The organism is Streptomyces sp. MH60 (genome assembly GCF_002939385.1).
Lineage (GTDB): Bacteria > Actinomycetota > Actinomycetes > Streptomycetales > Streptomycetaceae > Streptomyces.
In genome coordinates this window covers 1-54,016 of record NZ_MULI01000045.1, presented here as the reverse complement: position 1 = coordinate 54,016, position 54,016 = coordinate 1, and the positions used below count along the sequence as shown (strand labels likewise).

Here is a 54,016-nt window from a genome sequence, read left to right as displayed (position 1 = left end):
TCGGTCCAGCGAGGCCAGCACCCTGTCCAGCAGCCGCCGCAGCCACGGCGCGGCCGGTGCCACGGCGGTCACCAGCGCGGCCGGTCCGGCGAGCGGCAGGACGGCCGCGCCCTCCTCGAACGCGCGCGCCGCCGGCGGTTCGGTGGCGAACCCGGGCCGTACGACGACCAGCCGGCCGACCGACCGACCGCACGGTGTCCCGCCGGCCCGGCGGGCCCGTCCCAGCCGCCGGGCGCCCCGGGCCCGCACGCCAGCTCCTGGTCGAGGACGCCCGTTCAGGCCGAAGGGGGGTCCACGCAGACCGACGACGACACGGGCGTCCGCGAGGGGGACCAGCGGTACGTCGACGGGGATGCCGGGCTAGAACCGGACGGCGGTGCCGGCGGCGATGTCCAGCCGCCTGCCGTGCGCCGCGGCGCGGCCGAACTCGAGGCGTCCCGCTGGATCAGCTCACCCGGTTGCGACCGATTGAGTACCGATGCCGTCGGCGGCCTCCCGCATGCCCGCGCCCGGACCCATGGCCGCCCTAGGACGGGTTCGGCCCCCGGTGCTCCGCGGCAATGCCGAAGCGCTGGTGCTCGCGGGGTGGCGCGGCGGCCGGGTCGTGGACCGCGGCGACCGAGGTGATCACCCGACCCTCCGGGGACTCCTGGACCTCTTCCAGTCGCTCCAGGTCGGAGGCGGAGACGAGGGCGACGAGAGGCTTGCCGTGCCGCGTCACGACGACGCGCTCGCCGCCGTACACCACCCGGTTGATCAGGTCGGCGAGCTCAGCCCTGGCTTGCGTCACCGGAATCTCGTAGGCCATGACCCCAGCTTACGGTTCCGCCGAATCCACTCCTGAAAAGCGTACGTCCTGTACGTTTTTTACGGAGAGAGCGCAGCCGAACACGGCTCTGCCACGAGGAGGGGTTCGTCATGACCCGACCGTCCGCCCGCCATGTCCTGCCCGAGTTCACCGAACGCACGAGTTCCGGGACCCGGACGTCGGACCCGTACTCCAAGCTGCTCCAGGAGCGGATCGTCTTCCTCGGGACACCGGTCGACGAGACCTCCGCGAACGACGTGATGGCGCAGTTCATGTACCTGGAGCACCAGGCACCGGACCGGGACATCGAGCTCTACGTCAACTCGCCCGGCGGCTCCTTCACCGCCATGACGGCGATCTACGACACGATGCGCTACGTCGCCTGCGACGTGGCGACGACCTGCCTCGGGCAGGCCGGTCCGTCCGCCGCGGTGCTGCTGGCGGCGGGCACCCCCGGCAAGCGCGCCGTCCTGCCGGGCGCCCGGGTGGTGATCCACCAGCCGGCGCTCACCGCACCGGTGGAGGGGCAGGCGAGCGACCTGGCCGTCCACGCCGACGAGTTGGTCCGCATCCGCGCCCGCCTGGAGGAGATCCTCGTACGGCACACGGGCCGCAGCCCCGAGCAGGTGTCCGCGGACATCGAGCGGGAAACGGTCCTCGACGCCCGACAGGCGGTGGAGTACGGCCTGGTGGACCGGATCGTGCCCGCCCGCGGTACCCCGCCCGCCTCGCCCGGCGCGAGGTGATCCGCCCGTGCTGCCACCCGAGTTGCCCCCGCTGCCGGCCCTGACCCGCGCCGAGGCCGAGGTCATCGACCGCTATCTGGACGTCGTCGACCTGCTCGGACGCATCAACCCCGGGCGGGACGGCCACACCTACGGCGGGCTGCGGGCCGCCCAGGCGCTGGTCGGCAAGGCGGCGGCGCTGCGTGACGCGCTGGCGCTGATGCACCGGCGCGGCGAGACGGAGGTGCACGCCGCCACCCTGGCCCGGGCGCTGCGGGTGCTGGACGGAGAGCGGCGGACGGCACGGGTCGGCCTTCCGCCGCGCTCCGGGAGTTGAGGAGGCCCGCGTCGACTGCGACTCGGCGCAGGGGCCGACTCGGCGCCGGGTCGAAACGGACCAAACGGCGTACCGCCTTTCGGCGTAGGGACACCTCCGATTCATGACCGGTCGAAGTTGCGGCGCCCCCGCGCCCGGCCGGTGCGACGCACCCCTCCGCCGCTGGTCCCGGGCCCGTCACCGTGCCCGGCGGCATGTCGAACACGGGGTGGCGACCCGAACGGGTGAGTGGGATGTAACAACACAAAGGGCACGTTCCGTTGGGATTTTCCCTTCGGACGGGACGAGAATCCGTGACTGACGACAAGCCCCCGCCGCAGCGGCGGGGCGGTCCGGGCGGACGCCGAGTCCTGCCGCCGTCCGGACGACCGGTCGCGAGGGAAGTGGATCGGCAGGAGTGGAGGACCCGAGCACGACGGGTCGCCGGCACGGCCGCCTCCGCGAGAGGTGCCGGGCCGAGCGGTCCTTGGGGTGAAGCCGCACTCGTGCGGCCGGGCAACTTCGCCAGCCCGAATCCGACAGGTCATCCTTCACAGGCGGCTGACGAAGGGTTGCGCATGTCCGCGCTCAATCGTGTCCCGTCGCTGATGGCTCGTGCCGGTACGGCCTCGGCCCTCACTCTCGCCGCCGTGGGCGGCTCCGTCGTGGTCCCCGGCGCCGCCTCCGAGGCGGCGGCGGCGAGCCACGCGACGAAGGCCCTCAACATCGCCGCTTCCAAGAAGGGTTCCCCGTACCGCTGGGGCGCCACCGGTCCCCACCGGTTCGACTGCTCCGGCCTGACGCTGTACTCGTTCAAGAAGGCCGGCAAGAAGCTGCCACGCACCGCGGCGCAGCAGTACAACAAGACCCGCCACATCTCCGCCAGGAGTCGCAGAGTGGGTGACCTCGTGTTCTTCCACTCCGGTCGGAGCGTCTACCACGTGGGCATCTACGCCGGGAAGGGCAGACTCTGGCACGCTCCGAAGACCGGGGACGTGGTGCGGCTGCAGAAGATCTGGACCTCAAGCGTCTGGTACGGCCGGGTCAAGTAGCCCGCCCGCGGGAGTGACGGCGTTCTGCCCCGCCGTCACTCCCGCGGGTGCCGCCGACTCGCTCGGGGGTGTCCAGGGCAGTTCGATGGAGACGGTCTTGCCGCCTTCGCGGGTGGGCCGGACCCGCAGCCTGCCGCCGCACTCGGCGGCCAGCCAGCGGATGATCACCATGCCCCGCCCGTTGTCCTGCTGGACGGCGGCGGGCAGCCGCTTGGGGAAGCGCGGGTGGCTGTCGGTGACGCCGAGACGCAGCCGCTCGTCGCGGTCGAGGGCGAGGTCCACCGTGAAGGTGGGCGACTGCCCGAACGTGTGCTGGACCGCGTTGGTCGCCAGTTCGGAGACGATGAGCCGCACGGTCTCGGACAGGTCCGCGTCGCCCGGCAGCCCCCATTCCGCCAGGGTGCCGACCACATAGGTCCGCGCGGCGGCCACCGAGGCGGGATCGCTCGGCAGAGTGACGGATGCTTCCAGATGGTCTGCCATGGCGACGTCGTCCCTTTCTCACGGGACCGCAGGCCCGACACGGAGCGGATGGTTCGAGTACGGTCCCGGACTGGTGCTTCGTCGCCAGACTGCCATCACCAGACCCGCGAAGGGCGGCGATCCACCAAGATATGCATATATCTGTCGCTCGAAGCGGTGAACTCTGCGACGGCAGAGCGTATTTGGGCGGCTCATAGGGAGTAAGGGAGTTGTCCCATGCAGCACGGTCCCGTGGTGCGCCGCCGGAAGCTGGGCGCGGAACTGCGCGCCCTGCGCATGTCGGCGGGCATCACCAGCGGCGAGGCGGCCCGGCTCGCGGGCTGGCACCAGTCGAAGGTCAGCCGGATCGAGACCGGGACGAGCGGGGTGAAACCGGCCGACGTGCGGTTACTGCTGGACGTCTACGGCGTGGACGACGAGCAGCTGCGGGGGCTGCTGGTGATGCTGGCACGCTCCGAGGACGCGGGGGGACGCAACCACTGGTGGCACGCGTACCGCGGGGTGCTGCCACCGACCTACCGCGACTTCATCAGCCTGGAGTCGCAGGCCAGCGCGATGCGCACCCTGGAGACCACGGTGGTGCCCGGCCTGCTCCAGACCCCGGAGTACGCCCGCGCGGTGACCCGGGCCGCGGTGGACGGCATGCCGGCGGAACGGCTGGAAACGCTGGTGGAGGTCCGGCTGGCCCGCCAGGACGTGCTGCGCGGCGAGCCGCCCCTGGAGCTGAGCGCGGTCCTGGACGAGGCGGTGCTGCGCCGGGAGGTGGGCGGGCCCGGGGTGATGGCCCGTCAACTGGACAGACTGGTCGAGGCCGCCCGGCTCCCCCATGTTCACCTCCAGGTTCTGCCGTTCGCCGCCGGGGCGCACATCGGTGTGACCGGCCCTTTCGTAATCTTCTCTTTTTCGAGCACTTCTGATCTGGACGTGGTTGTTCTCGACCACTTGACGAGTAGCCTGCACCTCGAACGGAAAGAAGACCTAGAGGCCTATACCGAGGCCTTCAACGCCCTTCTGATCCATGCCCTTTCGCCCGAGGACTCGTTGGACTTCATCGCCGCGACCGCGGCAGGCGCGTAAGGAGGCACCATGTCAGGCTTCATGTCCGAACGTCCCCGGAACATCCCTGTCAGCACCGATATGACCGGTGTGCGGTGGCTGCGCAGCAGCTACAGCACCGGAGCGAACAACTGTGTGGAGACGGCCCGTCCGTCGGCCGGCCGCTGGGCCGGGCTGCTGGCCGTGCGCGACTCCAAGAACCCGGCCGGACCCGCCCTGCTCTTCTCCCCCGGGAGCTGGACGGCGTTCACCGCCGGCGTCCACCGGGACTGACCCCGGCGTACTCCCGACGGCGCACGGCCGTGTCCCGCCGACTCATGGCCGCGTGTCGCCGATCACCCGTACAGCGCGTTCGATCTGTTCCCCGGAGAGGTCCCCGCGGGCGGTCAGCCTGAGCCGTGAGATGCCGTCGGGCACCGAAGGAGGGCGGAAGCAGCCCACGGCCAGGCCGGCCGCCCGGCAGTCGGCCGCCCACCGTACGGCGCCCTCCGGGGAGGGCGCGCGCACCGAGACGACCGCGGCGTCCGGACGTACGGCGTCCAGATCCGCGGCGGTCAGGCGCGCGTGCAGTTCGGCGGCGACGGCGCGGGCCCGCGCGGCCCGCTCCGGCTCGCGGCCGAGCAGCCTGAGCGCCGCCAGGGCCGCCCCCGCCGCGGCGGGGGCGAGTCCGGTGTCGAAGATGAACGTACGGGCCGCGTTGACCAGGTGGTCGATCACCCGGACGGGACCCAGCACGGCGCCGCCCTGCGCACCGAGCGACTTGGACAGCGTGACGGTCACGACGACGTCGTCCCGTCCCGCGAGGCCCGCGCCCTGCGGGGCACCCCGGCCGCCGTCGCCGAGGACGCCGAGACCGTGGGCGTCGTCGACGACCAGTCCGGCCCCGTGCGCCCGGCACGCGTCGGCGAGTGCGGCCAGCGGCGCGGCGTCGCCGTCGACCGAGAAGACCGTGTCGGAGACGGCCACGGCGGGGCCGTCGTGCGTCGCCAGTGCCTTGCGCACGGCGTCCGGGTCGGCGTGCCCCACGACCTGGGTGGTGCCGCGGGCGAGCCGGCACCCGTCGATCAGCGAGGCGTGGTTGCCCGCGTCGGAGACGACGAGGCTGCCGTGCGGTGCCAGCGCGGTGACCGCGGCGAGGTTGGCCGCGTAGCCGGAGGAGAAGACGAGCGCGGCCTCGAACCCGCAGAACTCGGCCAGTTCGCGTTCGAGTTCGGTGTGCAGCGCGGTCGTCCCGGTCACCAGCCGCGAGCCGGTCGCGCCGCCGCCCCAGGTCCGCGCGGCCGCCGCCGCCCCCTCGACGACCTCCGGGTGCCGGGCCAGTCCCAGGTAGTCGTTGCTCGCCAGGTCCAGCAGCGGCGACACCGCCGGACGGGGTCGCAGCACCCGGACGAGTCCGGCCTCGCGGCGCGCCCGGTCCTGCTCGTCGATCCAGCCGAACGCCATGGGGCGGCCCTCCGGTGTTTTGTAGGCAATGAACAGACATTAGCGGTCCGGCCACCCCCGCGAGGTGTGGCGATACCCACACGTCGATCTGTCAGTGTTGTGCGAAGTCTCCTTGGCCGCGGACGGCCCCTTAGGACAGGATCGGCTCTCATGGATCTGCTGAACACGCTGGTGGACAAGGGGCTTCGGCGCGAGCCGCCGACCCGCGGGGAGGCGCTCGCCGTCCTTGCCACTTCCGACGACGACGTGCTCGACGTGGTGGCCGCGGCCGGAAAGGTGCGCCGCCACTGGTTCGGCCGACGGGTGAAACTCAACTACCTCGTCAACCTCAAGTCGGGCCTGTGTCCCGAGGACTGCTCCTACTGCTCGCAGCGGCTGGGCTCCAAGGCGGAGATCCTCAAGTACACCTGGCTCAAGCCCGACCAGGCCTCCGCGGCCGCCGCGGCGGGCGTGTCCGGGGGCGCCAAGCGGGTGTGCCTGGTGGCCAGCGGACGTGGTCCGACCGACCGGGACGTGGACCGGGTCTCGGACACCATCAGGGCCATCAAGGAGCAGAACGAGTCGGTCGAGGTGTGCGCCTGCCTGGGGCTGCTCTCGGACGGCCAGGCGGAGCGGCTGCGGGAGGCCGGTGCCGACGCCTACAACCACAACCTCAACACCTCCGAGTCGACGTACGGCGACATCACGACCACGCACACGTACGCCGACCGGGTGGACACGGTGCACAAGGCGCACGCCGCCGGGCTGTCCGCCTGCTCGGGTCTCATCGCGGGCATGGGCGAGAGCGACGAGGACCTGGTCGACGTGGTCTTCGCACTGCGGGAGCTGGACCCGGACTCGGTGCCGGTCAACTTCCTGATCCCGATGGAGGGCACGCCGCTCGCCAAGGAGTGGCACCTCACCCCGCAGCGGTGCCTGCGCATCCTGGCGATGACGCGGTTCGTCTGCCCGGACGTCGAGGTGCGCATCGCCGGCGGACGCGAGGTGCACCTGCGCACGATGCAGCCGCTTGCCCTGCACCTGGCCAACTCGATCTTCCTCGGCGACTACCTCACCAGCGAGGGCCAGGCGGGCCACGCCGACCTGGAGATGATCGCGGACGCCGGCTTCGAGGTGGAGGGCGCCGGGGAGGTCACCCTGCCGGAGCACCGCGCGGCCGCCCGGGGCGGCGGCTGCGGCGCGCACGAGGACGGCAGCGGGGCCGGGGGCTGCGGCTCGCACGCCGGTGGCGGGGTGTGCGCCCCCGCTCCCGCCGCCGCGCCGGCGTCGCCGCGCCTCGCCGAGGAGCCCCGTACGGACCTGGTGGCGGTACGCCGTCGGGGCGCCGGGACGGATCTCGCGCCCAATGCCTGAGCCCGCGTTGAACGTCGCCGAGCTGCTGGCGCTGGACCGGCGGCACGTATGGCACCCGTACGGGCCCATGCCCGGCCGGCAGGACCCGCTCGTCGTGGAGTCGGCGAGCGGGGTCCGGCTGCGGCCTGCCAACGGCTCCGGGGAACTGGTCGACGGGATGTCGTCCTGGTGGTCGGCGATCCACGGCTACAACCACCCGGTGCTGAACGAGGCCGCGCGTGAGCAGTTGGAGCGGATGAGCCACGTGATGTTCGGCGGGCTCACCCACGAGCCCGCCGTGCGGCTGGCGAAGCTCCTTGTCGACATGTCGCCCGAGGGCCTGGAGCACGTGTTCCTCGCCGACTCCGGCTCGGTGTCGGTCGAGGTCGCCGTGAAGATGTGCCTGCAGTACTGGCGTTCCCTCGGCCGCCCCGGCAAGCGCCGCCTGCTCACCTGGCGCGGTGGCTACCACGGCGACACCTGGCAGCCCATGTCGGTGTGCGACCCGGAGGGCGGCATGCACGAGCTGTGGTCCGGCGTCCTGCCGCGCCAGGTCTTCGCGGACGCGCCGCCGACGGAGTACGAGGAGACGTACGCCGACCACCTGCGGTCGCTGGTCGAGCGGCACGCCGACGAGCTGGCCGCCGTGATCGTGGAGCCGGTGGTGCAGGGCGCGGGCGGGATGCGCTTCCACTCCCCCGCGTATCTGCGCGTGCTGCGCGAGGCGTGCGACGCGCACGGCGTGCTGCTGGTGTTCGACGAGATCGCCACCGGGTTCGGGCGCACGGGGGCGTTGTTCGCGGCGGAGCACGCGGCGGTGACGCCGGACGTGATGTGTGTGGGCAAGGCGCTGACCGGCGGTTATCTGACCATGGCGGCCACCCTGTGCACCTCGCGGGTGGCCGACGGCATCTCGCGGGGCGAGGTGCCGGTACTGGCCCACGGGCCGACGTTCATGGGCAATCCGCTGGCGGCGGCCGTGGCGTGCGCGTCGATCGGGCTGCTGCTCGGCCAGGACTGGCGCGCGGAGGTCAAGCGGATCGAGGCGGGCCTCACCGAGGGGCTCGCGCCCGCCGCCGGGCTGCCGGGGGTGCGCGACGTACGGGTGCTCGGCGCGATCGGGGTGGTCCAGCTCGACCATGCCGTCGACATGCGGGCGGCGACGGAGGCCGCCGTGCGCGAGGGCGTGTGGCTGCGCCCGTTCCGCGACCTGATCTACACCATGCCGCCGTACGTCACGGGCGACGCGGACGTGGCACGCATCGCCCGCGCGGTGTGCGCGGCGGCACGGGAGGGGTGACATGCCGGTACTGGTGATCACGGGCACGGGCACGGAGGTCGGCAAGACGGTCGTGACCGCCGCCGTCGCCGCGACGGCGGCGGCGGGCGGCCGGTCGGTGGCCGTGCTGAAGGCGGCGCAGACGGGCGTGGCTCCGGACGAGGCCGGGGACGCGGAGGAGGTGGCGCGGCTCGCGGGTGAGGTGACGGTCGCCGAAGTGGCGCGGTTCCCCGAGCCGTTGGCGCCGGGCACGGCCGCGCGCCGGGCCGGGCGTGCCCCGGTGCGCCCCGGGGAGGTCGCCGAGGCGGCGGCCAAACTGGCCACCGAGCACGACCTGGTGCTGGTCGAGGGCGCGGGCGGACTGCTCGTACGCTTCGACGCGGAGGGCGGGACGCTGGCGGACGTCGCCGGTCTCCTGAGCGCACCGGTGCTGGTGGTGACGTCGGCGGGGCTGGGCACGCTGAACACCACGGAGCTGACGGCGCGCGAGCTGCGGTCCCGGGGACTGGAGCTGCCGGGACTGGTGATCGGCAGCTGGCCCGGAACCCCGGACCTCGCCGCCCGCTGCAACCTCGCGGACCTCCCGGACGTGTCCGGCGCCCCCCTCCTCGGCGCCGTGCCCGCCGGGGCGGGGGCCCTCACCCCGGCCGCCTTCCGCTCGACGGCGCCCCACTGGCTGGCGCCCCCGCTGGACGGCATCTGGGACGCGGCCGCGTTCGGCGCCCGAGAGGCACCCTGACCGGGGCGCGCTTCGACTCCCGCACGGGCCCCGGACCGCGGTGGCTCCGCGTGGGTCCCGAGCACGGGGACGCGACGGCGTGCGGCCTCGCGCACCGGCCGTGACCGGCGACGGGCGAAACGGCAGTCGCGGGCCCTCCGCCGCTCCCTCGCCGCCCTTCCGAGAGCCGGCGCCGGGGGCGCGGACGCGTTCGCCCGTGACCGTGGCCGTGTCGGACCCCCGCCCCCCCGGGCCCGACGGGCGACGCGCCGAGAGAATCGGTCGTGCGGTGGGTGCGGGGCGGCGGGGCGGGGGACAATCGCGCTAAGGCGCCGCCTCGTGAGGGAGGTCCCATGCCGCAGCGATCCGCCCGTGCCCGCGGGGTGCCGCGGGACGCCGTGCACCATCCGCTGTTCGCCCGCTGCTACGCCCGGGTCAGTGTGGGCGCCGAGACCCGGATGGGCATGGCCCGGGTACGCGAACGGCTGCTCGCCGGGCTGTCCGGGCGGGTGATCGAGGTCGGCGCGGGCAACGGGCTGAACTTCTCGCACTACCCGGGCGCCGTCTCCGAGGTCGTCGCCATCGAACCGGAGCGCGTACTGCGGCAGTTGGCGGTGGAGGCGGCGCTGCGTGCCCAGGTCCCGGTGGACGTGGCGCCGGGCGCGGCGGAGGCCCTGCCGGTCAAGAGCGAGGCCTTCGACGCGGCCGTGGTCTCGCTGGTGCTGTGCAGCGTCCGGGACGTGCCACGGGCGCTCGCGGAGCTGCGTCGGGTCCTGCGCCCCGGCGGGCAGGTGCGGTTCTTCGAGCACGGCCGGGGCGGCGGGCGGGCGATGACCTTCACCCAGCGCGCGCTGGACCGGACGCTGTGGCCTCCCCTGTCCGGCGGCTGCCACCTCTCCCGCGAACCGGTGGCCGCGCTGCGGGAGGCGGGGTTCACGCTCGGGCCGTACCGGCGGGTGATGCTGCCGGAGAACGGGCCGGCCCTGCCGAGTTCGTACTGCGTCCTGGGTACGGCCTGGCGACCGTCCTGAACCGCGGCGCGGTCGGCGGGCGCCGGCCGCGACGTGTGCTCCCCAGCCGGTGACCTGCCGGCAGCGCCAGGACCGGGCGGTCTCTTCCTGTCCCGGTCGGGGAGTGATTGACTCACCGTGACCGGAAGCCCCCGTGAGCGAGGAGAGTTCATGTCGCGTCCCTTCCGCTTCGGCGTCAGCCTGATGAGCGCCGCACCGGCCGACGAGTGGGACGCCAAGTGCCGGCGGGCCGAGGAACTCGGCTACGACGTGATCCTGGTACCGGACCACCTCGGCATGCCGGCGCCGTTCCCGGCCCTGGTCGCCGCGGCCCGGGCCACCGAACGGCCCCGGCTGGGCACCTTCGTGCTCAACGCGGGCTTCTGGAACCCCGCGCTGCTGGCCCGGGAGGTGGCGACCACCGACGCCCTGACCGGCGGGCGCCTGGAACTCGGCCTCGGCACCGGCTACGTACGCGCGGAGCACGACACCGCGGGGCTGGCCTTCGGCTCACCGGGCGAGCGGGTGGAGCACCTGCGGCGCACCGTGGAGGAGCTGGAGCGGCTGCTGGGCGACGAGGAGCACCTGCCCCGGCCCGTGCAGCGGCCCGGGGTTCCGCTGCTGATCGGCGCGAACGGCGACCGGATGCTGGAGCTGACCGCCCGGCACGCCGACATCGCCGCGTTCACCGGCGGGCGCACCGCGCAGGGAAGCACCACCGGACGGCTGGCGCCGATCACCGCCGAGGAACTCGACGAGCGCGTCGCCCGGTACCGGAAGCTGGCGGCCGGCCGCACGGACCCGGCGGAGCTGAACCTGCTCATCCAGATGGTCGCCGTCACGGAGGACCGTGAGTCCGCCGTCCGGCCCTACCTGGAGCGCATAGCGCACCTCACCCCGGACCAGGTGCTGGAGCTGCCCATCCTCCTGGCCGGGACCCTGGAGCAGATCACCGCGCAGGTGCGGGCGCAGCGCGAGCGGTACGGCTTCACCTATCTGACGGTGCTGGAGCCGTTCATGGAGGCCTTCGCGCCGGTGCTGCGGGCCCTGCGCGAGGACTGAACCCCGCGCGCGCCAGGCCGGTCCGCATGCCGGAACCACCGCACGGGGGCCCGGCCCGCGTGGTGGGATCGCGGCATGACTGATCTGCGCATACGGCCCGCCGGGCCCGAGGACCCGGACGCCGTGCTGGCCTTCTGGAAGACGGCCGCCGAGGGGACGAGCATCAGCGACGACCGGGAGGGCGTGGAGCGCCTGGTGGCGCGCGACCCGGAGGCGCTGCTCCTGGCCGAGCGCGACGGGGCTCTGGTGGGCACGGTGATCGCGGGTTTCGACGGCTGGCGCTGTCATCTGTACCGGCTGGCGGTGCACCCGGACCACCGGCGCCGGGGCATCGGCTCGGCCCTGCTCGCCGCGGCCGACGAACGGTTCGTGCGGCTCGGCGGGCGCCGCGGGGACGCGATGGTGCTGGTGCGCAACGAGCGGGCCCAGCATGCCTGGCGGGCCGCCGGGTACGAGCCGCAGGAGCAGTGGCGGCGCTGGGTGAAGCACCTCACCGGCTGAGCGGCCGCGGAGCGAAAGGTTGAAGGCTTGAACATCGGGCGAACCTCCGGGTCCTGGCCGATCATGGTTCCGAGGTGACCCGATGACCGAAGTGCTCCTGCTGCTGGTGGCGATCCTGCTCTCGCTCGCGTGCGGCGCCTTCGTCGCGGCCGAGTTCTCGCTGACCACCGTCGAACGGGGCGAGCTGGAGCGGGCCGCGGCGCGTGGTGAGCGGGGCGCGGCGAGCGCCCTCAAGGGCGTACGGAGCCTGACTTTCCAGCTCTCCGGCGCGCAGCTCGGCATCACGGTCACCAACCTGGTGGTCGGCATGCTCGCCGAACCGTCGGTCGCGGCGCTGCTCGCGGGGCCGCTGGAGGACCTGGGAGCGTCGCGTTCGGCGGCGTCCTCGCTGGCTCTGGTGCTGGGCACGGCCCTGTCGACGGTGTTCCTGATGATCGTCGGCGAGCTGGTGCCGAAGAACTGGGCGATCTCCTCGCCGCTGGCCGTGGCCAAGCGGGTGGGCGGCCCGCAACGCTGGTTCAGCGCCGTCTTCGGGCCCTTCATCTCGCACCTGAACAACACCGCCAACCGCGTCGTGCGCCGCTTCGGTGTGGAGCCCGCCGAGGAGCTGGCGTCCGCGCGCGGGCCGCAGGAGCTGGCGGCGCTCGCCCGGCACTCCGCCAAGGAGGGCGCGCTGGAGCCCGACACCGCCGAGCTGTTCGTGCGCACCCTGAACCTGGCCGACCTGACGGCGCAGCAGGTGATGACCCCGCGCGTCCAGGTCGTGGCCCTCGACGCCCGGGCGACGTGCGAGGACGTGGCGAACGCGACGCGGGCGACCGGGCTGTCCCGGTTCCCGGTCTACCAGGACAGCCTCGACGCCGTGGTCGGGACGGCGCACGTCAAGGACGTCCTCGCGGTGCCCGCCGAGCGGCGGCCCGGGATGCCGGTCGCCGAACTGATGCGCGAGCCGCTGCTCGTCCCCGAGTCACTGACCGTGGACCGGCTCCTGGACCGGCTCTCCGGGCGGCGCACGATGGCCGTGGTGATCGACGAGTACGGGGGTACGGCGGGCGTGGCCACGCTGGAGGACATCGTCGAGGAGGTCGTCGGCCAGGTGCGGGACGAGCACGACCCGCACGAGACGCCCGACCTCGACCCGGCCGGCACGGACGAGGAGGGACACGCCCTGTACTGGGCCGACGGTTCGGCGCGCGTGGACCGGCTCCAGCGGCTGGGGCTGCGGGTGCCCGAGGGGCCGTACGAGACGGTCGCGGGGCTGGTCGCGGCCGGTCTCGGGCACATCCCCGCCGTCGGCGACAGCCTCGATGTCGCCGGCTGGCGGCTGGACGTCGTCGACGCCACGGGGCGCAGGGCCGCCCGGGTGCTGATGCACGCTCCGCTGAACGACGCGGGCGACGGGGCCGACGGGCCCGGCCTCGGCCCCGACGACGAAGGGGAGGCCGGCCGGTGACCGCCGTACAGCTGCTGATCGGTCTGGCGACCCTGGTCGTCAACGCGTTCTTCGTGGGCGCCGAGTTCGCGCTGATCTCCGTGCGCCGCAGCCAGGTGGAGCCGTACGCCGAAGAGGGCGACGCCCGGGCGAAGCGCGTGCTGTGGGGCCTTGAGCACGTGTCGGCGCTGCTGGCGGCGGCGCAGCTCGGCATCACACTGTGCACGCTGGTCCTCGGTGTGGTGGCGGAACCGGCGATCGCCCATCTGCTGGAGCCGGTGTTCCACGCGGTGGGTGTGCCGTCGGGCGCCGGGCACGCGGTGTCCTTCGTGATCGCCCTGGCACTGGCGACGTATCTGCACATGCTGCTCGGCGAGATGGTGCCGAAGAACATCGCGCTGGCCGAGCCGGTGCGCAGCGCGCTGATCCTCGGGCCGCCGCTGGTGGCGCTGTCCCGGGCCCTGCGTCCGGTGATCTTCACGGTCAACGCCTTCGCCAACGGGCTGCTCAAGCTGCTCAGGGTCGAGGCCAAGAACGAGGTGGCGGCGACGTTCACGGACGCGGAGCTGGCGGAGATCGTCAAGGACGCCGGTGAGGCCGGGCTGATCGACGACCGGGCCAGGGAGCGGCTGTACGACGCCCTGGAGCTGGGCCGCCGGCCGGTGCGGGACGTGGTGCTGCCGCTGGAGCGCGTCGTCCACGCGCGCGTGGGCATCACCCCGGAGCAGTTGGAGCGGCTGTCGGCGCAGTCGGGGTTCTCCCGCTTCCCCGTGGTGGACGACGGGCGGCGGATCGTCGGGTACCTGCATGTGAAGGACGCCCTGGACGCCTCGCCGCGGGACCTGCCGTTCCGCCTGCGGGACATGCGCCCCATCGCCCGGGTGCGCGAGCGGACCCCGCTGGACGACGTGCTCACCGCCATGCGCCGCAGCCGTACGCACCTGGCGGCGGTGCTCGGGTCCGACGGACGGCTGGCCGGGCTGGTGACCATGGAGGACGTACTGCGGGAGCTGTTCGGGCAACGGGCCTGAGCCCGCCGCGCCGCGCGCCCGCGGGCCGGCGCCGTGGAGGGCGACCGACCGACGGGTATGTGCAGGAGATACCATTTCCGTCGCCATGCAGACGAATCCCACGTACACCAGTCTCGTCGCCGTCGGCGACTCCTTCACCGAGGGCATGTCGGACCTGCTGCCCGACGGCTCCTACCGGGGCTGGGCCGACCTGCTCGCCGCGCGGATGGCGGCCCGCTCCCCCGGCTTCCGGTACGCCAACCTCGCGGTGCGCGGAAAGCTGATCGGGCAGATAGTCGACGAGCAGGTGGACGTGGCGGCGGCCATGGGAGCCGATGTCATCACGCTGGTCGGCGGGCTCAACGACACCCTGCGCCCCAAGTGCGACATGGCGCGGGTGCGGGATCTGCTGACGCAGGCCGTGGAACGGCTCGCCCCGCACTGCGAGCAGCTGGTGCTGATGCGCAGCCCCGGCCGCCAGGGCCCGGTGCTGGATCGTTTCCGGCCGCGCATGGAGGCGCTCTTCGCGATCATCGACGACCTGTCCGAGCGCCACGGCGCCGTGGTCGTGGACCTGTACGGCGCCCAGTCGCTGGCCGACCCCCGGCTGTGGGACGTGGACCGGCTGCACCTGACCGCCGAGGGGCACCGCCGGGTCGCCGAGGCCGTGTGGCAGTCCCTCGGCCACGAGCCGGAGGACCCCGACTGGCACGCGCCCGTCCCGCCGACGCCGCCGCCCGGCTGGGTCGTGCGCCGCACCACCGACCTGCGGTTCGCCCGGCAGCACCTGCTGCCCTGGATCGGCCGCAGGCTGACCGGCCGGTCCTCCGGCGACGGTCGGCCCCCGAAGCGTCCCGAGCTGCTGCCCTGTGAGGACCTGACGCCATGAGCGTCCGGGTCGGGCGCCTCTCGTAGCTTCCGACGACAAACCCCGCGGCGCCGGCCTGCAGGATTCGCCAGTAGAATCCGTACACGTGACTTCCGCTCCCGCCAAGCCCCGCATCCCGAACGTCCTCGCCGGACGCTACGCCTCCGCCGAGCTCGCCACCCTCTGGTCGCCCGAGCAGAAGGTGAGGCTCGAACGGCAGCTCTGGCTCGCCGTGCTGCGGGCCCAGAAGGACCTGGGCATCGAGGTGCCCGACGCCGCGATCGCCGACTACGAGCGCGTCCTCGACCAGGTCGACCTGGCCTCCATCGCCGAGCGCGAGAAGGTCACCCGGCACGACGTGAAGGCGCGGATCGAGGAGTTCAACGACCTCGCCGGGCACGAGCACGTGCACAAGGGCATGACCTCCCGGGACCTCACGGAGAACGTCGAGCAGCTGCAGATCCGGCTCTCGCTGGAGCTGGTCCGGGACCGCTCGGTGGCCGTCCTGGCCCGCCTCGGCAAGCTGGCCGGCGAGTACGCCGAGCTGGTCATGGCCGGTCGCTCGCACAACGTGGCCGCGCAGGCCACGACGCTGGGCAAGCGGTTCGCCACCGCCGCCGACGAGCTGCTGGTCGCCCACGGCCGGGTGGAGGAGCTGCTCGGCCGCTATCCGCTGCGCGGCATCAAGGGACCGGTCGGCACCGCCCAGGACATGCTGGACCTGCTCGGCGGCGACGCGGGCAAGCTCGCCGAGCTGGAGCAGCGGATCGCCGGGCACCTCGGCTTCTCGCAGGCCTTCACGTCGGTCGGCCAGGTCTACCCGCGCTCCCTGGACTACGAGGTCGTCACCGCACTGGTGCAGCTGGCCGCGGCGCCGTCCTCGCTGGCCAAGACCATCCGGCTGATGGCCGGGCACGAGCTGGTCACCGAGGGCTTCAAGCCGGGCCAGGTCGGCTCGTCCGCGATGCCGCACAAGATGAACACCCGCTCCTGCGAGCGCGTCAACGGCCTGATGGTGATCCTGCGCGGCTACGCCTCGATGACCGGTGAGCTGGCGGGCGACCAGTGGAACGAGGGCGACGTGTCCTGCTCGGTGGTGCGCCGTGTGGCCCTCCCCGACGCGTTCTTCGCCCTCGACGGGCTGCTGGAGACCTTCCTGACCGTGCTCGACGAGTTCGGTGCCTTCCCGGCCGTCGTCGCCCGGGAGCTGGACCGCTACCTGCCGTTCCTGGCCACCACCAAGGTGCTGATGGGCGCGGTGCGGGCCGGTGTCGGCCGCGAGGTCGCGCACGAGGCCATCAAGGAGAACGCGGTGGCCTCCGCGCTGGCCATGCGCGAGCAGGGCGCCGAGCGCAACGAGCTGCTGGACAAGCTGGCCGCCGACGACCGCATCCCGCTGGACCGCGCCTCGCTGGACGCGCTGATGGCCGACAAGCTCTCCTTCACCGGCGCGGCGGCCGACCAGGTCGGTGTCGTCGTCGGCCGGATCGAGGAGATCGTCAAGCGGCACCCCGAGGCCGCGGGCTACACCCCCGGGGCGATCCTCTGACCCGCTTCACCCGGGCCGAGCTGGAAGCCGCCCGCGACCGTCTCGTGCCGGACGTCGTCGCGGACGGCCTCCGTGTGCTGTTCTGCGGCATCAACCCCGGCCTGATGACGGCGGCGACGGGACACCACTTCGCCCGTCCCGGCAACCGTTTCTGGCCCGTCCTGCATCTGTCCGGGTTCACACCGCGGCTGCTGAAGCCGTCGGAACAGGACCAGTTGCCCTCCTACGGGCTCGGCATCACGAACGTCGTGGCGCGGGCCAGCGCACGGGCGGACGAGCTGACCGCCGAGGAGTACCGGGAGGGCGGTCGGCTGCTGACCGCGAAGGTGGCGCGGCTGCGTCCCCGCTGGCTGGCCGTGGTCGGTGTCACCGCGTACCGGACCGCGTTCGACGAGCGGCAGGCGCAAGTGGGGCCGCAGGAGCGGACGTTCGGCGACACCCGGGTGTGGGTGCTGCCGAACCCGAGCGGGCTGAACGCGCACTGGACGGCGCGGACGATGGCGGAGGAGTTCGCCCGGCTGCGGGTCGCGGCGGAGCCGCGGGTGTAGGCGGGGCGGTCACGGTGGCGCCTCCTGCGTGACCACCACCAGCAGCAGCACCTCGTCCGTCTCGTCGCGGTCGGCGACGGCCACCGCGACCCAGCGGCCGGTGCCCTCGGCCTCCCAGAGGTGGGCCACCCGCGCGCGGGCGCTGAGGCCGGCCCACGGCTCGGGTATCTCCTCCCGCTCGGTCCGCAGCAGGACCGTCTGCAGGTTGTAGGGGTCCGTCTCGCCCCAGCGCGGGGCGAGACGCTCGTAGAGAGCGTCCCTGACCTTCTCGTACTGCTCGACCGTCGCCGCCCGCTCCCCCGGGTCCCGGCCGCCCAGGCCGTGGCTGCGCTCCAGCACCGCCGTGAAGTACCCGGGAGCCGCGGTGCCCTCGTCCGACGGGCAGTGCTCCGCCGGGAAGGGCCGGAAGCACAGCTCGTCGACGAGGGCGAGGTGCCGCGCGATGTTCATGTGTCCAGTAAACCCGCCGCCACTGACAATTGGCGGGGCGTCAGCCGGCCCTCCGCCCGTCCGGTGTCAGGCGTCCCGGCGGCGCAGCCGCCAGAATCCGGCGAGGAGCGCGGCCGCCGCCCACAGTGCAGTCACCGCGAGCCCCGTCCAGGGCCCCGGGACCCCCTCGTGCGTCTGGTGAAGGACGGTCTGCCCGGCCTTGTCCGGCAGGAAGTCGGCGACGGTGCCCGCCGCGTCCCCGATCACGAAGGAGACGATCAGGATGAACGGGACCAAGGTGGACAGGGTGGCCACGCCACTGCGGAACAGGACGGTGAGTCCGGCCGCGAACAGGGCCATGAGCATGAGGTAGATCCCGCAGCCCACGACGCCCCGGACCTGCTCGCCGACGGTGAGCGCGTCCGCCGCCGTGCCGAGACCCGCGCGCGCGGCGAGCAGGGCGGCCAGTGCCGTGACCAGGCTCACCCCGAGGGCCGGTACGGCGACGACCGCCAGCTTCGCCGCGAACCACCGCCCGCGCTGCGGAACCGCGGCCAGGGTGAGCCGGATCCCGTTGCCCTGGTACTCGCTGGAGACGACGACGGCTCCGAAGGCGACGGCCGCGATCTGGCCCGGCATGACTCCTGACAGGGCCGTGAACAGCGGGTCGAAGTCCGGGTCGGAGGTGTCGGACACCCCCGCCAGCGCGGAGAACGCGGTGGTGGCAGCGAACAGTGCCGCCAGCGTGCCGCACAGCGAGCGCAGGGTGAGCACCTTGAGCGCCTCCGCGCGGAGGACGGGCGCGAGATTCATGGTCGGGTCTCCTGGGGCTGTGCGGCGAACTCGGTCTCGGTGGCGGTCAGGTCGAGGTAGGCCTGTTCCAGCGTGCCTTCGTCCGCGGCCAGTTCGAGGAGGGGCACGCCCGCGCCGGACACGATCCGGCCGATGTCCTCCACGCGCGCGTGGTCCACGGTCCAGTGGCCGTCGTCGTGTTCCACGGCGTCATGGCCGTGCCGGGCGAGAGCGGCCTTCAGCCCGGTCGCGTCCGGCGTCCGGACGCGCACCCGGGGCCGCACGCGCGCGTCGATGAACTCCCGCATCGGCGTGTCGGCGAGCAGGCGGCCCCGGCCGAGGACGACCAGGTGGTCGGCGAAGGACGCGGTCTCGTTCATCAGGTGACTGGAGACCAGGACCGTGCGTCCCTCGGCCGCCATCCGGCGCAGCAGTCCGCGGACCCAGATGATGCCCTCGGGGTCCAGCCCGTTGGACGGCTCGTCCAGCATCACCACTTCTGGGTCGCCCAGCAGCGCGGCGGCGATGCCCAGCCGTTGGCGCATGCCGAGGGAGTACGTCCTCACCCGGCGGCGGGCCACGGCGGCGATGCCCGTCTCCTCCATCACCTCGTCGACCCGCCGCGCGGGGACGCGGTTGCTCGCCGCCAGGACGCGCAGGTGGTTCCGGGCGGTGCGCGAGCCGTGGGCGGCGTCCGCGTCGAGCAGGGCGCCGACGTGCCGCAGCGGCTCGTGCAGGGTGGTGTAGGCGCGTCCGCCGACGGTCGCGGTCCCGGAGGTGGGCCGGTCCAGACCCAGGACGAGCCGCATGGTGGTGGACTTGCCGGCGCCGTTGGGGCCGAGGAAGCCGGTGACGCGGCCGGGGCGCACGGTGAAGGTGAGGTCGTCGACGGCTCGTCGGGTGCCGTACTCCTTGGTGAGGTTCCGGACGTCGATGCTGGTCATGGCAGCAGCGTGCCGGTCGGTGCGGGGGCGGTGCCTCCCCCGCCGGTGGAGACCTTCTCCCCCGTGCGGGGGAGGTCCGGTGTCGGTGGCGGCTGACACGATGCCGGAATGACCCGCCTTCTGCGTCCGCTGTGCCGGGGGACGACGTACACCCGACTGCTGCACCTGTGGGTGCCCATGCTGGTGGTCAGCGTGTGGGCGCTCATCGACGACACGACGCTGTGGGTGCCCGCGGTGGTGCTGGTCCCGCTCGGGTTCGTTCCGGCGGTGCGGACCGGCGAGGGCGTGCAGGCCCGTCTGCTGCTCACGCCCGGCCACGAGGACGCCGCCTTCTCGGTGGCCCCCTCGGCGAACCGGCGGGACCGGCTGCGCACGGTGGTGTGGCTGGAGCTGCGCATGCTGCTGGGCGCCCTGACCACGGGCGTCTGCGTCTGGCTGCCTGTTCTCGCCGTCGAGCTGGTCCGGCTCGCGGTGGGCGAACGGGTGGACGACATACCGCTCCTGCGGGACGCGGCGCCGCACTGGGCGTACGCGCTCCTCGCGCCGCTCCCCCTCCTCGCCCTGTACGGCGCCGTGGTGGGCCTCGGCGCCCTGGCCACGGCCGGGGCCCGTGCGCTGCTCGGGCCTTCCGCCACCGAACGGCTCCATGCCCTCGAAGAACGCACCGAGCGACTCCTGGAGCGCACCCGCATCGCCCGCGAGCTGCACGACTCCATCGGCCACGCGCTGACCGTCGCCGTCGTCCAGGCGGGGGCCGCCCGCGCGGCGAACAGCCCGGAGTTCACCGACCGGGCCCTGACGGCGATCGAGGAGACGGGCAGGGCCGCGCTGGAGGATCTGGAGCGGGTGCTCGGCGTGCTGCGGGAGTCGGAGCGGCCGGCGAGCTCCAGGCCGACGCTCACCGACGCCGACCGGCTCCTGGAGTCCGCGCGGGCCTCCGGGGCCACGGTCGACGCCGAGTTCGCCGGTCCGCTGGAGACCCTGCCGGGCCCGGTCTCCCGAGAGGGCTACCGCATCCTTCAGGAGGCGCTGACCAACGTGCTGCGGCACGCCGGCGAGGTGCCGGCCCGGGTCCACGTCCGGGTCGCCGAGGGCGCCCTCACCCTCGCGGTGCGCAATCCGCTGCCGGACGACGGGGCCGCCCCGGGCCGCGGGAGCGGGCTGCGCGGCATCCGGGAACGGGCCGCGCTGCTGGGCGGCCGGGCGCACACGGGACCGGACGGCGCCGGGGACTGGCAGGTGCGCGTGGAGCTGCCGTTGGGCTGATCTACGCTGGGCGGATGCCGGTCAGAGTGCTGCTCGTCGACGACGAACCGCTGGTGCGCGCCGGGCTGCGGGCGGTGCTGGAGGCGCAGCCGGACATCGAGGTGGTCGGTGAGGCGGCCGACGGGGCGGCGGTCATCCCGCTGGTGCGGCAGACGCGGCCGGACGTGGTCGCCATGGACGTCCGGATGCCGTTGCTGGACGGCATCGAGGCGACGCGCGCGCTGCTGCGGACGGTGGCGGAACCGCCGAAGATCCTCGTGGTGACGACCTTCGAGAACGACGAGTACGTGTACGAGGCGCTGCGGGCGGGCGCCGACGGGTTCCTGCTCAAACGCGCCCGCCCGGCCGAGATCGTGCACGCGGTACGGCTGATCGCCGAGGGTGAGTCCCTGCTGTTCCCCGCCGCGGTGCGGCAGCTGGCCGCCGAGTACGGCGCCGGCGGCGGGAACCGCGCGGCCCGCGCCGAGTTGGAGCGCGCGCGGCTGACCGAGCGGGAGGGGGAGGTGCTGCGGCTGATGGCGCGGGGGTTGTCGAACGCGGAGATCGCCGCCCGGCTGGTGGTCGGCACGGAGACGGTGAAGTCGCACGTGAGCGCCGTACTGGCGAAGCTGGGGGCGCGGGACCGCACCCAGGCGGTGATCATGGCGTACGAGTCGGGGTTCGTGGCACCCGGGTGAGGACGCCCCGCGGGGCCGGGAATCGGAGACCGGCGCTCGCCGGGGTCCGGCGGGCCGAGTACCATCCGGCCCACACGCGCACGAGCTGGGAGGACGGACCTTGGCAGGCCTGACCGGCGGGGACCCGTCGCTGTTGCGGAGGATCAATTCCGCCGTGGTGCTGCACGCGTTGCGTGCGACGGACTCCGCGACGCTGACCGAGATCACCCGGGTGACGGGGCTGTCCCGGCCGACCGTCGAGGGCGTGGTCGAGGGGCTGATCGAGGCCGGTCTGGTCGTCGAGGCGGCCGCCGACGAGGGCACGGCCCGGCGGCAGGGGCGGCCCGCGCGGCGGTTCCGGTTCCGGGCGGAGGCGGGACACCTGCTGGGCCTGGAGATCGGTCCGCACCGCGTCGCCGCGCTCCTGTCCGACCTGGACGGCCGGGTGATCGGCGCCCAGGCCAAGGACGTGGACGAGAACGCGCCGGCCGACGAGCGGCTGGAGCGGCTGCGCACGGCCGTCGCCGAGCTGCTGCGCCGGGCCGGTGTGGCGCGCGGCTCGCTGCGGGCGGTCGGCGCGGCCACGCCCGGCATCGTCGAGGCGGACGGCACGGTCCGCCTGGGCACGGCGCTGCCCGGGTGGACGGGTCTCGGCCTGGGTGAGCGGCTGAGCCGGTCCTTCAAGTGCCCGGTGCTGGTGGAGAACGACGCGAACGCGGCGGCGGTGGCCGAGCACTGGAAGGGGACCGCCACCGAGTGCGACGACATCGTGTTCGTGCTGGCCGGGCTCAGTCCCGGGGCGGGGGCGCTGATCGGCGGCCGGCTGCACCGGGGGTACGGCGGGGCGGCCGGGGAGATCGGCGCGCTGCATCTGCTGGGCCGGGACGTGACGCCGGAGACGCTGCTGTCCACCACGGACCAGCCGCTGCATCCGCTGGACGAGCAGGCGGTCGCCGAGGTCTTCGCCGAGGCCCGTGAGGGCGACGAGCGGGCCCGCGCGGCGGTCGAGCGGTTCATCCAGCGGCTGGTGCACGACGTGGCGGCACTGGCGCTGGCGCTCGATCCCGAGATGGTCGTCATCGGCGGCTGGGCGGCCGGGCTCGACGGCGTACTGGAGCCGTTGCGCCGGGAGCTGGCCCGCTACTGCCTGCGTCCGCCGCGCGTGGCCTTGTCGCTGCTCGGCGAGGCCGCCGTGGCGACGGGTGCGCTGCGGCTCGCCCTCGACCACGTGGAGGAGCAGCTGTTCGCGGTCGAGGGCGCCACGGCCCGCCGCTGACCGGGTCGGTCAGGAGGCCTGGGTCTGGGGGCCGTGGTGGATCTCCACGTCGCCGGAGTCGCCGAAGGTCAGCCGGCAGGTGTCGGCGCGGTAGGTGGCGACGGAGAGGGCGGCGGTGCGGTCCTCGGTGAGGTAGCGGGTGGTGACCACGAGGACGGGCGCGCCCGGGAGGCGGTCCAGTTCCTTCGCGTCGTCCGCGCCGGCCGAGCCCAGCTCGACGGCGCGCTCCTGCCGCTCCAGGTTCCCGCGCTGCAGTTCGCGCAGCACGGCACGCGCGCGTGCCGGGCCGGAGGGCGCGTCGATGGCGGTGAGGTCGGGCACCGAGGACGGCGGGATGTACAGCAGTTCCGCGGCGACGGGCTGTCCGTGGCTCACGCGGGATCGGCGGACGGTGTGGACGGGTTCGTCGCGGTCCGTCCCCAGCGCCTCGGCGACGGCCGCCGGAGGTGCCGCGAGGTGGCAGTCGGCCGGGTGCCAGGCGTCGTCGGCCGTTCCGGGCCAGGCGTGCTCCCGGGTGCCGACGGCCACGCCGACGCGGGGCGGGGCCACGGTCGTACCGACGCCGCGGCGGCGCTGGAGCCTGCCCTCCAGTTCGAGCTGCTCCAGGGCCTGGCGGAGGGTCGCGCGGGCGACGCCGAAGCGGGCGGCGAGGTCCCGTTCGTTGGGCAGCACCTCACCCACCTCGAACTCCGAGTCCAGGGCCTCGCTGAGCACGGTCCTGAGGTGCCAGTACTTCGGCTCCGGCACCCGTTCCAACTGCGTGGTCCCCACCCTGTCCTCCGCAATCGCCGTGGTCCGGCGGCGTTTTGACGCCCTTGTTTATTAAAGGTTGTTGCAGTTCTCTGCGACCATAAAACGCCCCACCCCCTTGGTCAAGACCAATCCCGCGGACAGCACGGCCCCGGTACCCGTCACGGGGCGGGTACCGGGGCCGCGAGCCGCTCGGGGACGGGCTAGGGGGCGTCAGCCAGGGAGACCAGTTTGTCCGGGTTCCGCATGATGTACACGGCCTGGATGCGGCCGTCCGCGACGTCCACCTGGACGACGGAGTCGGGCTTCCCGCCGGAGCGGACCAGCAGGGCGGGGCCGCCGTTGAGTTCCAGGAAGTGGAAGGTGGCGTCGGGGATGCCCTGCTGCGCGACGGCGAGCAGGAAGCGGCCCACCTTGTCGGAGCTCTCCAGCACGCGCAGTGGCGCCTTGGACCGGCCGCCGCTGTCGCCCACCAGCCGGACGTCGGGCGCGAGCGTCGCCAGCAGACCGGCCAGGTCCCCGTCGACCGCGGCGGCGAGGAAGCGCTCGGTGAGATCCCGGCGCTGCGCCGGGTCGACGTCGTAGCGGGGCCGCCGCTCGTCCACGTGCTTGCGGGCGCGTCCCGCGAGCTGGCGCACCGCGGCCTCGCCGCGCTCCAGCATGGCGGCGATCTCCGCGTACGGACAGCCGAACGCCTCTCTGAGGACGAACACCGCCCGCTCCAGCGGCGACAGCGACTCCAGGACGACGAGGACCGCGAGGGACACCGAGTCGGCGAGGACGGCCCGCTCCGCGGTGTCCGGCTCGGCGTCCCCGAAGTCGGTGACGTAGGGCTCGGGCAGCCACGGGCCGACGTACGTCTCGCCGCGCGACTTGACCTGGCGCAGCCGGTCGATGGCGAGGCGGGTGGTGACACGCACCAGGTAGCCCCTCGGCTCGCGCACGGCGGAGCGGTCGGCGCCGGACCAGCGCAGCCAAGCCTCCTGGACCACGTCCTCCGCGTCGGCCAGGCGGCCCAGCATGCGGTAGGCGACGCCCAGGAGGACGGGCCGGTGTGCTTCGAAGACGTCGGTCGCGGTGTCGGTGGTCACCCCTCCATCCCAGCGGACGCGTCCGGCGGTGTCCAGACGGAATCGGTCGTGGCAGACACGGGGCTACCCGTCGGTAGCTATTGCTGACAAACTGTCTACGCGACGTCATTCGTGCACCCGTTCCCGGAACACCTGTTCCCGACAAGGAGCCCCATGTCCGCGACGCTCTCGTTCACGGCCCCCACCGCCCACGGTCCGCGGGACCTCACCCTCGCCTACGCGCGCGTGGGCGACGGCGAGCCGCTGGTGCTGCTGCACGGCATCGGTCACCACCGGCAGGCCTGGGACCCGGTGGTCGACATCCTCGCCACCGAACGCGACGTGATAGCCGTGGACCTGCCGGGCTTCGGGGAGTCGCCCGCACTGCCGCCCGGGCTGCCGCACGACCTGCCCACGACGAGCGCGGTGCTCGGCGCCTTCTGCGCGGCACTGGGCCTCGATCGCCCCCACGTGGCGGGCAACTCGCTGGGCGGTCTGCTGGCCCTGGAGCTGGGCCGGGAGAACCTGGTGCGGTCGGTGACGGCCCTGTCCCCGGCCGGCTTCTGGACGCGGGCCGAGCGGCGCTACGCCTTCGGTGTCCTGACGGGCATGCGCCGTACGGCGCGGAGCCTGCCGCTTCCGCTCGTCGAGCGGCTGTCCCGCACGGCCGTCGGACGCACCGCGCTGACCAGCACGATCTACGCCCGTCCCGGCCGGCGCTCCCCCGATGCCGTGGTCGCCGAGACGCTGGCGCTCGCGCACGCCGAGGGGTTCGCCGAGACCCTGCGGGCCGGCCGGAGCGTGCTGTTCACCGACGACGTGTCCGGCATCCCCGTCACCGTGGCGTGGGGCAGCCGGGACCGGCTGCTCGTGCCCCGGCAGGGCGTACGCGCCAAGCGCACCATCCCGCGCGCCCGGCTGGTACGGCTGCCCGGCTGCGGCCACGTCCCCATGAACGACGACCCGGCGCTGGTGGCCCGGGTCGTCCTGGACGGCAGCCGCGCTCAGGAGGCGAGCGCCGCGAGGACCTCCTTCAGCACGGTCGCGTTGTAGGGCATGCTCACGTGCGGGGTGTGGTCGTCCGGGTCGATGTCCTGCAGGACGATGTTGTTGACGTAGCGCCCCTCCGTCGGCTCCAGGGCGCATGAGGTGTACGGGGTGACCACGTCGTCGTACCGGGTGGCGATGACGGTGTGGCGGACGCCCTCCGTCGTCTCGCCCAGGTGGGCCAGCTCCCGCTGGAAGGGGTGGTCGTGCTGCAGTTGCGGCCAGACCGGCACGACCTCCTCGACGGCGCCCTGTTCGAGCAGCTCCACCGCGCCGGGGATCTGGCGGGCGAGGTTCATCAGCCCCTGGGCCGTGACCCCGTGGTTGCTGGGTGAGATGCCGACGAAGTTGTGCACCTTGGGCCCGCCGCCCAGCGCGTTGAGGTAGTAGCGCGGCAGCATGCCGCCCTGGGAGAAGCCGACGAGGTCGACCTGCTGGGCGCCGGTGCGGCGCAGCACCTCGTCGACGAAGTCGGCGAGCTGGCGGGCCGAGTGCTTGACGTCGCCGAGGCCGAAGATCACGGGGTTGCCGTGCTGACCGTAGTCGAGCCGGAAGACCCGGTGGCCGTGCTGGCGCAGCAGGGGCGTCGCCGTGTTCCACGTGTAGCCGCGGTTGCCGAAGGTGCCGTGCACGAGCACCACCGGGCGCGGATGTTCCTCGCTCGGCGGCGCGTTCCAGTCGTCCTCGCCCGCCTGGACGTCGACGGTGGCGATGACCTGCGCCCCGCCGGCCTGCACGACCGCGCCCACGCGGTGCGCGGCCTCGGTGCTGTCCAGGACGACGTCGTCCGAGTTGACGCCGGGGAGGCGGGGGGTGAGGAAGCTCATGACGCTCTCTCTTTCGTCGCGAAGGGAGCTGTGGTGAATCGGACTTCTCAGTCTCGCGTCCATCAATTTCCGCAACGATCCCTCGCCTGAGGGAAAGAATTCACTCCATGGAGTAAATGGGGCTCATTTTTTCGAATCACTCGAAAAGAGGGTTCGGAAAGCGTTGTGAAACGGGGGTCGAGGCACTGCCCGAGCGTAAAGACAGATGAGACGGACACTGCCAATGGAGCAGCGGGGCAAGGGGGTTGGGTCATGGCCACAGGGCCCGATATTCCGGAGGTTCCCGATTCCGGTGCGGGCGGGGCGGGTTCGCCCGGCGTTCCACCGGAGGCGTTGCCCGAGACGTGGCAGCCCCTGCTCGGCCGGCCGGCCCTGGCGGAGCTGCTCGGGCATCCCCTCGTGGGAGCCGCGCTGACGGAGATGCGCCGGCTGCTGCCGCCGCACGTCGCCGTGCACTCCCTGCGGACGTTCCTGCTGGCCGACGCCTGCGCGCGCAGCCACGGGACGGCCTACGACCGGGTGGGGCTGCTGGCCGCCGCGGCGTTCCACGACGCCGGACTCGTGGAGCGCTCACCGCTCGGCCGAGGCGGATTCCCGTGTCGTTCCGCCCAGTTGCTCGACGCCTTCCTGGCCGGGCACGAGGTGGGGATGGGACGGCGCACGGCCCTCACGCGCGCGGTGCGCGAACACATGCGGCCGTTCCCCGCGCGGGACGCCGGACCCGAGGCACGGCTGCTGCACTTCGGTGCGTGGCTGGACGTCACCGGACGCGGTGAGCGCCTGGTCCCCGGTGACCGCAGGCGGCTGGCCGCCCTGGCGCCCACTCCCTGGTTCGCCGTGTCCTTCTTCGCCCGGGTGGCGGCCTGCGGGCTGCGCCGGGTGCTGCCGGGTTCTCCCGTCACCCCTCGGTGACCGGATGGACCGGCAACTCGTCCTTCCCGTTGCGAAAGGAACCGCAGACATGCAAGAAGACCAGCGTGTTTTCGATGTCGCCATCGTCGGAGGCGGCATCGGCGGGACGATGCTGGGGACCGTCCTCGCCCGCCACGGCGTGCGCGTGCTGCTGCTGGAGGGCAGCGGTCATCCCCGGTTCGCCATCGGAGAGTCCACCGTCCCCGAGACCACCTTCGGCCTGAGGGTCCTGGCCCGCCGCTACGACGTCCCGGAACTGGAGCACCTGGCGACCAACGCGGCACTGCGCCGCCATGTGTCGTCGAACTGCGGAGTCAAGCGGAACTTCAGTTTCATCTACCACCGGGAGGACGAGCCGACCCGGCCCGACGAGTGCACGCAGTACCCCACCTGGGGACCACCGCTCGGCCCCGACTCGCACTACTTCCGGCAGGACGTGGACGCGTACATGTTCCACGTCGCCGTGTCCTACGGCGTCACCGCGTACACCCACACCATGGTGGACGACGTGAAGTTCGAGGAGGACGGCGCCACGCTCGTCACCCGCGACCGCGGCAGCTTCCGGGCCTCGTACGTGGTCGACGCCGGCGGGATGCGGGCGATGCTGCCCGAGCGGCTCGGGCTGCGGCAGGAGCCGCCGTACCGCACCCGCTCGCGCACGATCTTCACGCACATGGTGGACGTGCGCCCCTTCGACGCCGTCTCGCCACCGCGCGAACAGCACGGCATGCCGAGCCCGTTCAGCCAGGGGACGCTCCACCACGTGTTCCAGGGCGGCTGGCTGTGGGTGATCCCGTTCGACAACCAGTCGACCAGCACGAGCGGGTTGTGCAGCGTCGGCATCAACCTCGACCTCGACCGGTACCCGCGCCCGGACGACGTCTCGGCCGAGGACGAGTTCTGGCAGCACGTGGGCCGGTTCCCCAGCGTGGCGCGGCAGTTCGAGCGGGCCCGGGCGGTCCGGCCGTACGTGTCGACCGACCGCACCCAGTTCGCCTCGCAGAAGGTGGTCGGCGACCGGTGGTGCCTGCTGCCGCACGCCAGTGACTTCATCGACCCGCTCTTCTCCAGCGGGCTCGCCGTCACCGTGATGGCGCTCAACGCCCTGAGCCACCGGCTCATCGACGCCGTGCGCCAGAACGACTTCGACACCGCCCGGTTCGCGTACCTGGACCACTGGACCAAGCGCATGTTCCGGTTCTACGACGACCTGGTGTCGTGCAGCTACATCGCGTTCGACGACTTCGACCTGTGGAACGCGTGGAACCGGGTGTGGACCCTCACCACCCTCTACGGCACGAACGCCCAGAACCAGGTGGCCGTGACGTACGAGAAGACCCACGACCCGGCCTGCTTCGACGTCCTGGAGATGCCGCCGTACCGAGGGCTCCAGGGGATGGACAATCCCTGGGTGGAGCGGATGTTCGACCAGTCGCGGGACGCCGTGCTCGCTTACCGGGAAGGGGAGTTGACGAAGGAGCAGACGATCGCGCGCATCTACGAGGTGCTGGGCGAGAGCGGCCTGGTCCCGTCCGTCTGGGGGACCCTGGACCCCGACAACCGCTGCCCGTCCGGGGTGTTCACCCTCTGGCCGCTGATGAAGATCCTGCTGTGGGGCAAGTACCGCTCGCCCCGGCATGTGCGGGGCTCCTACTTCACCGGCGGCGCGCGGCTGGTGGGCAAGGAGGCGGTCCAGGCGTACACCAGCGAACTGCGGGCCGGCAGCTCGCTGGTGCACCAGACCGTACGGGACATGTGGCTCAACTGGAACCGCGACTGGGCACGGCGGCCCGCTCCTCGGAAATGAGCGCGAAAAAACATTTCCGCCAGCTCGCGGAGGCACATATTCCGGTTTGCCGCTCCAGGGCCTCGGGTAGGAAAACCACATGGCCGACAAATAGAAAGTCGGTCGCGGTTCTCCCTGCCCAATCCGAGAGACAACGGGCTGCAATCCACCATGGCGCGACATTCCACCTGCCAATCGCCCGCTGAATGCTCCTGGGAAGACATCTTCCAGCACCAGGACCGCCTCATGCGATTGGTTCGACGAAGACTGCCGAGTTTTCAGGACGCCGAGGACTGCGTTCAGGAAACCATGGCCCGCGCAGCCGCTCACGCCGCGTTGGACAGGAATCGGCTCGGTTCCTTTCTGACGTCCGTGGCGCTTCGCCTCTGCATCGACTTCTACCGTGACATGGAGCGCCGCAGCAGACTCCTGCAGCGCGCAGCGCTCGTGGACACGTTCGGCACCACCGAGGACGACGTCTGCGACCAGGACTTCGGCCGGTGGCTGCTGAGCCAGGTGCAACACCTGCGGGGACGGGAACAGGAGGTCATACTCGCCCGCGCCAAGGGGATTTCCACTGCGGAATTCGCCCGCATGCACAACATTTCCGTCAAGGCGGCAGAAGCCGCTTTCACCAGGGGTCGCGCCCGTTTGAAGAACGTGTGCGCGAAATCCTTGGAAGGCTGTCCCAGATAACAGCCGGCAGTCATTCCTCTTCCATCACAGAGAAACGGAAAGGGGCTACCCCCATGGCCAAAAAGAGCAAGAACATCCAGGACATCGTCAAGGATTTGGTGGGTGATATGAGCGACAGCTGGAAGGAGGCTTTCGACGAGCTCCTGAACCGAGACGACTCGGACTCGTCGCGTGGCTCCGGCAACACCTACAACACGCTGGCCGGGCTGCCCCCGAACGCCCTCGCCGCGCTGGCCGGGGCCGTCAACCCGGCGACGGCGCTCGCGGGTGTCGCCAACCCGCTGGCCGCCCTCGGCGCGGCCGGCAACCCGCTCGCCGGCATCACCTCGGGCGCCGGGGGCAACCCCCTGGCCGCGCTCACCGGTGCCGCGGGCGGCGGCAACCCGCTCGCGGCCGCGCTGGGCGGGACGGGCAATCCCCTGGCGGCGCTGGGCGGGGCGGCCAATCCGCTCGCCGCGGTCGGTAGCGCGGCCGGTGCGCTCGGCGGGCTCGGTCAGCTGGCCGGGGGGCTCGGAAACGCGGCGAGCGGGGCGGGCGACCTGATGGCGCTCCCGACCCAGCTCACCCAGCTGCTCCAGGTGCTCCCCAAGCTCCTCGACGCGGTCCAGGGCCTGCAGAACATGGCCAACATGCCGGCCCAGGCCGGACAGCAGGGCATGGCCGCGCTGCAGGGCCTGACCGGACAGCTGCAGGGCATGACCGGACAGCAGGGAGGCGACAAGCCCCGCGGCGGTCAGTCCTCGACCGACCGGTAGCAGCACCGTCCTGCCGGGCGGCTGCACGCGGTCCGCCGGCCGACGTCCGTACGCGCAACCCACCTGAGGAGCACACACGATGGCGTCTGTCGTCGGCGATCGGCTGCGTCTCGTGGTCAAGGTCCTCGGCGGCCTCGTGGCCGACGAGGTGGGGCTGGGGGCCCGGCTGCGCGGGCGTACGAAGCGGGACGCGCGGTCCCCGGCGGAGGACACCGACGCCTCCGCCGGGTCCGCCGGGTCCGAGCAGCGCCGCGCCAAGGCGGTGCGGCAGGCCCTGGAGAGCCTCGGTCCCTTCTACGTGAAGCTCGGCCAGATCCTGTCCACCCGGCCGGACATGGTCCCCGAGTCCATCCGGGACGAACTGCAGAACCTGCACGACGAGGTCGACGTGCAGCCGTTCTCGGAGTTCGAGCCGGTGCTGGCCCGGGACCTCGGACCGGACTGGAAACTGCGCTTCGACGACATCCAGACCGCCGCCCCGCTCGGGGCGGCGTCCCTCGCCCAGGTCTACCGCGTCACGCTGCCGGGCGGCCGGGCCGCCGTGGTGAAGATCCAACGGCCCGGCATCCGCGAGGGCGTGCTCGCGGACATGGCCCTGATGCGCCGGGCGTCGCGCATCGTGGCCCGCGTCGCTCCCCGGTTCAACGAGGTCATCGACATCGAGGCGATGCTCGGCTCGGTCTTCGACGCCATGGAACCCGAGCTGGACTTCACGGGCGAAGCCCGCAACATGGACGAGGCCCGCGAACACGTCCGGCCGTTCCGCTCCCTGGAGGTGCCCCGCGTACTGCACGCCACTCCCCGGGTCCTGGTCCAGTCGCTGGCGGACGGGAAGTCGGTGCGGCACGTCGACCGCGCCCACTTCACGGACGCCGAACGCGTGGAGATCGGCAAGGACCTGCTGCGCTTCATGTACCACGGGTACTTCGTCCACCGGTTCTTCCACGCCGACCCGCACGCCGGCAACGTCTTCGCCGCTCCGGGCGGACCGGCGACCCTGATCGACTGGGGCATGGTCGGCCGGCTGGACCGGCGCACCAGCCTGCAGCTGCTGCCGCTGTTCATGACGCTGGCCCAGAACGACGGCGCCGGACTGGCGCAGCACTGGGCCGAGATGGGCCGTGTGACGCCCTGGGCCAACATGCCCGCGTTCGCCGCCGACATGGCGGCGTTCGTCCCCAAGGTGTCCCATCTGTCCCTGGAGGACATGAACTTCGGGGTCTCGCTCACCACCGTGCTCGCCAAGGCGACCAAGCGGGGCATCGGTTCCCCGCCGGCCGTGTCGCTGCTGGGCAAGTCGTTCGCGAACCTGGACGGCTCGGTGCGCTGCCTGGCTCCCGAGATCACGCTGCCCGAGGTGTTCCAGGCGGAGGTGCCGAAGATCCTCTTCGCCCTGGGCCGCGAGTTCCTCGGCCGCAACCAGTTCGCCCGCAACTCGATGGAGTTGCTGCTGGCCGCCGTCACCAGCCCCGAGCAGGTCCGGGGCGTCCTGTCCGACGTGGCCAACCGCCAGTTCGCGCTGAACATCCACGAGCCGCGCACCCCGGCCGCGATGGGCGGCCAGCGGCCCACCCGTCCTTCGGGGGGCCTGCTCGCGCTGGGCGCCGCGGCCTTCCTGCTGGGCCGTCGCCGCTCGGGCTGATCCGACCGCGCACGGCCACCCGTTCTTTTTGTTCCGTCCGCTCCGTCCGTATCCAGGAGGTTCCATGCCGGAAACCACCCGTCCGCAGTCTCCGTACGTGCCGGCCGCCCGAGCCCCGGAGGGCCTCTCGCACGCGGCGCTCTGGACGGCCGCCGCGCACGCGGCGGAGGCCCTGCGGCCCGCGCCGTACGTCCTCGACCCGTGGGCCGCCGACTTCCTGCACGCGGCGCGGTTCAAGGGTGGTCCGCCCGGTGACGGGCCGATGCAGCGCCTGCTGCCCGACTGGCAGGTGGTGCGCTCCCGCTTCTTCGACGACTACCTGCTCACCGCGGCCCGTTCGGGCTGCCGCCAGGTGGTCGTCCTCAGTGCCGGCCTGGACACCCGCGCCTTCCGGCTGGACTGGCCGACCGGTGTGCACCTCTTCGAGGTCGAGGTCCCCTCCGTCCTGGCCTTCAAGGACCGCGTGCTCGACTGCAGCCCGGTCACCTGCGGACGCCGCAGCACCGTCGGAGCCGACGTCACCGGGTCCTGGGGCGACGAGCTCGTCGCGGCGGGGTTCGATCCCGCGAGGCCCACCGCCTGGCTCTGCGAGGCGCCGCTCTACTTCCTCAGCCCCGATGCCGTGGCGACCATCGTCACCACCATGACCGAGCTGTCCGCCGGGGGCAGCACCTTCGGCGCCGAGTGCGTGAACTCCCGGGCGGTGGACTCCGCCCTGGTGGCCCCGTTCCTCGATGCCCTCGCCACGATCGGGGCGGCCTGGAACTGGCAGCTCGCCGACCCGGAGGAGTGGTGGGCGCAGCAGGGCTGGGACGCTCGGGTCGCCGATCCGTTCACCCTGCCGTACGCGGTGGAACGGATGTCCCGGTACCTGCCGCTGGTCGGTGAGGCCGCGGCCAAGTGCGCCTTCCTCACCACCGGAACACTGCGCGCCCCGCGCTGAACCCCCGGTACGACGAAGCCCCGTACGAAGAAGCCCCGGGCGCGTGCCCGGGGCTTCGTCGCGGACCGCGCGGAGACCGCGGCCCGGGTCACCCGCGTTCCAGCTCCAGCAGCGCCGCGAGCCACAGGTCGGGGAGTTCGTCGGCGGTACGGAGCGCCTCGTCGTGCACCACGGTCAGGCACGCGGTGTCGTGCTGACAGGTCAGCGTCACCACGCTGCGGATTCCGGACGCGCCGCTCGCGAAGGCGGCCGTGCGCCTGGCCGTGAGCCCCTGGTGGACCAGCGCCGCGCCGAAGTTCACGCTGCTCACCGGCCCCGCGACGACCCTGCCGTGCACCAGGCGGACGCCGACCCTGGCGCCGACCGACCGCGGGGTGGCCGCCAGCAGCACGCGCATGGAGTCGCGCCGTCGGCCGGCCCGCAGCACGTTCATCGCGGCCACGACCCGGGCCAGCGCCCGCCGCGGCGACTCCTCGTCGCACGGCAGCTGGATCCGGGCGGTGATCATGTGGTTGCCCGGGACCCGCTCCTCGCCCGGGGCGCGCACGGACATCGGGATCGCCACGGGCAGGGGCGGGTGGACCGCGCCGGTCTGCTTCAGGTGCCAGGTGCGCACGGTGTGGGACAGGGCGGCGAGGTAGACGTCCGTCACCGTGGCTCCGTGGGCGCGGCCGATGGCGCGGAGCCGGGCGAGCGAGGTGTCGGCGTGGCACACGTCGACCCGCCCGGTGCACACGCCGTCGAAGGCCGGTTTCGCCTTCGCCGCTCCGAAGGCCCCCACCACGTCCCCCAGCGTGCCCGCCAGACCCGCGGCGGTGGGCAGGCGGCGGGGCTGCGGGACCGGCCCTCCCCCGGGGTCGTCCCCGAGCAGGGCGCGGGCGGTGTAGGCGGCTCCCATCCCGTCCTGGAACGTGTGGTCGGTGCGGTAGCAGAGGGTGTGGCGGCCCTCCGGGCCGTGCACCAGCCACACGTCCCAGGGCGGCCGGTCGTCGGCGTTCATGGGCCGGGCGAGCATCAGCCGGCCGGCCGCCGAGCCGTCGGTGTCGTCGGGCAGCCACGCCTCGTGCACGTGCCGGTCCGCCGCGATCCGGTCCACCCGCCGAAACCTCCGGCGCTCGCGCGCGATGCGGTAGTGCAACGCCGGGATGCGGTGGGCGCGTTCGGCGACCCGTGCCCGTACGGAGTCCAGGGTCGGCGCCCCGCCGTCGAACGCGAACGCGATCACGAGGGGGACCGGCCGGCCCCGCGCGGCCAGGTGAAAGGCGACATCAACGGTGCCCATGGCCAGGGACGGCGGCAGGCGGCCGTCCCTGCCGAGGCTGAGTCGCATCATGAGAACCTCCCGGTCGATCTCGGGAACTGGAAGAGGACACCACCGCACACCGGCCGTCAGCAGACACGCCGCACGGCCCACCCGTGTGCGTCCACACAGGCGCGGAGCAGGGGGCGCGCGGGACCGCGCAGGGGCAGTCGGGGGGCGTGCGAGCGGTGCCAGGGCAGCGGGTCGCCGGGGTCCGGCTCACCGAGCAGGGCGCCCGCCACGTACGCACCGTGCGCCACGGACAGCGCGAGGCCGTGGCCGCCGCAGCCGCCGATGTACCAGACGTCGGAACGCCCCGGCACCGGCCCGACCACCGGCAGGTCGTCGGCGGTCATGCCGATCCGGCCGGACCAGCGGTGGGTGACCCGCACCCGGGCGAGGTCGGGGTGCAGGGCCCGCAGCCAGTGCTCCAGCCGGGTCCAGGCACGTTCGCGCAGGGGCTGGAGCCGGGATGCGGCGAGCCCGGCCGGGAGTGCGGCGGTGCCGCCGCCCGCCACCAGGCCCCGGTCCGGGAGCAGCCGGTAGTACGGCGCCAGCGGCACGGCGTCCACGACGGCGTGTCCGGCGCGCCCGCCCAGCAGCTCGTACGCGGCGGGACTCAGCGGTTCGGTGGCGACGGCGTACACCTCCAGCGGCAGGACCGTGCCGACCGGCAGGTCCAGCGCCTCGGCGGCGGAGTTGACGGCCAGCACCGCCTGCCCGGCGTACAGGCGGCCGTGCGGGAGGACCAGTTCGGGGCCGACCAGGTCGCCGGGACGCAGGGTCAGCAGCGGGCTGCGGCCGTAGAACCGCACGCCCTTGTCGGCGCAGGCGCGGGCGAGCGCGCAGGTCAGGGCGGCCGGGTCGAGGGTGGCGGCCGGGCGGTGCAGGAGCGCGGCGCGGTAGGGCACCCCGACGCGCTCGCGGATGCCGGCCGGGGAGAGGACGGGGACGTCCAGACCCAGTTCGCGGCAGGCGCGGGCCTGGCGGGCGAGTGCCACCAGGCCCGCGGGCGAGCGGGTGGCCATCAGCTGCTCGCCGGGCCGCAGCCCGCAGGGCATGCCGAGCCGTGTGCACAGGTCGAGCACGTCCCGTACCGCCTGCTGGCTGGCCCGGTGCATCCGGCGTGCCGTCCGGGCACCGAAGCGGCGCACCGCGCGGTCGAGGGCGGGGCCGGCGCGGGGGCCCAGCAGGCCGGTGCCCCGGCCGCTGGCCCCGGCGGCCGGGTGCTGTGCGTCCACCACGGCGATGTCGAGCCCGGGGGCGCGTTCCGCGAGGTGGTAGGCGCAGGACAGCCCGGCCAGACCGGCCCCGACGACGGCCACGTCCGCGGTGACCACGCCGTGCAACTGGGGCTGGGGCGGGAGTTCCGCCGGGTCCCAGTACGGCGTCCCGGCGGGTTGCCCACTCATCCGGCGGCGTCCGGCACCGGCTCGGTCAGCGCTCCGAACCTGCGGTCGTGCCACAGCAGCGGGCGGCCGGGGCCCACGTGCACGGCGGCCACCCGGCCGACGACGAGGTGGTGGTCGCCGTAGCGGCGCACGTCCTCGGTGAGGCACACCGACCAGGCGAGCGCCCCGGCCAGCACCGGCACGCCCAGCACCTGCCGGGTCTCCGTCCCGGCGAACCGCTCGGCGGCGGTCGTGGTGGGGGACGCGAACCGGCCGGCCAGGTCCTGCTGTTCCTCGCGCAGCAGGTGCACGGCGAAGGTCCGGCGGGAGCGGACGGCGGCGAGGGTGCGGGAGCCGTCCCGCAGGCAAGCCAGGAGCAGCGGCGGGCGGGCGGAGAGGGAGGTGACGGCGGAGACGGTCATGCCGAGCGGGCCGTCCTCGCCGGGGGCGGTCACGACGGTCACCCCGGCGGCCAGCTTGGCGTAGAGGCCGAGGCAGCGGACGGCGCCCGGTCCGGGTTCCTCGTACAGGGGTTCGGTGGCCGCGGACGGGTGCTCGGCGGTCGCCGCCGGCCGGTCAGTCACGAGCCGCAGCCGAGGGTTCATCGATCACCTCCGCGTCCGCGAGGCCCCGCAGCACCCGGGCGATGTTGGTGCGCACCGTCGACTCGGCGACCGGGCCGAGGACCTCGGCCAGCGAGGGAATGCCGAGGTCGAAGGCGGCGGTGTAGACGACGAGGGTGCCGCCGCCCCGCGGCTCGCACCGCCAGCTGCCTTCGAAGGTCTGGAAGTCGCCGCTGATCTGCTCGAAGGCGAGCGAGTACGTCTCGGGCGAGTAGGTGTCGCGCTCCCGCCAGCGCATCAGGCCGCCCCGGAACTCGACGGTCCAGTCGGAGACGGTGGAGCCGTCGGGCAGCGGCGGTTCGACGCGCACCTCGCGGAAGGCGTCGCTGTACTCGGGGTAGCGGCCGTAGTCGCTGATGCGGCGGTAGACGTCGGCGGGTGTCAGCCCCTCGGCGAGGGCGTGCAGGACCACGTGTTGCATGGGGCGTTCGGTTCCTTCCGGGTGGTTCTCGGACGCGGGTGTCGGTCTGACGGTCAGCGCTGCGGCCGGCCGGACATGCGGCCGGCCGTGCTGTGCAGGGCTTCGGTGAGGGTGGTGAGGAACAGGTCCAGCTCGGCGTCCTCGACCACGGCCGGCGGGGTGAGCCGCAGCACCCGGGTGGAGTTGAGGGAGTGGTTGACGAGGACGCCGCGGGCGATCAGCTCCAGCAGGAGTTCACCGACCGTCTGTTCCTCGGCGAACTCGATGCCGATCAGCAGTCCCCGGCCGCGCACCTCGCGGACCAGGCCGCCCTCGTACGGCGCGCACACCTCCCGCACGGCGGCCAGGACGCGCAGGCCGAGCGCCGCCGCCCGGGCCACGGTGTCCTCCGCCTCCATCGCCCGTACGGCGGCCAGTGCGGCGGCGCAGGCGATCGGGGAGGCGCCGAAGGTGGAGGTGTGCAGGTAGGGGTCGCGGCTGAAGGGCGCGTAGGCGTCCGCGGTGGCGGCCATGGCGGCGACCGGTACGACGCCGCCGCTCAGTCCCTTGCCGACCAGCAGCATGTCCGGGCGCACCCCCTCGGCGTCGACGCCCCACCAGGTGCCGAGGCGTCCCATGCCGGTCTGGATCTCGTCGACGACCAGCAGGGCGCCGTAGGCGCTGCACAGTGCGCGCACCTGGCTCAGATAGCCGGGGCGGGGGATGCGGACGCCGCCTTCGCCCTGGACGGGTTCGACGATGACGCAGGCACGGTCGCGTCGGGCGGCCAGCGCCTGTTCGAGGTCGGCCGGGTCGTCGTAGGCGACCTGGGTGACGTCGGGGAGCAGGGGCTGGAAGGGCGTCTGGTAGGTGGCGTTGGCGGTGACGCTGAGCGCGCCGAGCGTCTTGCCGTGGAAGCCGCGGTGGGTGGTGATCAACGAGCTGCGTCCGTGGGCGCGGGCGAGCTTGAGGGCGGCCTCGGTGGCCTCGGTGCCGGAGTTGACGAAGTGGACGTAGTCCACGCCGGGCGGGGTGTGGGCGGCGAGGGCCTGGGCGGCGCGGGCGGCGACGGGTTCCAGGAAGACCCGGCTGGCCAGCGGGTGGGTGTCGATCTGCCGGTGCACCGCCTCGACGACGGCCGGGTGGCGGTGGCCGAGGATGAAGACGCCGTAGCCGCCGAAGTCCAGGAAGCGGCGGCCGTCGTCGGCGTGGATCCAGACGCCCTCGGAACGGACCTCGGCCATGCCGCCCATGACCCGGCCCATGACGGCGCGGCCGGAGCCGATGTGCTTGAGGTAGAGGTCGGCGACATCGGGCCGGTCGGGGGACGCGGCGGGCGCGGCGGCCTCGGCGGACGTGGCCTGCGCGGCGACCGCGGCCCCGGTGGGTCCGCTGCCCTCGGCGGTTGCGGTGGAGGGGGGTGACATGGTCATCACGCCACCTCCGTCCCGGCCGCGGCGACCGCGGGCTCGCGATGCCGGCGGCGCAGGTCGGACCGGTCCGCCGCCCAGCTCTCCAGGTTCCGTACGAGCGCGGCGCGGATGTCGGCGTGGGTGACGCGGGTGCCGCAGTGGGGCGTGCCGAGGGAGGTGTCGAACGGCAGCTCGCGCTGGAAGACCAGGAGCAGTTCGGCGTAGTACCGGAACCGCTGCCGCACCGAGGCGGGCAGTGAGGTGCCCTCCAGCATGGGCAGCAGCAGCCGGTGGACCGCCTCGACGGGGATGAGCCGCGGGCGCAGCGGCCGGGGCAGGCCGTGGCGGACGGCGAACTCCGCGCAGGTGTCGGCGATCTCGCCCAGGGCCGGTGCCTGACTGCCCGCGGTGAGCCAGTACTCCCCGCTGCCGACGCCGCCGCGGATCAGGGCGCCGACGGCCCGGGTGACGTAGTCCTGCGGGATCATGTCGACGCGGGCCTCGGGAGCGCCCGGCAGCACCGGCACCTGGCCGAGGACCATCGCGCCGATCGTCTTGGTGAGGCCCTGCTGCCCCGCGATGTGCCCGGTGGCGGAGTGGCCCATGACGACGGAGGGGCGCACGATGGCACCGGGCAGACCCGCCTCCCGCGTCAGCTGTTCGGCCCGGCTCTTGGAGTCGAGGTAGGCGGCGGCGCCCGGGAAGCGCTCCCGGTCCTCCTCACTCGGTGTGTTGGCCACGAACGCGGTGCTGACCAGGTAGAAGGGGGCGTCCGCACGCGCTGCGAGGTCGAGCATCGTCTCCGCGCCGAGCGTGTTGGTCCGCACGATCTCCTCGGGCGGGGTGCGCCAGTCGGTCTGGGCGGCGGAGTGCAGCACCACGTCGACGCGCAGGGCCAGTTCGTACCAGGCACCGGCGCCGAGGCCGAGGCGCGGGGCGAGGAGGTCGCCCTCGATCTCCCGCACCCGCGGATCGTGCAGGGGCGTGTTGCGGCGCAGGCAGAGCAGGTCGTAGTCGGGCGCCAGTTCGTCGATCAGCGCTCGTCCGAGCACTCCCGAGCCGCCGGTCAGCAGCAGGGTGGGACGTTCGCGCACGGTGGCGCGGGGTGGTGCGGACAGGACGGTCGGACGTAGGGCGTTGAGCGGCATGGTGGGCTCCCCTCGACGGATTTCGGCTGCCGTGGAACGCGGGGACGGTGGAACGGCGGCCGGTATCGGGCTGGTTGGGACGGCGGCGGGGTGAGGGCGGGCGGAAGGACGACCGGCTCGGGGCCGGACGGGACGACGGACGGCCCGGGTTCGGCCGGCCGGGGACGGTGCGGGCACGGGGCGGGGCGGACACCGGACGGACCGTCCGGCCTCGTCGGACCACGTCGGCGCCGGGGCGGCCGGGTTCATCCCCGGGCGACGGACGGGCCGGGGGCCGCGCCCGGTCGCTGCCGGCCGGTCGGCTGGAGGCCGCGTCGGCGACAGTCGCCCCGGGGGGGGCCTGCGCGCGTCCGGCCCGTGCGGTTCCGGCCGCGGCCGGAACCGGAAGGACGGGCGGGGCCGCTGCTCCGGCCCGGTCAGGCGATGGCGAGGGGGCCGTCGGCCAGGTACGCCGAGAGCGGGCTCGTCATGCGGGAGCGCGACGGCGGGTGCAGGGACAGCCCGTTGGCGCAGGCGGCCAGGTGTCCCACCTCGTCGGAGGTCATGAAGTTCAGCCCGCCGAGCAGTTCGACCGCGCGCGGCACGATACGGGCGAGGGCGTCCTGGACGCCGTAGCGCACACAGAGCGACTGGGCGAGGGCCGACTCGTCCAGGTCCCCGGCGTCGACCCGGCGGGCGACGCTCTCGGCGGTGGCCATGGCGGCCTCCGTCTCGACGAAGAGGCGCACGCGCTCGTGCTCGGGGATCCGTTCGTTCGACAGGACCCGCTCCACCAGGGCGGACGCGGCGCCGATATAGCTGCCCGTCATCAGTACCTGGAACCAGACCAGCCCGGCCGTCTGGAGCTCGTCGAGGCGGTCCCCGGACGTGGTCGCGGTACGCACGACCAGCTCCGGCGGGACGAGGACGTCGGTGAGCGTGACCTGTTCGCTCTCGGCCCCGGCCAGGAAGGTGCTGGACCAGAAGCCGCTGACGCTCAGGCCCTCGCTGTCGGCGGGTACGAGGGCGACGGCGAGTTCGTCGCCCTGCCCGTCCTCGCGCGGGATCACCACGCCCGCGGTGAGCACGTCCATCGAGTGGGCCAGGCTGCACGGCCGTTTGACGCCGTTGATCCGGATGCCGTCGGGGGTCACGGTGGCGGTCATCGAGGGGTCCAGGATGCCGGCGCCCGGGCGGCCCTCCGCGAAGCCGGAGGCGATGACGCGGTTGCTCGACGCCACGCCCTCGATCAGCATCCATTCCAGACCGTCGCCGAGACCGCCGAGACCGACCAGCGTGGCCATGGAGAAGTGGTGCATGGTGGTGGCCACGGCCAGGGACGGTGACCGGCTGCCGATGGCCCGCTGCACCCGCAGTGCGTCCAGCCCGGTGGCGCCGCGCCCCTGGTGGGACTCGGGGACGAGGAGTCCGGGGCCGCCGCTGTCCCGGAAGTGCCGGATGCCCGGGTTACCCGGCCGCTCCAGGTCCATCAGGGGGATCTCGCGCAGGGCGGGGTCCAGGTCGGGCAGCAGCTTGGCGAGAGTGGCGCGTTCACGTTCGAGGAATCTCATGGGCGTGCGGTCCTCCTGGGTGGACGGGACGGGACTGCGGGGCGGACGTGATCGGTGTGCGGGACGCCGGGGCCGGGGCGGCCGTCCTCACACGGCGTTGGTGGCGCGCAGCAGTTGCCAGACGGCGCCGGGGCGGGGTCTGCCGCGGAAGGCGATGTACTCCGGGAGTACCGCGTGCGGGGCCCACTTCTGCTTGTACTCGAGCTGGGAGGCCGACGGGTAGATCGCGTCGCCGTGCTCGGCCAGCAGCCGGGTGAACCGGCCGAACAGCCTGCTGGCGCCCGGCAGTTCGTGGCTCGGGTCGAGACCGGTGAACGGGGTGAACCCGAAGTGCAGCCAGTCGGCTCCGTCCGCGGTCAGCCGTTCCATGACGGTGGCGTTGAGCGCCTCCATCACGCCGGGCGGGGCATCGGGGAGGCGCCGGCTGAGGTCGTGCAGCATGCCGGGGCGGCTGCCGTAGACCGGCGAGTAGTTGACGTAGCCGACCACCTCGCCGTCGATGCGGCCGACGAACAGGCGCCGGTGCCGCTGCAGGCTGCCGGTCCGCTGGCCGACCAGGAACCGCAGCTCCTTGACGTGCCGCCCCTTCTCCCGCAGCCAGCGCTCGTCGATGCGGTCCAGCTCGGCGCAGTCGTCGCCGTCCCGCACCTCGGCGACCTCCAGGCCGGCCCGCCGGGCGCGCGAGATCTTGTTCCGCAGGCGCACGAACCGTGAGCCCCGCAGGGTGAAGCGGCTCAGGTCGACGGCGTACGACGCGCCGATCTGGTTGACGGTGAACCCGTGTGCCGCGTACAGCTCGGCGTCGGCCCTTTGCAGCTGTACGGCGACCAGGCGGTTTCCGGTGTGGGCGGCGAAGGACTCCAGCAGTGGCGCGCGGTGCTCGGGTGCGGTGAAGGGGCCGCCGAATTGCAGGACGTAGCGGCCGGAGGTGCGGTACGCGCAGGCGCCGTCGAACCGGTCGTCGTGGAAGTACGAGTTCCCGCTGTTGAGGGCGAGAAAGGAGCTGGGGTTGTCGCTGTGCGCGGCGAGCGTGTCAAGTACGGACGGCATCGGTGCCCTCTACGGAATGGTGCGCTCGGGATTCCACCGTCGGACGGTACTTCTCCTCGAACTTCCGGAAGGCCGGGTTGGTTTCCGGTTCGAAGGCGACACCAAAGGGTTTGAGGGAGTTGCCGAACAGCGCCCGGTCGCCCATGAGGTGGATCGGAAGGGCCAGCAGCGCCCATTCCGGCCCGACGAACAACGCCCACGCCCCGGCCAGGAGACCGGCGGTGACCAGGCTGTGCATCGTGTTGTAGGCAACGTAGTAGCCGCGCGGAACCGGTCGGTCCGGGCGGCGCCGGAAGGCGATCGCACCGGGAATGTAGCCGATGGCGTCGATCACGGTGAACAGCAGCACGAAAACGCCCCAGCGGATTTCCGTACGGTGCTGGACCGCGAGCACGAGCGATACGGCGAGAAATCCCAGCCATTCGAGTCGGGAGAGAGCGAAGGTCACCTTCGTCTCGAAACGGTTCTTGGCGTCCACGGGCGCTCCTGAATTGCGCTTACGATTCCGGGGCCCGACATCAGCCTGCCCCCTCGCTGTGGTCTGTCACTCCTGTTTACGCGCCAACGGGTCCAACCCCTCGTAAAGTGGGGACGATTGGGACGCCGTGATCCTCGGGGGGCCGTTTTCATGACATCAGCGTGGGAGTTGCTGCTGCCCGCAGCCTCGGCACCGGCACGCGCGCGCGGCCGAGCACTGCGGGAAGCGCTGCGGGACGCGGTCCGCTCGGGTCGGCTCGCCGCGGGCACCCGGCTGCCGTCGAGCCGGGACCTCGCGGCCGACCTCGGCGTGTCGCGGGGGCTGGTCACCGAGGCGTACGAGCAGTTGACGGCCGAGGGTTACCTGCGCAGTGGACGGGGTGCGGGCACCTGGGTGGGCGATGCCGTACGGGCCGGCCGGCCACGCGCCCGTGATCTCTCCCCGCGCTCCTCCGGTGACCTGGCGGACTTCGTGCCGGGGACGCCCGACCTGTCGCTCTTCCCCCGTGCGGCGTGGGCCGCGGCACAGCGGAGCGTGCTGGCGGACCTGCCGCACGAGAGCCTGGGCTATCCCGACCCGCGCGGGCTGCCCGGGCTGCGGACCGCCCTGGCCGAGCTGCTCGCGCGGCGCCGGGGGGTGGTGGCGGACCCCGAGCGGATCGTGGTGGTCTCCGGGGTCGCGCAGGCCACCGCGCTGCTGGCGAGCGTGCTCCACGCGCGCGGGATGCGCACCGCCGGTGTCGAGGACCCCGGCAGCCCTCAGCACCATGCCCTGTACGCCTCGGCGGGCCTGGACACGACGCCCCTCCCCCTGGACGACGAGGGCCTCGCCACGGGACCGCTGTACGCGTCGGGCGTCCGGGTCGTGGTGACGACACCGGCCCACCAGTTCCCCACCGGGATCGCCTACTCGGCGCGGCGCCGTGCCGAACTGCTCGGCTGGGCACGGTCCGTGGACGGCCTCGTCCTGGAGGACGACTACGACGGCGACTTCCGCTACGACCGTGCCCCCGTGGGCGCGCTCCAGGGGCTCGATCCGGAACGCGTCGCCTACACGGGCTCGGTCAGCAAGTCCCTCGCCCCGGGGCTGCGGCTGGGCTGGCTGCTGGTGCCGGACCGGCTCGCGGACGACGTCGTCGAACGCAAGCGCACCACCGACCTCGGCCACCCGACCCTCGACCAGGCGGTCTTCGCCCGCTTCGTCGAGCGCGGCGACTACGACCGCCGGCTCCGCGTCTGCCAGCGTGCCTACCGCGAGCGCCGTGACGCCCTGGTGGCCGCGCTGGCCGAGCACTTCCCCGGTTCGCGGGTCACCGGCATAGCCGCCGGCCTGCACGCCATCGCCACGCTTCCCGAACGGTACGGGCCCGAGGAGGGCTTCCTCGCGCGCGTGGCGGAGGCGGGCGTCGCGGTGCGCTCGCTGGCGGCGTACGCGCACGGCGGTGCGGCCGGTGGCCCGGTGGGCGGGGGACAGGTGGTCGGGGGCCCGGTGAGCGAGGGCTCGGCGCCGGGGAAGGAGGTGCGGCTGGTGCTGGGATACGCGCACCTGACGCCGGGACGGATCCGGGCGGGGGTGCGGAGGATGGCCGCGGCCGTGTGACCCGGCGCCCTCGCGCGCGGGTGACGGACCGCTCGGGTCGTCCGGGTTGTTCACCCGCAATTTCCGTGGGCGCCGCGCCGTGCCAGTAGGTCTGGCTCTGCACACTGGCCCGAAACTGGCCCGCACCGGCCGGATCCTGTTCCTGGAGGCGCATCCATGTCACATCGTCCGTTGCCCGGCCGCCGCAGCGTGCTGCGCGGTTCGCTCGCCGCGTCGGCCGCCCTGACCCTGCCCACCGCCCTGGGGGCGGCGCCCGCGTTCGCCCGTTCCGGGCGGCCGGGGGCGGGCTGGGGCGTGCAGACGGGAGACGTGACCTCCCACTCCGGTCTGGTGTGGGTGCGGTCCGACCGGCCGGCCCGGATGATCGTCGAGACGTCGGCGACCGAGTCGTTCCGCCACCCGCACCGGTGGCACGGTCCGCTGCTCGGACGCGACACCGACTTCACCGGCACCACCCGGCTGCGCGGCCTGCCGCCGGGCGAGCAGATCCACTACCGCGTGCTCCTCGCCGACCCGGACGACCCGCGCCGCACCGGCGAGCCGGTCACCGGCACCTTCCGCACCGTGCCGGTCCGCCGCCGCGAGGGCGTGCGTTTCGTGTGGTCCGGCGACCTCGCGGGCCAGGGCTGGGGCATCAACCCCGACCTCGGCGGCTACCGCATCTACGACGCCATGGGTGCGCTGGACCCGGACTTCTTCCTGTGCAGCGGCGACAACATCTACGCCGACGGCCCCATCGCCGAGACGGCGGCCCTGCCCGACGGCGGCACCTGGCGGAACATCACGACCGAGGAGAAGTCCAAGGTCGCCGAGACCCTCGCCGAGTTCCGCGGCAACTTCCGCTACAACCTGCTCGACGAGAACCTGCGGCGCTTCAACGCGCGGGTGCCGTCCATCATCCAGTGGGACGACCACGAGGTGCGCAACAACTGGTATCCGGGCCAGGTGATCGCGGACACGGACGACCGGTACACGGAGAAGAGCGTCGACGTGCTGGCCGCCCGCGCCCGGCGCGCGTTCGGCGAGTACTTCCCGATCTCCACCCTGCGCCCCGGCGCGCGCGAGGGGCGTGTGCACCGGGTGCTGCGCCAGGGTCCGTTGCTCGACGTGTTCGTGCTGGACATGCGGACGTACCGCAACGCCAACTCCCCCGGCGAGCAGACCGTGGACCCGCAGGGCATCCTGGGCCGCGAGCAGTTGGAGTGGCTCAAGCGGGAACTGGCGCGGTCGCGTGCGGTGTGGAAGGTCATCGCGGCGGACATGCCGATCGGTCTGGTCGTGCCGGACGCCACCGAGGGCGCGCCCAACATCGAGGCGATCGCGCAGGGCGACCCCGGCGCACCCCTGGGGCGCGAGCTGCAGATCGCCGAGCTGCTGCGCTTCGTCAAGCACCGCAGGATCACCGGCACGGTGTGGCTGACGGCCGACGTGCACCACACCTCGGCCCAGCACTACCAGCCCTCGCGGGCCGCGTTCGGTGACTTCGAACCGTTCTGGGAGTTCGTGTCCGGGCCGCTCAACGCGGGCGCGTTCCCGGCCAGCGCGCTGGACAACACCTTCGGTCCCGAACGGGTCTTCGTGAAGGCGCCGACCGCTTCGAACGTCTCGCCCGCGGGCGGCTACCAGTTCTTCGGCGAGGTCGACATCGACGGCGACAGCGCCGACATGACGGTGCGGCTGCGCGAGCAGGACGGCACGGTGCTGTTCACGAAGGTGCTGCGGCCGGGCCGGGTGGGCCAGTAGCCCGCGCGTCCGGTCCCGTAGCCTGTCGGGTGTGCCGCGTACCGGCGTCATCCCCCGGTGCGCGGCCCCCGCGACCGGCCCGAAAGGGCGAAAAGCACCCCGAAAGCCTTCTTTACCCATCGGTCACAGAGCGTTCGTGATCACGCAACACCGTTCCTTCACAGTGGGTGCATGAGTCGAGACATGTCTGATGTGACGGATGCCGTGGCGCACCTCGTGGAGCACGGCACCGCGGTGCCCGCCCTGGTCCTGGCCTCGCTGGCGGCGCTGATCGCCACGGCGGGTTTCCACACCCGGTGGTCACGACGCCACGGGCAGGCGCCGCCGGCGGAGGATACCGGCGCCCGGCCACCGACCCCCGAGCGGACGGCCGGGACCGGACCGACCGGTTCGGGAGCGGCCGGGACCGGGCCGGCCGGGGCCGAGCCGGGCGGTGAGAGCGCGCTGTGGCGGATGCGGACGACGGTGCGGGACGCGCCGGGATCGCTGGCCGTACTCTGCGCGGCCCTCGCCGAGCGGCGGATAGACATCCTGAGCCTGCAGACGCACCCGCTGACCGAGGGCACGGTGGACGAGTTCCTGCTCCGTGCCCCGGGTGAGCTGAGCGGGACGGAGCTGGCCGAGGTGGTGACGGCGGCGGGCGGTGCCCGGACCTGGACCGAGCGGGCGGACGCCCACGACCTGGTGGACGCGCCGACCCGGGTGCTGGGCCTGGCCGCCCGTACGGCCCTGGACGCGGCGGAACTGCCACTGGCGCTGCGGCAGTTGCTGGGCCGGTGCACCATCAGGTCCCTGCCCGCGACCGCCGACGCCCGGACGGAGGCGCACGCGGCGCAGGCCGTGCCGCCGGAGGGCACGTTCGAGGACACGGTGCTGCGGCTGCGCGCCCCCGAGGGCGGGGTGATCAGCGTGGAGCGCCCCCATCTGCCGTTCACCCCGGCCGAGTTCGCCCGGGCTCGGGCGCTGGTCGAGCTGGACGCCCGGCTCGGTCCGCGGGTCCCGCGCGGCCGGGACGTGCTGACGCTGCCCGAGGGGAGCGACATCACGGTCCGCCGGGCGGACACGCGTGACGTTCCGGCCGCGAAGGCGATGCACGAGCGCTGCTCGGCGCGGACGCTCGGCATGCGGTACCACGGTCCGGTCGGGGACGCCGACCGGTATCTCAACCATCTGCTCAGCCCGCGCTTCGGCCGCACCCTCGCCGTGCAGACCGCCTCGGGGCGGATCGTCGGGCTCGGTCATCTGCTCTGGGACAGGGACGAGACGGAGGTCGCGCTGCTCGTCGAGGACGGGTGGCAGCGCCGGGGCATCGGCGGCGAACTCCTCGCCCGGCTGGTGGCGATGGCGGCGGAGACGGGTTGCGAGAGCGTGTACGCGGTCACGCAGGCGTCCAACACCGGCATGGTCGCCGCGATGCGCGGCCTGGGCCTCCCCCTCGACTACCAGATCGAGGAGGGGACCCTGGTCGTCACGGCCCGACTGGACCCGTCGGCCGGCACCGCGGCACCGCTGCCGCACGGGGAGCGCATCGGCCGGGAGTGACGGCCGGCGGGCGTGCTGGCGCGCTCACGCGGTCCGCGCCGGCGCCTGCCGCAGCGGAACGGCGCCGGCGACGGGCTCCCCCAGGGCCCGGTCCAGGTCGGCCCACAGGTCGTCGACGTCCTCCAGGCCGACCGACAGCCGCAGCAGCCGGTCGGACACCCCGGCGCTCCGCCGGTCGTCCGGGTCCACGATGCGGTGGCTGATGGACGCCGGGTGCTGGATGAGCGTGTCCACGCTGCCGAGGCTCACGGCCGGAGTGATCAGCCGGACGCCCCCGATGACCTCGTGCGGGTCGCCGTGGACCTCGAAGGAGACCATCGCGCCGCCGATGCGCGGATAGTGGACGCGGGCCACCCGCGGGTCGGCGGCCAGCCGCCCGGCCAGCTTGGCGGCGTTGGCGGAGGCGGCCCGTACCCGGACCGGCAGGGTGGACAGTCCCCGCAGCAGCAGGTAGCCGGCCAGCGGGTGCAGCACTCCGCCGGTGGCGAAGCGGACCTGCCGCAGCCGCCCGGCGAACTCCTCGTCGCAGGCGACCACGCCGGCCAGCACGTCGCCGTGTCCGCCGAGGTACTTGGTGGCGCTGTGCAGCACCAGCCGGGCGCCGTGTCCGGCGGGGCGCTGGAGCACGGGTGTGGCGAAGGTGTTGTCCACGAGCAGCGGCACCGACCCGCAGGCGTGCGCCACGGCCCGCAGGTCGACCTCGGCCAGCGTCGGGTTGGCCGGCGACTCGACGAGCACCAGGCCGGTGTCCGGGCGCAGCGCGTCCGCGACGCCCGCCGGGTCGGTCCAGGTGACCTCGGACCCGAGCAGCCCGGCGGTCAGCAGGTGGTCGCTGCAGCCGTACAGCGGCCGTACGGCGACGACGTGCCGCAGCCCCATCGAGCCGCGGACCAGCAGGACCGCGCTCAGCGCCGCCATGCCGCTGGCGAAGGCGACGGCGGCCTCGGTCCCCTCCAGCCGGGCCAGCGCCGTCTCGAAGCGGGCGACGGTCGGGTTGCCGAGGCGGCCGTAGACCGGCGGCCCGTCCGGTTCGGCGCCGGTGGCGGCGAACGCGTCGATGCGGGCGGCCTCGCCGCGGCTGTCGTACGACGGGTAGGTCGTGGACAGGTCGATGGGCGGGGCGTGCAGTCCCCGGGCGGCGAGGTCGTCGCGGCCGGCGTGCACGGCCTCGGTGGCCAGTGCCCTGCCCGTGGGTGCGGTGGTGCGTACGTCGTCGGGTGATGACGTGTGCGTGCGCGCTGAGTCCATGGCCGAAGGGTGAACACCGACCGGGCCGGCGGGGTCGTACGCCGTGCTACGTTCGGGCCATGGCCGATTCCGTCGTACTGGATCCGGTGGATCTCCATCTGCTGCGGCTGCTGCAGAACGACGCCCGGACCACCTACCGCGATCTCGCCGCCCAAATCGGCGTCGCGCCCTCGACCTGCCTGGACCGGGTGGCCCGGCTGCGGCGGGCCCGCGTGATCCTCGGCCACCGGCTCGAACTCGACCCGGCCAAGCTGGGACGTGGTCTCCAGGCGCTGTTGTCGGTGCAGGTGCGCCCGCACCGGCGGGAGCTGGTCGGACCGTTCGTGGAGCGGATCCGGGCGTTGCCCGAGTCGCGCACCGTCTTCCACCTCACCGGCCCGGACGACTACCTCGTGCATGTCGCGGTCGCGGACATGGCGGATCTGCAGCGGCTGGTCCTGGACGAGTTCACCTCCCGGCGGGAGGTGGCCCGCGTCGAGACCCGGCTGATCTTCCAGCAGTGGGAGTGCGGCCCCCTGCTGCCGCCGACCGTGCCCGCGGACACGCCCTGAGCGAAATCCGGCCGCCCGCATGATCGGGCCCCGTCCAGCGGGCTGACGCGGCACCGGTATCCGTACGAGGATGTCCGCATGTCAGAGACCAAGAGCCCGCTGCCCCGCGAGGTCGCCGACGCCTACGTCGACGAGCTCATCGCCCTCGACCCCGTCACCGGTACCTACCTCGGTGTCGCGGAGAGTTCCAGCCGTCTGCCCGACTTCTCACCCGCCGGGCAGGAGGCCCTCGCCGAACTGGCCCGCACCACCCTGGCCCGGCTGGACGAGGCGGAGCGCCGGCCGGGCGGGGACAGCGACGTGGAACGGCGCTGCGCGCGGCTGCTGCGTGAGCGCCTCACCGCCGAACTCGCCGTCCACGAGGCCGACGAGGGTCTGCGTTCGGTCGGCAACATGGGCACCGCCGCCCACTCGGTGCGCGAGGTCTTCACCCTCACCCCGACCGGGACCGACGAGGACTGGGCCCGGATCGCCGAGCGGCTGCGGGCGGTTCCTGCGGCGTTCGCGGGCTACCGCGCGTCCCTGTCCCTGGGCCTGGAGCGCGGGCTGTACGCGGCGCCGCGGCCGACCGCCACCTTCGTCGAGCAGCTCGGCGAGTGGGCCGACACGGGCGAGGGGCGTGGCTGGTTCGAGGACTTCGCCGCCGACGGCCCCGAGGCGCTGCGCGCCGAGCTGGACGAGGCCGCCCGGGGTGCGACCGCCGCCGTGGCGGAACTGCGGGACTGGATGCGCGACGTGTACGCCCCGGCCATCGAGGGCGCCCCGGACACGGTGGGCCGGGAGCGCTACGCCCGCTGGTCGCGCTACTACAACGGCACCGACCTGGACCTGGACGAGGCGTACGCGTACGGCTGGTCCGAGTACCACCGCCTGCTGGCCGAGATGAAGGCGGAGGCCGAGAAGATCCTGCCGGGCGCGAAGACGCCGTGGGTGGCGCTGGCGCACCTGGACGAGCACGGCAAGCACATCGAGGGCGTCGACGAGGTCCGCGACTGGCTGCAGGGCCTGATGGACCAGGCGATCGAGCAGTTGGACGGCACGCACTTCGAACTCGCCGAGCGGGTACGGAGGGTGGAGTCGCGCATCGCGCCGCCCGGCAGCGCTGCGGCGCCCTACTACACCTCGCCGTCGGAGGACTTCTCGCGTCCCGGCCGCACCTGGCTGCCGACGATGGGACAGACCCGATTCCCCGTGTACGACCTGGTCTCGACCTGGTACCACGAGGGCGTCCCGGGCCACCACCTCCAGCTCGCCCAGTGGACGCACGTGGCGGAAAACCTCTCCCGCTACCAGGCTTCGGTGGGCATGGTCAGCGCCAACGCCGAGGGCTGGGCGCTGTACGCGGAGCGGCTGATGGACGAGCTGGGCTACCTCACGGACGCGGAGCAGCGCCTCGGCTACCTGGACGCGCAGATGATGCGGGCCGCCCGCGTCATCGTGGACATCGGCATGCACCTGGAGCTGGAGATCCCGGCGGACTCCCCCTTCCACCCGGGTGAGCGCTGGACGCCGAAGCTGGCGCAGGAGTTCTTCGGGGCGCACAGCAGCCGTCCGGCGGACTTCGTGGAGAGCGAGCTGACCCGGTACCTGACGATCCCGGGCCAGGCGATCGGCTACAAGCTCGGTGAGCGGGCGTGGCTGCTGGGCCGGGAGAAGGCCCGCGAGCGGCACGGCGACGCGTTCGACCTGAAGGCCTGGCACATGGCGGCCCTCTCCCAGGGCTCGCTGGGCCTGGACGACCTGGTGGACGAGCTGTCCCGGCTCTGACGTCCGTCCGCCTCCGCGCTCACCTCACCGTCTGAAGCCGCCCTCCGAGTCGACGACCTGACCGGTGATCCAGTCCGCCTCGTCCGTGGCGAGCCACGCGATGAGGCGGGCCGGGTCGTCGGGCATCCCCCACCGCCCGGCGGGAAAGAGCGCGGCGATGGCGTCGTAGTCCTCGCCGGTCATGTAGTCGGTGTCCACGGGGCCGGGGTTGACCGCGTTCACGGTGACGGCGTGCTCGGCGAGGGTGGTCGCCAGGGAGCGCGTGACGGAGGCGAGCGCGCCTTTCTGGAGCGCGTAGGCGATCTCGCCGGGCATGCCGCCCGCGATGTCCTGGCCGGAGGTCATCATCACGACCCGTCCGCCGGGTGTGCGCGGCGGCAGGGCGGCGCGGTGGCGGGCGTAGGCCTGGATCAGCAGCAGCACCGATCGGGTGTCGACCTGCCAGTGGGCGTCGAGCATGGCGGCGTCGACGGTGTCGAGGGTGCCGTCGGACCCGCTGAGCGCGTGGTTGGCGACCAGGACGTCCAGCCGTCCGCCGAGCGCTTCGGCGGCGGTGGCGACGAGTTCGCCGGGCGCGTCGGGGCGGGTGAGGTCGCCGGGGCCCGCATGCACGGCGGCCCCCGGGTCGCCGAGCGCCGCGCGTACGGAGTCGACCACGTCGTCCACGCGGTCGGCGCCCCAGGGCATGGCGGCGTCGTGCGGGACGTGGTGGTGCAGGTAGACGCTCGCTCCGTACGCGGCGAGCCGCCGGGCCACGGCGTGGCCGATGCCGCCGCGCCGGCTGGCTCCGGTGACGAGGGCGGTGCGGCCGCGCAGGGGCAGCGGGTCGCGGCGCAGGTCTTCGGGGGCGGGGTGCGGAAGTCGTGGCATGGGCACCCATGATGGGCGGACCGCGATCGCCCCGCACGTCGTTTTCGTCCCGGCTACCGGTCGGCGAGCCGCCGCAGGTGTACGAGGCTCAGCCAGGTCTCCGGCCCGGGGCGCACCTCGGCCGCGCGCACCGCGTACCGGCCGGGGTCCAGTGCGACCCGCACCCGGTCGGCGCGGTCCGACGCGGCGCCGGGCCAGGCGGCGTCGAACAGGAACACGGGTCCCGGCACGTGCCAGGACACCTCGGGCTGCCACTCGGCGGTGTCGAGGGCGGCGGGTACCCCGGCCAGCACCTCGTCCTCGGAGTCCGCGGCGCACCAGCGGACGAAGGCTCCGTGGTCGGGGAGGTAGGCGGTGGAAGCGGGCTCGTCGCCGAGTACCAGGGCCGTGGAGTCGCCGACCGGGAGCAGTCCGACGTGGCCGTCGACCTCGCAGGCCCGGTCGTAGTCGGAGTCCGTCTCCTCGCCGTCGGCACCGGTCCAGAACGGCAGGACCGTCTCCGGTACCGCGATCAGCGGCCCTCCGCCCGACTCGACCCACTCCACCGCGCCCGGCTCCGCGTATCGCACCATGCGGCAGAACCTACACGCCGCTCAGCAGCCGCAGTCGGCCGCGTCCACCGGAACGGTCAGGGGGTCGGCGGCGCGGCGCCCGGCGCCCTGCCAGGTCTCGAACTCGAAGCCCTCGCGCGCCCAGTACTCGAAGCCGCCGAGCATCTCCTTGACCCGGTAGCCGAGTTCGGCGAGGGCGAGGGCCGCGCGCGTCGCCCCGTTGCAGCCGGGACCCCAGCAGTACGTCACCACCGGCACCGCGGGGTCGAGGAGTTGCCCGGCCTGCTCGGGGACGTGCGCGGTGGGGAGGTGGACGGCGCCGGGGACGTGGCCCTGGTCCCAGGACTCGGTGGAACGGCAGTCGACGAGCACGAACCCCGGGTCGCCGCCGGCCGCGAGTGCGTCGGCGACGTCGGAGACGTCGGTGTGGAAGGCGAGGCTCGCCCGGAAGTACGCGGCGGCCTCGGCGGACGGTGCGGGGGCTGTGCGCAGGACGGCGTTGACGTGCTCGGCGGCGGGGGTGGTGACGCTCATGGTCCGGCCTCTCCTCGGTGGATCTTCCCGCCGGAAATCTATGGCCCACACCGCCCCGCCTGAAGGGCGATTCCCCGGCCGTCGCCTTGTCCCGCCGGGGAATCCCTGCTATCCATCTCTGATGACCGAGTATTCCCCGGACGGCACCGACTGGCGTATCCTCGACGCCCTCCAGCGAGACGGGCGGGCCAGCTTCGCCGAACTGGCGCGTGCCGTCTCGATGTCCGCGAGCGCGGTGACGGAGCGCGTGCGGCGCCTGGAGGAGGCCGGGATCATCCAGGGGTACGCGGCGGTCGTCGACCCCGAGCGGCTGGGCCTGCCGATCCTGGCGTTCGTGCGGCTGCGCTACCCGGTCGCCAACTACAAACCGTTCCACGACCTGGTCGCGGTCACGCCGGAGATCCTGGAGGCGCACCACGTCACGGGCGACGACTGCTTCGTCGTCAAGGTCGCGGCCCGTTCGATGCGCCACCTGGAGGAGGTGTCCGGCCGGATCAGCGCCCTGGGCTCGGTCACCACCAGCGTCGTCTACTCCTCACCGCTCCCCCGCCGCCCGCTGGGCCGCTGAGGCCGGCGCGGGGCGCCGGAACGGCGCTCAGCCGGCGCCCCGCTGCCGCAGTACCGAACCCGACCGCCCCTTCACGACCTCCAGTTGGGCGTGGATGCGGCGGCGCAGGTCGGCGACATGGCTGACGATGCCGACGCTGCGGTCCCGCTCGCGCAGTGCGTCCAGGACGTCGAGGACCTCGTCGAGGGTCTGGTCGTCGAGGCTGCCGAAGCCCTCGTCGATGAAGAGGGTGTCCAGGCGGACGCCGCCCGCCTCGTCGGTGACGACGTCGGCGAGACCGAGCGCGAGGGCGAGCGACGCGAAGAACGTCTCGCCGCCGGACAGCGTGGCCGTGTCGCGCTCGCGGCCGGTCCAGGCGTCGACGACGTGCAGACCGAGGCCGCTGCGGCCGCGGCCGGTGCGGTCGTCGGAGTGGACGAGGGTGTAGCGGCCGGAGGACATGCGCAGCAGGCGGGCGGTGGCCGCGGCGGCGACCTGTTCGAGGCGGGCGGCCAGTACGTAGGACTCCAGGCGCATCCGGCGTTCGTTGTCCGCCGAGGTGCCCGCGGTGAGGGAGGCGAGGCGGGCGACCCGGGTGTGCTCCTCGCGCAGCGGGGCGAGCCGGCGCACGGACGCGGTGGCGTGCGCGGACAGCCGGTCCAGCTCGGCGCAGCACCGGGCGGCGGCGTCGCGGGCCGAGGACGCCTCGCGCAGGCGCCGGTCCGCGTC

Annotated in this window: 55 protein-coding genes and 2 pseudogenes; 32 read left to right on the top strand and 25 right to left on the bottom strand. The window is 73.4% G+C overall.

All coding sequences use genetic code 11. The annotated features are described in order from the left end of the window. Positions 1 to 3 precede the first annotated feature (3 nt). The 3 genes and pseudogenes from BZZ08_RS24740 to BZZ08_RS24730 all read right to left on the bottom strand — a co-directional run. Positions 4 to 272: pseudogene (locus BZZ08_RS24740) on the bottom strand (urease accessory protein UreD); the annotation flags it as partial. A gap of 7 nt (positions 273 to 279) precedes the next feature. After that, positions 280 to 432 (bottom strand): annotated as a pseudogene (locus BZZ08_RS39050) (urease subunit beta); the annotation flags it as partial. 94 nt (positions 433 to 526) lie between these two features. Next, the gene (locus BZZ08_RS24730) at positions 527 to 808 is read right to left on the bottom strand and encodes a type II toxin-antitoxin system Phd/YefM family antitoxin (RefSeq protein ID WP_104634464.1); all 282 of its coding nucleotides are present in this window, start codon (positions 806 to 808) and stop codon (positions 527 to 529) included. Positions 809 to 918: 110 nt separating this feature from the next. Between BZZ08_RS24730 and BZZ08_RS24725 the strand changes: the two genes are divergently transcribed. From BZZ08_RS24725 to BZZ08_RS24715, 3 genes are all read left to right on the top strand, one after another. After that, positions 919 to 1,554, top strand: a complete 636-nt coding sequence (locus BZZ08_RS24725) for an ATP-dependent Clp protease proteolytic subunit (RefSeq protein WP_104634463.1) — start codon at positions 919 to 921, stop codon at positions 1,552 to 1,554. A gap of 7 nt (positions 1,555 to 1,561) precedes the next feature. Further along, complete coding sequence (locus BZZ08_RS24720; RefSeq protein WP_104634462.1) at positions 1,562 to 1,870, top strand: hypothetical protein; 309 nt, start codon at positions 1,562 to 1,564, stop codon at positions 1,868 to 1,870. Between the two features lie 557 nt (positions 1,871 to 2,427). Continuing rightward, positions 2,428 to 2,901 (top strand): C40 family peptidase, encoded by a 474-nt coding sequence (locus tag BZZ08_RS24715; protein WP_104634461.1) that lies wholly within the window; start codon positions 2,428 to 2,430, stop codon positions 2,899 to 2,901. Here BZZ08_RS24715 and BZZ08_RS24710 read toward each other — a convergent pair. After that, positions 2,872 to 3,384: an ATP-binding protein gene (locus tag BZZ08_RS24710; RefSeq protein WP_104634460.1), complete on the bottom strand. Its 513-nt coding sequence runs from the start codon at positions 3,382 to 3,384 to the stop codon at positions 2,872 to 2,874. The two genes, BZZ08_RS24715 and BZZ08_RS24710, sit on opposite strands and share 30 nt — an antisense overlap. A 216-nt stretch (positions 3,385 to 3,600) precedes the next feature. On the opposite strand from BZZ08_RS24710, the gene BZZ08_RS24705 reads away from it, so the two are divergent. Together BZZ08_RS24705 and BZZ08_RS24700 are read left to right on the top strand one after the other, a co-directional pair. Continuing rightward, entirely contained in the window at positions 3,601 to 4,461 is an 861-nt protein-coding gene (locus BZZ08_RS24705) for a helix-turn-helix domain-containing protein (protein WP_104634459.1), read from the top strand. A 21-nt stretch (positions 4,462 to 4,482) separates the two neighbouring features. Beyond that, the gene (locus BZZ08_RS24700; RefSeq protein WP_104634470.1) at positions 4,483 to 4,713 is read left to right on the top strand and encodes a DUF397 domain-containing protein; all 231 of its coding nucleotides are present in this window, start codon (positions 4,483 to 4,485) and stop codon (positions 4,711 to 4,713) included. A gap of 42 nt (positions 4,714 to 4,755) precedes the next feature. Here the strand turns inward: BZZ08_RS24700 and BZZ08_RS24695 are convergent, their stop codons facing one another. Further along, positions 4,756 to 5,883 (bottom strand): 8-amino-7-oxononanoate synthase, encoded by a 1,128-nt coding sequence (locus BZZ08_RS24695; protein ID WP_104634458.1) that lies wholly within the window; start codon positions 5,881 to 5,883, stop codon positions 4,756 to 4,758. Positions 5,884 to 6,033: 150 nt separating this feature from the next. Between BZZ08_RS24695 and bioB the strand changes: the two genes are divergently transcribed. The 11 genes from bioB to mug all read left to right on the top strand — a co-directional run bounded on the left by bioB (position 6,034) and on the right by mug (position 17,192). Next, the gene (gene bioB, locus BZZ08_RS24690; protein WP_104634457.1) at positions 6,034 to 7,236 is read left to right on the top strand and encodes a biotin synthase BioB; all 1,203 of its coding nucleotides are present in this window, start codon (positions 6,034 to 6,036) and stop codon (positions 7,234 to 7,236) included. After that, the gene (locus BZZ08_RS24685) at positions 7,229 to 8,515 is read left to right on the top strand and encodes an adenosylmethionine--8-amino-7-oxononanoate transaminase (protein ID WP_104634456.1); all 1,287 of its coding nucleotides are present in this window, start codon (positions 7,229 to 7,231) and stop codon (positions 8,513 to 8,515) included. Before bioB ends, BZZ08_RS24685 begins: the two co-directional genes overlap by 8 nt. Position 8,516: 1 nt before the next feature. Further along, positions 8,517 to 9,233 carry a dethiobiotin synthase gene (gene bioD / locus BZZ08_RS24680; RefSeq protein WP_104634455.1) on the top strand — a complete coding sequence of 239 codons (717 nt, stop codon included), beginning with the start codon at positions 8,517 to 8,519 and terminating at the stop codon, positions 9,231 to 9,233. 332 nt (positions 9,234 to 9,565) lie between these two features. Next, positions 9,566 to 10,243, top strand: coding sequence for a class I SAM-dependent methyltransferase (locus tag BZZ08_RS24675; RefSeq protein WP_104634454.1), 678 nt, complete (start codon positions 9,566 to 9,568; stop codon positions 10,241 to 10,243). Between the two features lie 150 nt (positions 10,244 to 10,393). Then, positions 10,394 to 11,284 (top strand): LLM class F420-dependent oxidoreductase, encoded by an 891-nt coding sequence (locus BZZ08_RS24670; RefSeq protein ID WP_104634453.1) that lies wholly within the window; start codon positions 10,394 to 10,396, stop codon positions 11,282 to 11,284. Positions 11,285 to 11,359: 75 nt separating this feature from the next. Next, positions 11,360 to 11,785 carry a GNAT family N-acetyltransferase gene (locus BZZ08_RS24665; protein WP_104634452.1) on the top strand — a complete coding sequence of 142 codons (426 nt, stop codon included), beginning with the start codon at positions 11,360 to 11,362 and terminating at the stop codon, positions 11,783 to 11,785. Between the two features lie 82 nt (positions 11,786 to 11,867). Then, positions 11,868 to 13,238 (top strand): hemolysin family protein, encoded by a 1,371-nt coding sequence (locus BZZ08_RS24660; protein WP_104634451.1) that lies wholly within the window; start codon positions 11,868 to 11,870, stop codon positions 13,236 to 13,238. Beyond that, positions 13,235 to 14,248, top strand: coding sequence for a hemolysin family protein (locus BZZ08_RS24655; protein WP_104634450.1), 1,014 nt, complete (start codon positions 13,235 to 13,237; stop codon positions 14,246 to 14,248). The genes BZZ08_RS24660 and BZZ08_RS24655 overlap by 4 nt, the downstream gene beginning before the upstream one ends. 85 nt (positions 14,249 to 14,333) lie before the next feature. Then, on the top strand, positions 14,334 to 15,116 hold the full coding sequence (locus tag BZZ08_RS24650) for an SGNH/GDSL hydrolase family protein (protein ID WP_104634449.1): 783 nt from the start codon (positions 14,334 to 14,336) through the stop codon (positions 15,114 to 15,116). Positions 15,117 to 15,201: 85 nt separating this feature from the next. Further along, on the top strand, positions 15,202 to 16,644 hold the full coding sequence (purB, locus tag BZZ08_RS24645; protein ID WP_104634448.1) for an adenylosuccinate lyase: 1,443 nt from the start codon (positions 15,202 to 15,204) through the stop codon (positions 16,642 to 16,644). Positions 16,645 to 16,688: 44 nt separating this feature from the next. Then, entirely contained in the window at positions 16,689 to 17,192 is a 504-nt protein-coding gene (gene mug / locus BZZ08_RS24640; protein ID WP_104634447.1) for a G/U mismatch-specific DNA glycosylase, read from the top strand. A gap of 9 nt (positions 17,193 to 17,201) precedes the next feature. Here the strand turns inward: mug and BZZ08_RS24635 are convergent, their stop codons facing one another. From BZZ08_RS24635 to BZZ08_RS24625, 3 genes are all read right to left on the bottom strand, one after another. After that, positions 17,202 to 17,642: a hypothetical protein gene (locus BZZ08_RS24635; RefSeq protein WP_104634446.1), complete on the bottom strand. Its 441-nt coding sequence runs from the start codon at positions 17,640 to 17,642 to the stop codon at positions 17,202 to 17,204. A 66-nt stretch (positions 17,643 to 17,708) separates the two neighbouring features. Further along, entirely contained in the window at positions 17,709 to 18,434 is a 726-nt protein-coding gene (locus tag BZZ08_RS24630; RefSeq protein ID WP_104634445.1) for an ABC transporter permease, read from the bottom strand. After that, on the bottom strand, positions 18,431 to 19,357 hold the full coding sequence (locus tag BZZ08_RS24625; protein ID WP_104634444.1) for an ABC transporter ATP-binding protein: 927 nt from the start codon (positions 19,355 to 19,357) through the stop codon (positions 18,431 to 18,433). Before BZZ08_RS24625 ends, BZZ08_RS24630 begins: the two co-directional genes overlap by 4 nt. A gap of 108 nt (positions 19,358 to 19,465) precedes the next feature. Between BZZ08_RS24625 and BZZ08_RS24620 the strand changes: the two genes are divergently transcribed. The 3 genes from BZZ08_RS24620 (at position 19,466) to BZZ08_RS24610 (ending at position 22,555) form a co-directional block, all read left to right on the top strand. Next, positions 19,466 to 20,623 carry a sensor histidine kinase gene (locus BZZ08_RS24620; protein WP_104634443.1) on the top strand — a complete coding sequence of 386 codons (1,158 nt, stop codon included), beginning with the start codon at positions 19,466 to 19,468 and terminating at the stop codon, positions 20,621 to 20,623. Between the two features lie 14 nt (positions 20,624 to 20,637). Next, positions 20,638 to 21,300, top strand: coding sequence for a response regulator transcription factor (locus tag BZZ08_RS24615; RefSeq protein WP_104634442.1), 663 nt, complete (start codon positions 20,638 to 20,640; stop codon positions 21,298 to 21,300). Between the two features lie 100 nt (positions 21,301 to 21,400). Then, complete coding sequence (locus BZZ08_RS24610; RefSeq protein WP_104634441.1) at positions 21,401 to 22,555, top strand: ROK family transcriptional regulator; 1,155 nt, start codon at positions 21,401 to 21,403, stop codon at positions 22,553 to 22,555. Positions 22,556 to 22,564: 9 nt separating this feature from the next. Here the strand turns inward: BZZ08_RS24610 and BZZ08_RS24605 are convergent, their stop codons facing one another. Both BZZ08_RS24605 and BZZ08_RS24600 read right to left on the bottom strand, forming a co-directional pair. Further along, positions 22,565 to 23,326, bottom strand: a complete 762-nt coding sequence (locus tag BZZ08_RS24605) for a GntR family transcriptional regulator (RefSeq protein ID WP_104634440.1) — start codon at positions 23,324 to 23,326, stop codon at positions 22,565 to 22,567. Positions 23,327 to 23,508: 182 nt separating this feature from the next. Next, complete coding sequence (locus tag BZZ08_RS24600) at positions 23,509 to 24,396, bottom strand: RNA polymerase sigma-70 factor (protein ID WP_104634439.1); 888 nt, start codon at positions 24,394 to 24,396, stop codon at positions 23,509 to 23,511. Positions 24,397 to 24,549: 153 nt separating this feature from the next. Between BZZ08_RS24600 and BZZ08_RS24595 the strand changes: the two genes are divergently transcribed. After that, on the top strand, positions 24,550 to 25,428 hold the full coding sequence (locus BZZ08_RS24595; protein WP_198601677.1) for an alpha/beta fold hydrolase: 879 nt from the start codon (positions 24,550 to 24,552) through the stop codon (positions 25,426 to 25,428). Here BZZ08_RS24595 and BZZ08_RS24590 read toward each other — a convergent pair. Then, a complete protein-coding gene (locus tag BZZ08_RS24590; protein WP_104634437.1) occupies positions 25,380 to 26,249 on the bottom strand; it encodes an alpha/beta fold hydrolase in 870 nt (289 codons plus the stop codon). The two genes, BZZ08_RS24595 and BZZ08_RS24590, sit on opposite strands and share 49 nt — an antisense overlap. Before the next feature lie 252 nt (positions 26,250 to 26,501). Here BZZ08_RS24590 and BZZ08_RS24585 point away from each other — a divergent pair, with 252 nt between their 5' ends. The 6 genes from BZZ08_RS24585 (at position 26,502) to BZZ08_RS24560 (ending at position 32,983) form a co-directional block, all read left to right on the top strand. Continuing rightward, a complete protein-coding gene (locus BZZ08_RS24585; protein ID WP_104634436.1) occupies positions 26,502 to 27,161 on the top strand; it encodes a hypothetical protein in 660 nt (219 codons plus the stop codon). 49 nt (positions 27,162 to 27,210) lie between these two features. After that, positions 27,211 to 28,968 carry an NAD(P)/FAD-dependent oxidoreductase gene (locus tag BZZ08_RS24580; protein ID WP_104634435.1) on the top strand — a complete coding sequence of 586 codons (1,758 nt, stop codon included), beginning with the start codon at positions 27,211 to 27,213 and terminating at the stop codon, positions 28,966 to 28,968. A gap of 150 nt (positions 28,969 to 29,118) precedes the next feature. Continuing rightward, on the top strand, positions 29,119 to 29,643 hold the full coding sequence (locus BZZ08_RS24575; protein WP_274543295.1) for an RNA polymerase sigma factor: 525 nt from the start codon (positions 29,119 to 29,121) through the stop codon (positions 29,641 to 29,643). A gap of 53 nt (positions 29,644 to 29,696) precedes the next feature. Next, positions 29,697 to 30,398: a hypothetical protein gene (locus BZZ08_RS24570; RefSeq protein WP_104634433.1), complete on the top strand. Its 702-nt coding sequence runs from the start codon at positions 29,697 to 29,699 to the stop codon at positions 30,396 to 30,398. 79 nt (positions 30,399 to 30,477) lie between these two features. Further along, the gene (locus BZZ08_RS24565; protein ID WP_104634432.1) at positions 30,478 to 32,040 is read left to right on the top strand and encodes an ABC1 kinase family protein; all 1,563 of its coding nucleotides are present in this window, start codon (positions 30,478 to 30,480) and stop codon (positions 32,038 to 32,040) included. Positions 32,041 to 32,104: 64 nt separating this feature from the next. Continuing rightward, positions 32,105 to 32,983 (top strand): SAM-dependent methyltransferase, encoded by an 879-nt coding sequence (locus BZZ08_RS24560; RefSeq protein WP_104634431.1) that lies wholly within the window; start codon positions 32,105 to 32,107, stop codon positions 32,981 to 32,983. An 88-nt stretch (positions 32,984 to 33,071) separates the two neighbouring features. Here BZZ08_RS24560 and BZZ08_RS24555 read toward each other — a convergent pair whose 3' ends face one another. From BZZ08_RS24555 to BZZ08_RS24515, 9 genes are all read right to left on the bottom strand, one after another. Continuing rightward, positions 33,072 to 34,316, bottom strand: a complete 1,245-nt coding sequence (locus BZZ08_RS24555) for a wax ester/triacylglycerol synthase domain-containing protein (protein WP_241965558.1) — start codon at positions 34,314 to 34,316, stop codon at positions 33,072 to 33,074. Between the two features lie 56 nt (positions 34,317 to 34,372). After that, the gene (locus tag BZZ08_RS24550; RefSeq protein WP_104634430.1) at positions 34,373 to 35,695 is read right to left on the bottom strand and encodes an NAD(P)/FAD-dependent oxidoreductase; all 1,323 of its coding nucleotides are present in this window, start codon (positions 35,693 to 35,695) and stop codon (positions 34,373 to 34,375) included. Next, complete coding sequence (locus BZZ08_RS24545) at positions 35,692 to 36,279, bottom strand: flavin reductase family protein (RefSeq protein ID WP_241965557.1); 588 nt, start codon at positions 36,277 to 36,279, stop codon at positions 35,692 to 35,694. The genes BZZ08_RS24550 and BZZ08_RS24545 overlap by 4 nt, the downstream gene beginning before the upstream one ends. Continuing rightward, positions 36,251 to 36,718, bottom strand: a complete 468-nt coding sequence (locus BZZ08_RS24540) for an aromatase/cyclase (RefSeq protein WP_104634429.1) — start codon at positions 36,716 to 36,718, stop codon at positions 36,251 to 36,253. The genes BZZ08_RS24545 and BZZ08_RS24540 overlap by 29 nt, the downstream gene beginning before the upstream one ends. A gap of 53 nt (positions 36,719 to 36,771) precedes the next feature. Then, positions 36,772 to 38,130: an aspartate aminotransferase family protein gene (locus tag BZZ08_RS24535; protein WP_104634428.1), complete on the bottom strand. Its 1,359-nt coding sequence runs from the start codon at positions 38,128 to 38,130 to the stop codon at positions 36,772 to 36,774. After that, complete coding sequence (locus tag BZZ08_RS24530; protein ID WP_104634427.1) at positions 38,130 to 39,257, bottom strand: SDR family oxidoreductase; 1,128 nt, start codon at positions 39,255 to 39,257, stop codon at positions 38,130 to 38,132. Before BZZ08_RS24530 ends, BZZ08_RS24535 begins: the two co-directional genes overlap by 1 nt. Positions 39,258 to 39,673: 416 nt before the next feature. Next, on the bottom strand, positions 39,674 to 40,807 hold the full coding sequence (locus BZZ08_RS24525; RefSeq protein ID WP_104634426.1) for an acyl-CoA dehydrogenase family protein: 1,134 nt from the start codon (positions 40,805 to 40,807) through the stop codon (positions 39,674 to 39,676). Positions 40,808 to 40,894: 87 nt separating this feature from the next. Continuing rightward, positions 40,895 to 41,857 carry a bifunctional lysylphosphatidylglycerol flippase/synthetase MprF gene (locus BZZ08_RS24520; RefSeq protein ID WP_104634425.1) on the bottom strand — a complete coding sequence of 321 codons (963 nt, stop codon included), beginning with the start codon at positions 41,855 to 41,857 and terminating at the stop codon, positions 40,895 to 40,897. After that, complete coding sequence (locus BZZ08_RS24515; RefSeq protein WP_104634424.1) at positions 41,841 to 42,335, bottom strand: hypothetical protein; 495 nt, start codon at positions 42,333 to 42,335, stop codon at positions 41,841 to 41,843. Before BZZ08_RS24515 ends, BZZ08_RS24520 begins: the two co-directional genes overlap by 17 nt. A gap of 150 nt (positions 42,336 to 42,485) precedes the next feature. Between BZZ08_RS24515 and pdxR the strand changes: the two genes are divergently transcribed. From pdxR to BZZ08_RS24500, 3 genes are all read left to right on the top strand, one after another. Beyond that, complete coding sequence (gene pdxR / locus BZZ08_RS24510; protein WP_104634423.1) at positions 42,486 to 43,934, top strand: MocR-like pyridoxine biosynthesis transcription factor PdxR; 1,449 nt, start codon at positions 42,486 to 42,488, stop codon at positions 43,932 to 43,934. A 156-nt stretch (positions 43,935 to 44,090) separates the two neighbouring features. After that, entirely contained in the window at positions 44,091 to 45,677 is a 1,587-nt protein-coding gene (locus BZZ08_RS24505; protein WP_104634422.1) for an alkaline phosphatase D family protein, read from the top strand. A gap of 183 nt (positions 45,678 to 45,860) precedes the next feature. Next, a complete protein-coding gene (locus BZZ08_RS24500) occupies positions 45,861 to 47,219 on the top strand; it encodes a GNAT family N-acetyltransferase (protein ID WP_104634421.1) in 1,359 nt (452 codons plus the stop codon). A 24-nt stretch (positions 47,220 to 47,243) separates the two neighbouring features. On the opposite strand, the gene BZZ08_RS24495 is transcribed toward BZZ08_RS24500, so the two are convergent. Beyond that, positions 47,244 to 48,467 carry a trans-sulfuration enzyme family protein gene (locus tag BZZ08_RS24495; RefSeq protein ID WP_104634420.1) on the bottom strand — a complete coding sequence of 408 codons (1,224 nt, stop codon included), beginning with the start codon at positions 48,465 to 48,467 and terminating at the stop codon, positions 47,244 to 47,246. 59 nt (positions 48,468 to 48,526) lie between these two features. Between BZZ08_RS24495 and BZZ08_RS24490 the strand changes: the two genes are divergently transcribed. Together BZZ08_RS24490 and BZZ08_RS24485 are read left to right on the top strand one after the other, a co-directional pair. Beyond that, the gene (locus BZZ08_RS24490) at positions 48,527 to 49,018 is read left to right on the top strand and encodes an Lrp/AsnC family transcriptional regulator (RefSeq protein ID WP_104634419.1); all 492 of its coding nucleotides are present in this window, start codon (positions 48,527 to 48,529) and stop codon (positions 49,016 to 49,018) included. A 78-nt stretch (positions 49,019 to 49,096) separates the two neighbouring features. After that, positions 49,097 to 50,785, top strand: coding sequence for a DUF885 domain-containing protein (locus BZZ08_RS24485; protein ID WP_104634418.1), 1,689 nt, complete (start codon positions 49,097 to 49,099; stop codon positions 50,783 to 50,785). 24 nt (positions 50,786 to 50,809) lie between these two features. On the opposite strand, the gene BZZ08_RS24480 is transcribed toward BZZ08_RS24485, so the two are convergent. From BZZ08_RS24480 to BZZ08_RS24470, 3 genes are read right to left on the bottom strand one after another with little or no spacing between them, the layout of a single operon-like run. Continuing rightward, positions 50,810 to 51,655: an SDR family oxidoreductase gene (locus BZZ08_RS24480; RefSeq protein ID WP_104634467.1), complete on the bottom strand. Its 846-nt coding sequence runs from the start codon at positions 51,653 to 51,655 to the stop codon at positions 50,810 to 50,812. Between the two features lie 53 nt (positions 51,656 to 51,708). Then, positions 51,709 to 52,227, bottom strand: coding sequence for an immunity 21 family protein (locus BZZ08_RS24475; RefSeq protein WP_104634417.1), 519 nt, complete (start codon positions 52,225 to 52,227; stop codon positions 51,709 to 51,711). 21 nt (positions 52,228 to 52,248) lie between these two features. Then, entirely contained in the window at positions 52,249 to 52,740 is a 492-nt protein-coding gene (locus BZZ08_RS24470; protein ID WP_104634416.1) for a rhodanese-like domain-containing protein, read from the bottom strand. Between the two features lie 121 nt (positions 52,741 to 52,861). Between BZZ08_RS24470 and BZZ08_RS24465 the strand changes: the two genes are divergently transcribed. Continuing rightward, complete coding sequence (locus BZZ08_RS24465; RefSeq protein ID WP_104634415.1) at positions 52,862 to 53,308, top strand: Lrp/AsnC family transcriptional regulator; 447 nt, start codon at positions 52,862 to 52,864, stop codon at positions 53,306 to 53,308. A gap of 27 nt (positions 53,309 to 53,335) precedes the next feature. Here BZZ08_RS24465 and BZZ08_RS24460 read toward each other — a convergent pair. Beyond that, a partial coding sequence (locus BZZ08_RS24460) for an SbcC/MukB-like Walker B domain-containing protein (RefSeq protein ID WP_274543294.1) occupies positions 53,336 to 54,016 on the bottom strand: 681 nt, incomplete at its 5' end.

Excerpts from the sequence above, each read along its gene's own strand:
- BZZ08_RS24730 (WP_104634464.1), bottom strand. The coding sequence starts at position 808 with ATGGCCTACGAGATTCCGGTGACGCAAGCCAGGGCTGAGCTCGCCGAC.
- BZZ08_RS24725 (WP_104634463.1), top strand. The coding sequence starts at position 919 with ATGACCCGACCGTCCGCCCGCCATGTCCTGCCCGAGTTCACCGAACGC.
- BZZ08_RS24715 (WP_104634461.1), top strand. The coding sequence starts at position 2,428 with ATGTCCGCGCTCAATCGTGTCCCGTCGCTGATGGCTCGTGCCGGTACG.
- BZZ08_RS24710 (WP_104634460.1), bottom strand. The coding sequence starts at position 3,384 with ATGGCAGACCATCTGGAAGCATCCGTCACTCTGCCGAGCGATCCCGCC.
- BZZ08_RS24705 (WP_104634459.1), top strand. The coding sequence starts at position 3,601 with ATGCAGCACGGTCCCGTGGTGCGCCGCCGGAAGCTGGGCGCGGAACTG.
- BZZ08_RS24700 (WP_104634470.1), top strand. The coding sequence starts at position 4,483 with ATGTCCGAACGTCCCCGGAACATCCCTGTCAGCACCGATATGACCGGT.
- BZZ08_RS24695 (WP_104634458.1), bottom strand. The coding sequence starts at position 5,883 with ATGGCGTTCGGCTGGATCGACGAGCAGGACCGGGCGCGCCGCGAGGCC.
- bioB (WP_104634457.1), top strand. The coding sequence starts at position 6,034 with ATGGATCTGCTGAACACGCTGGTGGACAAGGGGCTTCGGCGCGAGCCG.
- BZZ08_RS24685 (WP_104634456.1), top strand. The coding sequence starts at position 7,229 with ATGCCTGAGCCCGCGTTGAACGTCGCCGAGCTGCTGGCGCTGGACCGG.
- bioD (WP_104634455.1), top strand. The coding sequence starts at position 8,517 with ATGCCGGTACTGGTGATCACGGGCACGGGCACGGAGGTCGGCAAGACG.
- BZZ08_RS24675 (WP_104634454.1), top strand. The coding sequence starts at position 9,566 with ATGCCGCAGCGATCCGCCCGTGCCCGCGGGGTGCCGCGGGACGCCGTG.
- BZZ08_RS24670 (WP_104634453.1), top strand. The coding sequence starts at position 10,394 with ATGTCGCGTCCCTTCCGCTTCGGCGTCAGCCTGATGAGCGCCGCACCG.
- BZZ08_RS24665 (WP_104634452.1), top strand. The coding sequence starts at position 11,360 with ATGACTGATCTGCGCATACGGCCCGCCGGGCCCGAGGACCCGGACGCC.
- BZZ08_RS24660 (WP_104634451.1), top strand. The coding sequence starts at position 11,868 with ATGACCGAAGTGCTCCTGCTGCTGGTGGCGATCCTGCTCTCGCTCGCG.
- BZZ08_RS24650 (WP_104634449.1), top strand. The coding sequence starts at position 14,334 with ATGCAGACGAATCCCACGTACACCAGTCTCGTCGCCGTCGGCGACTCC.
- BZZ08_RS24635 (WP_104634446.1), bottom strand. The coding sequence starts at position 17,642 with ATGAACATCGCGCGGCACCTCGCCCTCGTCGACGAGCTGTGCTTCCGG.
- BZZ08_RS24630 (WP_104634445.1), bottom strand. The coding sequence starts at position 18,434 with ATGAATCTCGCGCCCGTCCTCCGCGCGGAGGCGCTCAAGGTGCTCACC.
- BZZ08_RS24625 (WP_104634444.1), bottom strand. The coding sequence starts at position 19,357 with ATGACCAGCATCGACGTCCGGAACCTCACCAAGGAGTACGGCACCCGA.
- BZZ08_RS24620 (WP_104634443.1), top strand. The coding sequence starts at position 19,466 with ATGACCCGCCTTCTGCGTCCGCTGTGCCGGGGGACGACGTACACCCGA.
- BZZ08_RS24615 (WP_104634442.1), top strand. The coding sequence starts at position 20,638 with ATGCCGGTCAGAGTGCTGCTCGTCGACGACGAACCGCTGGTGCGCGCC.
- BZZ08_RS24595 (WP_198601677.1), top strand. The coding sequence starts at position 24,550 with ATGTCCGCGACGCTCTCGTTCACGGCCCCCACCGCCCACGGTCCGCGG.
- BZZ08_RS24590 (WP_104634437.1), bottom strand. The coding sequence starts at position 26,249 with ATGAGCTTCCTCACCCCCCGCCTCCCCGGCGTCAACTCGGACGACGTC.
- BZZ08_RS24585 (WP_104634436.1), top strand. The coding sequence starts at position 26,502 with ATGGCCACAGGGCCCGATATTCCGGAGGTTCCCGATTCCGGTGCGGGC.
- BZZ08_RS24580 (WP_104634435.1), top strand. The coding sequence starts at position 27,211 with ATGCAAGAAGACCAGCGTGTTTTCGATGTCGCCATCGTCGGAGGCGGC.
- BZZ08_RS24575 (WP_274543295.1), top strand. The coding sequence starts at position 29,119 with ATGGCGCGACATTCCACCTGCCAATCGCCCGCTGAATGCTCCTGGGAA.
- BZZ08_RS24570 (WP_104634433.1), top strand. The coding sequence starts at position 29,697 with ATGGCCAAAAAGAGCAAGAACATCCAGGACATCGTCAAGGATTTGGTG.
- BZZ08_RS24565 (WP_104634432.1), top strand. The coding sequence starts at position 30,478 with ATGGCGTCTGTCGTCGGCGATCGGCTGCGTCTCGTGGTCAAGGTCCTC.
- BZZ08_RS24560 (WP_104634431.1), top strand. The coding sequence starts at position 32,105 with ATGCCGGAAACCACCCGTCCGCAGTCTCCGTACGTGCCGGCCGCCCGA.
- BZZ08_RS24555 (WP_241965558.1), bottom strand. The coding sequence starts at position 34,316 with ATGATGCGACTCAGCCTCGGCAGGGACGGCCGCCTGCCGCCGTCCCTG.
- BZZ08_RS24550 (WP_104634430.1), bottom strand. The coding sequence starts at position 35,695 with ATGAGTGGGCAACCCGCCGGGACGCCGTACTGGGACCCGGCGGAACTC.
- BZZ08_RS24545 (WP_241965557.1), bottom strand. The coding sequence starts at position 36,279 with ATGAACCCTCGGCTGCGGCTCGTGACTGACCGGCCGGCGGCGACCGCC.
- BZZ08_RS24540 (WP_104634429.1), bottom strand. The coding sequence starts at position 36,718 with ATGCAACACGTGGTCCTGCACGCCCTCGCCGAGGGGCTGACACCCGCC.
- BZZ08_RS24535 (WP_104634428.1), bottom strand. The coding sequence starts at position 38,130 with ATGACCATGTCACCCCCCTCCACCGCAACCGCCGAGGGCAGCGGACCC.
- BZZ08_RS24530 (WP_104634427.1), bottom strand. The coding sequence starts at position 39,257 with ATGCCGCTCAACGCCCTACGTCCGACCGTCCTGTCCGCACCACCCCGC.
- BZZ08_RS24525 (WP_104634426.1), bottom strand. The coding sequence starts at position 40,807 with ATGAGATTCCTCGAACGTGAACGCGCCACTCTCGCCAAGCTGCTGCCC.
- BZZ08_RS24520 (WP_104634425.1), bottom strand. The coding sequence starts at position 41,857 with ATGCCGTCCGTACTTGACACGCTCGCCGCGCACAGCGACAACCCCAGC.
- pdxR (WP_104634423.1), top strand. The coding sequence starts at position 42,486 with ATGACATCAGCGTGGGAGTTGCTGCTGCCCGCAGCCTCGGCACCGGCA.
- BZZ08_RS24505 (WP_104634422.1), top strand. The coding sequence starts at position 44,091 with ATGTCACATCGTCCGTTGCCCGGCCGCCGCAGCGTGCTGCGCGGTTCG.
- BZZ08_RS24500 (WP_104634421.1), top strand. The coding sequence starts at position 45,861 with ATGTCTGATGTGACGGATGCCGTGGCGCACCTCGTGGAGCACGGCACC.
- BZZ08_RS24495 (WP_104634420.1), bottom strand. The coding sequence starts at position 48,467 with ATGGACTCAGCGCGCACGCACACGTCATCACCCGACGACGTACGCACC.
- BZZ08_RS24490 (WP_104634419.1), top strand. The coding sequence starts at position 48,527 with ATGGCCGATTCCGTCGTACTGGATCCGGTGGATCTCCATCTGCTGCGG.
- BZZ08_RS24485 (WP_104634418.1), top strand. The coding sequence starts at position 49,097 with ATGTCAGAGACCAAGAGCCCGCTGCCCCGCGAGGTCGCCGACGCCTAC.
- BZZ08_RS24480 (WP_104634467.1), bottom strand. The coding sequence starts at position 51,655 with ATGCCACGACTTCCGCACCCCGCCCCCGAAGACCTGCGCCGCGACCCG.
- BZZ08_RS24475 (WP_104634417.1), bottom strand. The coding sequence starts at position 52,227 with ATGGTGCGATACGCGGAGCCGGGCGCGGTGGAGTGGGTCGAGTCGGGC.
- BZZ08_RS24470 (WP_104634416.1), bottom strand. The coding sequence starts at position 52,740 with ATGAGCGTCACCACCCCCGCCGCCGAGCACGTCAACGCCGTCCTGCGC.
- BZZ08_RS24465 (WP_104634415.1), top strand. The coding sequence starts at position 52,862 with ATGACCGAGTATTCCCCGGACGGCACCGACTGGCGTATCCTCGACGCC.